The sequence below is a fragment of the Actinomadura sp. KC345 genome, from assembly GCF_004348515.1.
In the GTDB taxonomy this organism is placed as follows: Bacteria; Actinomycetota; Actinomycetes; order Streptosporangiales; family Streptosporangiaceae; genus Spirillospora.
In genome coordinates, this window is the sequence record NZ_SMKH01000013.1 from 1 (window position 1) to 51583 (window position 51583).

Annotated in this window: 51 protein-coding genes; 27 read left to right on the forward strand and 24 right to left on the reverse strand. The window is 72.9% G+C overall.

Annotated elements, in window-relative coordinates; translation table 11 throughout:
- A partial coding sequence (locus tag E1281_RS03835; protein WP_243716553.1) for a permease prefix domain 1-containing protein occupies positions 1-395 on the reverse strand: 395 nt, incomplete at its 3' end.
- Positions 392-733 (reverse strand): helix-turn-helix transcriptional regulator, encoded by a 342-nt coding sequence (locus E1281_RS03840; protein ID WP_131875723.1) that lies wholly within the window; start codon positions 731-733, stop codon positions 392-394. The genes E1281_RS03840 and E1281_RS03835, both read right to left, overlap by 4 nt.
- A 72-nt stretch (positions 734-805) precedes the next feature.
- On the opposite strand from E1281_RS03840, the gene E1281_RS03845 reads away from it, so the two are divergent.
- Positions 806-1246, forward strand: coding sequence for a hypothetical protein (locus E1281_RS03845; protein ID WP_131875724.1), 441 nt, complete (start codon positions 806-808; stop codon positions 1244-1246).
- A 7-nt stretch (positions 1247-1253) separates the two neighbouring features.
- Here the strand turns inward: E1281_RS03845 and E1281_RS03850 are convergent, their stop codons facing one another.
- From E1281_RS03850 to tkt, 13 genes are all read right to left on the reverse strand, one after another.
- On the reverse strand, positions 1254-1724 hold the full coding sequence (locus E1281_RS03850) for a MarR family transcriptional regulator (protein WP_131875725.1): 471 nt from the start codon (positions 1722-1724) through the stop codon (positions 1254-1256).
- Positions 1725-1819: 95 nt separating this feature from the next.
- The gene (locus E1281_RS03855; protein ID WP_131875726.1) at positions 1820-2485 is read right to left on the reverse strand and encodes a response regulator transcription factor; all 666 of its coding nucleotides are present in this window, start codon (positions 2483-2485) and stop codon (positions 1820-1822) included.
- 27 nt (positions 2486-2512) lie between these two features.
- Entirely contained in the window at positions 2513-2941 is a 429-nt protein-coding gene (locus E1281_RS03860; protein ID WP_131875727.1) for a pyridoxamine 5'-phosphate oxidase family protein, read from the reverse strand.
- Between the two features lie 37 nt (positions 2942-2978).
- Positions 2979-4118: a histidine kinase gene (locus E1281_RS03865; RefSeq protein WP_207943087.1), complete on the reverse strand. Its 1140-nt coding sequence runs from the start codon at positions 4116-4118 to the stop codon at positions 2979-2981.
- Between the two features lie 81 nt (positions 4119-4199).
- Positions 4200-4532 carry a cupin domain-containing protein gene (locus E1281_RS03870; RefSeq protein WP_131875729.1) on the reverse strand — a complete coding sequence of 111 codons (333 nt, stop codon included), beginning with the start codon at positions 4530-4532 and terminating at the stop codon, positions 4200-4202.
- Between the two features lie 44 nt (positions 4533-4576).
- Positions 4577-5788: an Ig-like domain-containing protein gene (locus E1281_RS03875; protein WP_131875730.1), complete on the reverse strand. Its 1212-nt coding sequence runs from the start codon at positions 5786-5788 to the stop codon at positions 4577-4579.
- Between the two features lie 128 nt (positions 5789-5916).
- Positions 5917-6678, reverse strand: coding sequence for a 6-phosphogluconolactonase (gene pgl / locus E1281_RS03880; protein WP_131875731.1), 762 nt, complete (start codon positions 6676-6678; stop codon positions 5917-5919).
- Positions 6675-7745: a glucose-6-phosphate dehydrogenase assembly protein OpcA gene (locus E1281_RS03885; RefSeq protein ID WP_207943088.1), complete on the reverse strand. Its 1071-nt coding sequence runs from the start codon at positions 7743-7745 to the stop codon at positions 6675-6677. Before E1281_RS03885 ends, pgl begins: the two co-directional genes overlap by 4 nt.
- Positions 7746-7767: 22 nt before the next feature.
- Positions 7768-9294, reverse strand: coding sequence for a glucose-6-phosphate dehydrogenase (gene zwf / locus E1281_RS03890; RefSeq protein ID WP_131875732.1), 1527 nt, complete (start codon positions 9292-9294; stop codon positions 7768-7770).
- A 243-nt stretch (positions 9295-9537) separates the two neighbouring features.
- Positions 9538-11256 carry a phosphoheptose isomerase gene (locus E1281_RS03895; protein WP_131875733.1) on the reverse strand — a complete coding sequence of 573 codons (1719 nt, stop codon included), beginning with the start codon at positions 11254-11256 and terminating at the stop codon, positions 9538-9540.
- A gap of 82 nt (positions 11257-11338) precedes the next feature.
- The gene (locus tag E1281_RS03900) at positions 11339-13024 is read right to left on the reverse strand and encodes a glucose-6-phosphate isomerase (RefSeq protein ID WP_131875734.1); all 1686 of its coding nucleotides are present in this window, start codon (positions 13022-13024) and stop codon (positions 11339-11341) included.
- A complete protein-coding gene (gene tal / locus E1281_RS03905; RefSeq protein WP_131875735.1) occupies positions 13021-14136 on the reverse strand; it encodes a transaldolase in 1116 nt (371 codons plus the stop codon). The genes E1281_RS03900 and tal overlap by 4 nt, the downstream gene beginning before the upstream one ends.
- Positions 14137-14156: 20 nt before the next feature.
- Positions 14157-16283 (reverse strand): transketolase, encoded by a 2127-nt coding sequence (tkt, locus tag E1281_RS03910; RefSeq protein WP_131875736.1) that lies wholly within the window; start codon positions 16281-16283, stop codon positions 14157-14159.
- A gap of 588 nt (positions 16284-16871) precedes the next feature.
- On the opposite strand from tkt, the gene E1281_RS03915 reads away from it, so the two are divergent.
- The 3 genes from E1281_RS03915 (at position 16872) to E1281_RS03925 (ending at position 20221) form a co-directional block, all read left to right on the forward strand.
- Positions 16872-17816 carry a heme o synthase gene (locus E1281_RS03915; RefSeq protein WP_131875761.1) on the forward strand — a complete coding sequence of 315 codons (945 nt, stop codon included), beginning with the start codon at positions 16872-16874 and terminating at the stop codon, positions 17814-17816.
- A 137-nt stretch (positions 17817-17953) separates the two neighbouring features.
- Positions 17954-19174 carry a PrsW family intramembrane metalloprotease gene (locus tag E1281_RS03920; RefSeq protein WP_131875737.1) on the forward strand — a complete coding sequence of 407 codons (1221 nt, stop codon included), beginning with the start codon at positions 17954-17956 and terminating at the stop codon, positions 19172-19174.
- Positions 19175-19222: 48 nt separating this feature from the next.
- A complete protein-coding gene (locus E1281_RS03925; RefSeq protein WP_243716555.1) occupies positions 19223-20221 on the forward strand; it encodes a COX15/CtaA family protein in 999 nt (332 codons plus the stop codon).
- Between the two features lie 10 nt (positions 20222-20231).
- Here the strand turns inward: E1281_RS03925 and polX are convergent, their stop codons facing one another.
- The 5 genes from polX to E1281_RS03950 all read right to left on the reverse strand — a co-directional run bounded on the left by polX (position 20232) and on the right by E1281_RS03950 (position 25599).
- The gene (polX, locus tag E1281_RS03930) at positions 20232-21953 is read right to left on the reverse strand and encodes a DNA polymerase/3'-5' exonuclease PolX (RefSeq protein WP_131875738.1); all 1722 of its coding nucleotides are present in this window, start codon (positions 21951-21953) and stop codon (positions 20232-20234) included.
- Between the two features lie 66 nt (positions 21954-22019).
- Positions 22020-22856 (reverse strand): proteasome subunit beta, encoded by an 837-nt coding sequence (gene prcB / locus E1281_RS03935; protein ID WP_131875739.1) that lies wholly within the window; start codon positions 22854-22856, stop codon positions 22020-22022.
- Between the two features lie 92 nt (positions 22857-22948).
- Complete coding sequence (locus tag E1281_RS03940; protein ID WP_131875740.1) at positions 22949-23890, reverse strand: EamA family transporter; 942 nt, start codon at positions 23888-23890, stop codon at positions 22949-22951.
- A gap of 3 nt (positions 23891-23893) precedes the next feature.
- Positions 23894-24610 carry an ABC transporter permease gene (locus E1281_RS03945; RefSeq protein WP_131875763.1) on the reverse strand — a complete coding sequence of 239 codons (717 nt, stop codon included), beginning with the start codon at positions 24608-24610 and terminating at the stop codon, positions 23894-23896.
- A gap of 50 nt (positions 24611-24660) precedes the next feature.
- Entirely contained in the window at positions 24661-25599 is a 939-nt protein-coding gene (locus tag E1281_RS03950; protein WP_131875741.1) for an ABC transporter ATP-binding protein, read from the reverse strand.
- 247 nt (positions 25600-25846) lie between these two features.
- Here E1281_RS03950 and E1281_RS03955 point away from each other — a divergent pair, with 247 nt between their 5' ends.
- From E1281_RS03955 to E1281_RS04010, 12 genes are all read left to right on the forward strand, one after another.
- Entirely contained in the window at positions 25847-27088 is a 1242-nt protein-coding gene (locus E1281_RS03955) for an arginine deiminase (protein WP_131875742.1), read from the forward strand.
- A 26-nt stretch (positions 27089-27114) separates the two neighbouring features.
- A complete protein-coding gene (gene arcC, locus E1281_RS03960; protein WP_131875743.1) occupies positions 27115-28050 on the forward strand; it encodes a carbamate kinase in 936 nt (311 codons plus the stop codon).
- Complete coding sequence (locus E1281_RS03965) at positions 28047-29507, forward strand: amino acid permease (RefSeq protein WP_243716557.1); 1461 nt, start codon at positions 28047-28049, stop codon at positions 29505-29507. Before arcC ends, E1281_RS03965 begins: the two co-directional genes overlap by 4 nt.
- Positions 29504-30451, forward strand: coding sequence for a universal stress protein (locus tag E1281_RS03970; protein ID WP_131875744.1), 948 nt, complete (start codon positions 29504-29506; stop codon positions 30449-30451). Before E1281_RS03965 ends, E1281_RS03970 begins: the two co-directional genes overlap by 4 nt.
- A gap of 204 nt (positions 30452-30655) precedes the next feature.
- The gene (locus tag E1281_RS03975) at positions 30656-31432 is read left to right on the forward strand and encodes a metalloregulator ArsR/SmtB family transcription factor (RefSeq protein ID WP_243716566.1); all 777 of its coding nucleotides are present in this window, start codon (positions 30656-30658) and stop codon (positions 31430-31432) included.
- Positions 31429-32841, forward strand: coding sequence for a Fe-S cluster assembly protein SufB (gene sufB, locus E1281_RS03980; RefSeq protein WP_131875745.1), 1413 nt, complete (start codon positions 31429-31431; stop codon positions 32839-32841). Before E1281_RS03975 ends, sufB begins: the two co-directional genes overlap by 4 nt.
- On the forward strand, positions 32841-33989 hold the full coding sequence (gene sufD / locus E1281_RS03985) for a Fe-S cluster assembly protein SufD (protein WP_131875746.1): 1149 nt from the start codon (positions 32841-32843) through the stop codon (positions 33987-33989). The genes sufB and sufD overlap by 1 nt, the downstream gene beginning before the upstream one ends.
- Positions 33986-34303 carry a non-heme iron oxygenase ferredoxin subunit gene (locus E1281_RS03990; RefSeq protein ID WP_131875747.1) on the forward strand — a complete coding sequence of 106 codons (318 nt, stop codon included), beginning with the start codon at positions 33986-33988 and terminating at the stop codon, positions 34301-34303. Before sufD ends, E1281_RS03990 begins: the two co-directional genes overlap by 4 nt.
- Before the next feature lie 29 nt (positions 34304-34332).
- Positions 34333-35097 (forward strand): Fe-S cluster assembly ATPase SufC, encoded by a 765-nt coding sequence (gene sufC, locus E1281_RS03995; protein WP_131875748.1) that lies wholly within the window; start codon positions 34333-34335, stop codon positions 35095-35097.
- Entirely contained in the window at positions 35094-36356 is a 1263-nt protein-coding gene (locus E1281_RS04000; protein WP_131875749.1) for a cysteine desulfurase, read from the forward strand. Before sufC ends, E1281_RS04000 begins: the two co-directional genes overlap by 4 nt.
- Before the next feature lie 56 nt (positions 36357-36412).
- Positions 36413-36871 (forward strand): Fe-S cluster assembly sulfur transfer protein SufU, encoded by a 459-nt coding sequence (sufU, locus tag E1281_RS04005; RefSeq protein ID WP_131875750.1) that lies wholly within the window; start codon positions 36413-36415, stop codon positions 36869-36871.
- The gene (locus E1281_RS04010) at positions 36868-37212 is read left to right on the forward strand and encodes a metal-sulfur cluster assembly factor (RefSeq protein WP_131875751.1); all 345 of its coding nucleotides are present in this window, start codon (positions 36868-36870) and stop codon (positions 37210-37212) included. Before sufU ends, E1281_RS04010 begins: the two co-directional genes overlap by 4 nt.
- A 58-nt stretch (positions 37213-37270) precedes the next feature.
- Here the strand turns inward: E1281_RS04010 and E1281_RS04015 are convergent, their stop codons facing one another.
- On the reverse strand, positions 37271-37855 hold the full coding sequence (locus tag E1281_RS04015; RefSeq protein ID WP_131875752.1) for a hypothetical protein: 585 nt from the start codon (positions 37853-37855) through the stop codon (positions 37271-37273).
- 153 nt (positions 37856-38008) lie between these two features.
- Here E1281_RS04015 and E1281_RS04020 point away from each other — a divergent pair, with 153 nt between their 5' ends.
- Positions 38009-39190 (forward strand): histidine kinase, encoded by a 1182-nt coding sequence (locus tag E1281_RS04020; protein WP_243716558.1) that lies wholly within the window; start codon positions 38009-38011, stop codon positions 39188-39190.
- Positions 39187-39867, forward strand: coding sequence for a response regulator transcription factor (locus tag E1281_RS04025; RefSeq protein ID WP_131875753.1), 681 nt, complete (start codon positions 39187-39189; stop codon positions 39865-39867). The genes E1281_RS04020 and E1281_RS04025 overlap by 4 nt, the downstream gene beginning before the upstream one ends.
- 16 nt (positions 39868-39883) lie before the next feature.
- On the opposite strand, the gene E1281_RS04030 is transcribed toward E1281_RS04025, so the two are convergent.
- A complete protein-coding gene (locus tag E1281_RS04030; protein ID WP_243716560.1) occupies positions 39884-41017 on the reverse strand; it encodes an EAL domain-containing protein in 1134 nt (377 codons plus the stop codon).
- A gap of 72 nt (positions 41018-41089) precedes the next feature.
- Positions 41090-41485: an ABC transporter permease gene (locus E1281_RS04035; RefSeq protein ID WP_131875754.1), complete on the reverse strand. Its 396-nt coding sequence runs from the start codon at positions 41483-41485 to the stop codon at positions 41090-41092.
- A gap of 70 nt (positions 41486-41555) precedes the next feature.
- Here E1281_RS04035 and E1281_RS04040 point away from each other — a divergent pair, with 70 nt between their 5' ends.
- The 7 genes from E1281_RS04040 to E1281_RS04070 all read left to right on the forward strand — a co-directional run bounded on the left by E1281_RS04040 (position 41556) and on the right by E1281_RS04070 (position 48942).
- Positions 41556-42194, forward strand: coding sequence for an AIM24 family protein (locus tag E1281_RS04040; RefSeq protein ID WP_243716562.1), 639 nt, complete (start codon positions 41556-41558; stop codon positions 42192-42194).
- A gap of 57 nt (positions 42195-42251) precedes the next feature.
- Positions 42252-42905, forward strand: coding sequence for an AIM24 family protein (locus E1281_RS04045; RefSeq protein WP_131875755.1), 654 nt, complete (start codon positions 42252-42254; stop codon positions 42903-42905).
- 3 nt (positions 42906-42908) lie between these two features.
- Entirely contained in the window at positions 42909-43670 is a 762-nt protein-coding gene (locus E1281_RS04050; RefSeq protein WP_131875756.1) for an AIM24 family protein, read from the forward strand.
- A 164-nt stretch (positions 43671-43834) separates the two neighbouring features.
- Positions 43835-45433, forward strand: coding sequence for an ABC-F family ATP-binding cassette domain-containing protein (locus E1281_RS04055; protein ID WP_131875757.1), 1599 nt, complete (start codon positions 43835-43837; stop codon positions 45431-45433).
- A gap of 116 nt (positions 45434-45549) precedes the next feature.
- Positions 45550-45762 carry a helix-turn-helix domain-containing protein gene (locus tag E1281_RS04060; RefSeq protein WP_021596738.1) on the forward strand — a complete coding sequence of 71 codons (213 nt, stop codon included), beginning with the start codon at positions 45550-45552 and terminating at the stop codon, positions 45760-45762.
- Positions 45763-45907: 145 nt separating this feature from the next.
- Complete coding sequence (locus E1281_RS04065) at positions 45908-46762, forward strand: enoyl-CoA hydratase/isomerase family protein (RefSeq protein WP_131875758.1); 855 nt, start codon at positions 45908-45910, stop codon at positions 46760-46762.
- 209 nt (positions 46763-46971) lie between these two features.
- On the forward strand, positions 46972-48942 hold the full coding sequence (locus E1281_RS04070) for an ABC transporter ATP-binding protein (RefSeq protein WP_131875768.1): 1971 nt from the start codon (positions 46972-46974) through the stop codon (positions 48940-48942).
- A gap of 30 nt (positions 48943-48972) precedes the next feature.
- Here E1281_RS04070 and E1281_RS04075 read toward each other — a convergent pair whose 3' ends face one another.
- On the reverse strand, positions 48973-49938 hold the full coding sequence (locus E1281_RS04075) for a sulfotransferase (RefSeq protein WP_131875759.1): 966 nt from the start codon (positions 49936-49938) through the stop codon (positions 48973-48975).
- 181 nt (positions 49939-50119) lie between these two features.
- Here E1281_RS04075 and E1281_RS04080 point away from each other — a divergent pair, with 181 nt between their 5' ends.
- Both E1281_RS04080 and E1281_RS04085 read left to right on the forward strand, forming a co-directional pair.
- Positions 50120-50887: a Sir2 family NAD-dependent protein deacetylase gene (locus tag E1281_RS04080; RefSeq protein ID WP_131875760.1), complete on the forward strand. Its 768-nt coding sequence runs from the start codon at positions 50120-50122 to the stop codon at positions 50885-50887.
- Between the two features lie 88 nt (positions 50888-50975).
- Positions 50976-51583 (forward strand): LD-carboxypeptidase (locus E1281_RS04085; protein WP_243716564.1); only part of this gene is annotated, 608 nt, incomplete at its 3' end.

Below are 51583 nucleotides of genomic sequence, written 5' to 3' on the forward strand. Positions count from 1 at the left end.
GCGGCGAGGAGCGCGGCGGTGACGGCGACGCCCGCCAGGTGGACGGTCAGCAGCCGCGACGGCCAGCCCTCGCCGAGCCCGGCCGTCCAGATCAGCAGCCAGCACCCGGCCAGGATCGGGATATTGAGGGCGGCGGCGCGGGCGGTGTGCCGGGTCTGCGCGATGGTCAGTTCCCGCTGGCAGTGGGGGAGGAGTTCCTCGCCGGTCCCGAACTCGCGCACGGCCTGGTGGGCGGCCCGGTCGAAGGGCATCCCGCCGGTCGTGTGCGCCTCGACGGTGTCGTGGAGGCCATCGCGGATCTCCTCGACCAGCCGCGCCTTGACCCGGGACGGGCCGTGCAGGTTCGCCGCCAGGGACTCGACGTAGTCCTCGACCACGTCTCCGGTGGCGGTCATGAGGCCGGGTGCGGGGGAGCGGCGGGGTTCAGGACGGAGCCGATCGCGGCCGTGAACTCCTCCCACGCCGAGCGCTCGCTGGCCAGGCGGCGGCGTCCGGCGTCGGTCAGCTCGTAGGAGCGGCGGCGCCGCTCGCCGACCGAGTCCCACGTGCTGCGCAGCAACCCGAGCCGCTCCAGCTTCGTCAGCGCCGGATAGATCGTGCCCGTGCGCAGTTCCAGTGTCCCCCCGCTGCGTTCCTGGACCGCCGCGATGATCGCGTAGCCGTGCAGCGGGCCGCCTTCGAGCACGGCGAGCAGCAGCCCGTCCAGATGCCCGCGTACCGCGTCAGCCCTCATAGGTAGGCAGCCTACACAATGGTCGCGTAGGCATGGTACGTATTGGTAGCCAACACATTTGGAGGGTACGCAATGGCGAAGTTTCTCCTGTCCGTGCACGTGCTGGCGGCGATCCTGGCGATCGGGCCGATCACCGTGGCCGCGTCGCTGTTCCCCCGCTACGTGAAGGAGCCGGCGGCCGAGGGGGCGGACGCCGGGACGGCCGCGTTCCTGCACCGGATCTGCCGCGGCTACGCCCTCGTCGGCCTCGCCGTCCCGGCCTTCGGGTTCGCGACCGCCGCGCAGCTCGGCGTGCTCACCGACGCCTGGCTGATCGCCTCGATCGTCCTGACCGCGGTCGCGGCGGGCATCCTCGCGGTGGCGATCCTGCCCGCCCAGCAGCGGCTCCTGAAGGCGCCCGGGGCGGGCGGCGCGGTGAGCCGGCTGACCGGCCTCACCGGCGTGTTCAACCTGCTGTGGGTGATCGTGGTCGTCCTCATGATCGTCCGGCCGGGCTCGACCACGAGCGCGTGACCGCGCGTCAGTCCTCGTAGGTGTGGACGAAACGGGACAGGAGGCGGGCGAACTCGGTGCGCTCCTCGTCCGTCCAGCCGCCCATGGCCTTGGCGAAGTGCTCGTGGCGGGTGCGGCGGGTGGCCTCCATGACGGCCTGCCCGGCGTCGGTCAGCTCCAGGTGGATGCGCCGCCCGTCCGCCTGGGACGCGACGCGGCGCACGTAGCCGGACTTGACGGCCTCGGCCACGATGCGGCTGCCGCGCGACGCGTCGACGCCGAGGCGGGCGGCGACCAGCCCGACGCTCATCTCCTGGCCGTCGTGGTCGGGGCCCTCGTCGACGACGTCCACCACATGCAGGACCTGGACGTCCACGGGGAGGTTGTGCTCCCGGATCGCCGCCTTGCCCAGGCGCCGGCGCGACATCCCGCGCCGCAGCCTGACCATGCTCCGCTCAACGGCGTCCACCGCTCCGTCGTGCACCGCCTCTTCGCGCATGGAGAACCACTCTAGCCAGCTTCGTCCCTCATGTATGTGTGATCAGCATTCCCATGTCTCATGCATGTAATGCCGGGTATCGCGCGGGCCGGGAGTTAGTCGTCGAGGGCGGCGTCGTGGACGAGGAGGGCTATCTGCACGCGGTTGTTCAACTCCAGCTTCGTCAGCAGCCGCGACACGTACGCCTTCACGGTGGCGACGCTGAGCGACAGCTCCCGGCCGATCTCGCTGTTGGTGCGGCCCCGGCCGACCAGGGCGGCCACGGCGCGCTCGCCCTCGCTCAGCCGGTCCAGCAGCTCCCGCGCGCGGGCCTGGCGCGGGTCGGCGCCGGATTCGGCGACGTACGACATCATCTTGCGCAGCACCGCCGGCGACATCATCGGCTCGCCCGCCGCGACCTCCCGGATCGCCCGGACGATCTCCGGCGGCGGGGTGTGCTTCAGCAGGAAGCCGCTCGCGCCCGCCCGCATCGCGCGCACGATGTGGTCGTCGGTGTCGAACGTCGTCAGGATGATGATCTCGGGTGGATCGCGGCGGGAGCGCAGCAGCTCGGTCGCCGCGAGCCCGTCCATGCGGGGCATGCGGATGTCCATCAGGACGACGTCGGGCCGGTGCTGGTTCACGGCGGGCACCACCTCGGCGCCGTCGGCGACGTCCGCCACGACCTCCAGGTCCTCGGCGTTCGACAGCATCATCGACAGGCCGGCGCGGACGAGGGCGTCGTCGTCCACGATCAGCACACGGGTGGGCGCGGAGTCCATTGCGTCACCCTAGGGCCTGCCCGGGAACTACGGGCGGTGCAGGCGCCGCCCGGTGACCTCGCGCGCCGACAGCCGGAACCACGCCTCGCGGTCGCCGCCCGGCCACGGGTCGACCCGCGCGACGGACGCCTGCTCCTCGTCGGTCAGCGGGTGGGCGCCGCCGCGCAGCAGGACGCTCCACCCCTCGTGGCTCGACTCGTCGAACCGGTCGACCTCGAACGCCGCCCGGACCTCGCCGCCCGCCACGGACGTCAGCAGGCTGCGGTTCAGCCGGCCGGTGACCGACGTCCGGAAGATCACCGCGTCGCCGTCGACGGCGTAGTTCACCGGGACGACCGTGGGCCCCTCGCCGTCGTCGAAGGCCACGCGGCCGATGCCGCCCCGGCCGAGCAGCTCCATGCAGTCGGTGCGGCCGAGCTCTTCCAGGACGGGCTGTGCCGAGGAGTTCGATGCCATGCCTCCCACCCTTCCCACCGTCCCGGACCGCCATGCGCTAGAGGGGCAGGCGGGCGTGCAGGCGGAAGCGGCCGTCGCCGGTCCCGCCGTGCTCCAGCGTGCCGCCGAGCAGGGCCACCCGCTCGGCGAGGCCGACGAGCCCCGCGCCCGAGCCGGGGATCTTGAGCGCGGAGGGGCCGGGCGGCAGCGCGTTGACGATCTCGATGTCCAGATCCGTCCCGGCGGCGAGGCGCACCCGGACCCGGGCGCCGGGCGCGTGCTTGCGGGCGTTGGTCAGCCCCTCCTGGACGATGCGGTAGGCGTGCCGGCCGACGCGGGACGGGACGCGGTCCGGGTCGGGCACGTGCTCGTCCAGCGTGACGTCGCCCCCGGCGCGCCGCGACTCCTCGACGAGCTCGGGCACGTCGGCGAGCGTCGGCTGCGGGCGTTCAGGTTCCGTGCCGGGGGAGTCGTCGCGCAGGACGCCGATCACCTCGCGCAGGTCCTCCATCGCCTCGAAGGCGCTCTGCCGGATGACCCCGGCGGCCTCGCGCTGGTCGGCGGGCGCGTCCGGGCGGAACTCCAGCGCCCCCGCGTGCACGGCCAGCAGCGAGATCCGGTGCGCGAGGACGTCGTGCATCTCGCGGGCGATCCGCTCGCGCTCCAGGAGCCGCCCCTCCTCGACGCGCAGCCGCTGCTCGGTCTCGGCGGCGCGGGCCCGCTCCTCCAGCGACTCGATGAGCATCCGCCGGGACCGGACGAGCATCCCCGCCGTGACCAGCGTCGCGTGCAGCAGCGTGAACACGACGGCGCCCTCCACGAAGTCCGTCCCGGACGACACCAGCCAGAACATCGTGATGATCAGCGCCAGGTTCAGGCCGGCGATCGGCAGGGCCGTCCGCCAGGGCCGCAGCATCGCCAGGGCGTACATGGCGATCGCGGCGGTGCCGAACATCGTCGTCGCGACCCACTGCGTCACGAGCAGGGCGACCGCGACGGCGACCGGACGCCGGCGCCGGAACAGCAGCAGGACCACCAGGGACACCGCGCCCGCCGCCAGTTCGAACCGCACCGAGATCGTCTCCCCGGGCACCGGATCCTCGATCGTCGCCTGGAGAAGCAGCAGGCCGAGCAGCGCCGCCGCCGCGGTGGCCCCCGCGTCGCCGAGCCAGTCGCGCAGTGGTCGCCTGAGATTCACGACGCCAACGTTAGCCAGGCCGCTCCGCGGGGGGAGCGGCCGCAGGTCGGTGCGGCATCGACTTTGGTAGCCGCGGCGGTCTCAGCCGGTCTTGGCGACCGTGAGCAGGATCGCGGAGTCCTCCAGCGCCTCCAGGGCGTGCCGCGCCTCCGGGACGATCAGGAGGTCCCCGGCGATCCCGTCCCAGGAGTCCTCGCCGCTCAGCAGCCGCACCCGTCCGCGCAGGACCGAGATCGTCGCCTCGCCGGGGTTCTCGTGCTCCGACAGCGTCGTGCCGGAGGTCAGCGCGATGAGCGTCTGGCGCAGGACGTGCTCGTGGCCGCCGTAGACGGTGCCGGCGCTGCGTCCGGTGGAGGTCGCGGCGGCGCGCTTCAGGTGGTCCCGGACCAGCGCGTCCAACGAGAGCTTCTGCATGCCGCCAAGTGTGCCAGTGCCTCACCGGACGCCGTCGGCGCGGGTCAGCCGAGCGGCGTGCCCGTGACCGGCTTGCCGACCGCGCTGCCTTCCAGCCAGTCCTCCCACGACTTCGCCCACGGCGTCGGCCCGTTGCCGAACTCCAGCTTCCGGGAGGTTCCCTGCACCTTGACGATGTCGCCCCGGTCGGTGAAGTCGAAGAACCACTTGGCGTTCGCCGCGGACATGTTCACGCATCCGTGGCTGACGTTGTCGCTGCCCTGCGAGGTGGTCGACCACGGCGCCGAGTGCACGAACACGCCGCTGTAGGTGAGGCGGACGTTCCACTTGGTCGGTATCCGGTACTCGCCCGGGTTACCGGTCGTCGCCGAGTCCATGATGATGTCCTTCGCCTTCTCCTGGGCGATCATCGTGCCGCTGTAGCTCTCGTGGCCGGGCTTGCCGAGGCTGACGTCGATGGTCTTCACCGTCTCGCCGTTCTCGGTGACCGTCGCCCGGTGCTTCTGGGCGTCGACGGTGGTGATGTGCTTCTCGCCGACGGTGAAGCTCGCGCTGCGGTCCTCCACCCCGTACACGCCATCGGCGATCTTCACTCCCGCCAGGTGCGCGGTGACCTTCACCTTCTGGCCGGTCGGCCAGTAGTCGCGGGGACGGAACTGGACGTGCTCGTCGTCGATCCAGTACCAGGCGCCCTGGACCGGCTTGGACATCTGGACCTCAAGGGCCTTCTCCACCGCCACCTTGCCGGCCTTCGTGCTCACTGGCCGGGACAGCAGCAACTGGACCGGCATGCCGACGCCGACCGTCTCGCCGTCGAGCGGCGACATGCCGGTCTCCAGCTTCCCGTCCGGCTTGAGCGTCGTGAACGTGGAGGTCGCGGTGACCTCCTTGCCGCCGTCACCGGTGCCCTTGGCGGTGACCGTGTACGTCGTGGACGGCTTCAGAGTCCACGACGACTTCCACGACGTGCCGTCCCGGGCGAGCCGGCCCTCGGCCTTCTTGCGCTTCTTGCCGTAGGTGAGGGTCACGTTCGTCAGCTTGCCGTTGTCCGCCGTGACGGTGACGGGCTTCTCCGGGGCGGCCCGCTTCGTGCCGGTCGCGGGCGTGATGGAGAGCTTCACCTGTTCCGCGGCCTTGCCTCCGCCTCCGCCTCCGCCGTTTCCGCCGCCGTCGCCACCGGACGAGCAGCCGGCGGCCGCGATGACGACCGCCCCGATGATCGCCGCACACGCCCTCCCCGTCCGACCCTTGCGCACCTGAGAACTCCTCACGCTCGACGCGGGCTATCCCCTCGTCAGGGTATGCGCGGTTTTACGGAAGGCATGCGGAACGGCGGGTACTAATCGGCTCCCTCTCCTCCGGGCACAGGTTCCCCCAAGGCGCGTCAAAGCCGCGAGGCTGCGGCCCGGTCCAGCAGGAACAGGGTCCGCTCCCGGCCCCGGGCGCCCGCGACCGGGGCCTTCGCGCGGTCCGCGTCCGCCAGTCCGAGCCGGACCGCCTCGGCCTTCGCCTCGCCCGCCGCCAGCATCCACACCTCCCGGGCGGCGCGCAGCACCGGGAACGTCAGCGTGATCCGCGTCGGCGGCGGTTTCGGGGCGTCCCGCACGGCCACCGCGGGACGGTCGTCGCCCAGCGCCGGCAGCCCCGGGAACAGCGACGCCACGTGCGCGTCCGGCCCGACGCCCAGCATCACCACATCAAGCGAGGGGAAGCCGAGCGGCGCCGCGGGGGAGTCCTCGGGATGCGCGGCGGCCGCCAGCTCGGCGGCGTAGCGCTCCGCGGCGACCTCCGGGTCGGCGCCGTCCGGCCCGTCCGCCGCCGGCATCGGATGCACCCGGGCGGGATCCACCGGGACGTGGTCGAGCAGCGCCTCCCGGGCGCCGGTCTCGTTGCGCTCCGGGTCCCCGGTGGGCAGGAAGCGCTCGTCGCCCCACCACACGTCCAGGCGCGCCCAGTCGATCGCGTCGCGCGCCCCGCAGGCGGCCAGCGCCGACAGCACCGCGGTGCCGACCCCGCCGCCGGTCAGCGCGACCGACGCCGAGCCCCGTGCCGCCTGGACGTCGGCGATCCGCGTCACCAGCCGCGCGGCGGCCGCCTCGGCGAGGACGTCCTGGCCGGGGTGGACCAGGACGGCCGGGGCGCTCACGCGTCCCCCGTCTCGCGAAGCCCGCCGGCTTCCTCCCCGGCGGAGTCCGCCTCCGCCTCCGTGTCCGCCTCCGCCTCCGTGTCCGCCTCCGCCTCCGTGTCCGCGTCGGCCGTGGCCGACAGCGGGTCGCTCGCCACGCCCTCGTCCGTCGCGCCGCCGGCGAGGTCCGTGGCGAACCGGGCGGCGGCCTCGTGGTACACCTCGTCGGGATCGAGGCGCCGCAGCTCCTCGGCCAGCAGCTCCGCCATCGGGCGCCGCAGCAGCGACACCTGCCGGTCGGGCTGGCCCGGCCGGCACAGCGTCGCGACCCGCCCGTCCGGGCGGTGGATCTGGATGTCGCCGCCGGTCGTGGTCATCCGGACGCCGGTGAGGCCGGGCCCCTCCGAGACCGCGCGGGTCACCGGGACGCCGAGCCGGAGCGACAGCCACGCCGCCAGCAGCTCCGCGCTCGGGCTGTCCGGCTCCGCCGTCACCTCGCCGGAGGTGATCTCGTCGTGCTTCTGGTCCAGCGCCGCGGCCAGCAGCGACCGCCAGGAGGTCAGCCGCGTCCAGGTGAAGTCGGTGTCGCCCGGACGGTACCCCTCGGCGAGCTGCGCGAGGGTGCCGAGCCGGTCCCGGGCCGCGTAGGAGTCGGTCACCCGGCGCTGCGCCAGCATGCCGAGCGGATCCTTGGCGGGCACCTTCGGCACCTTGCCGCCCGGCCACCACGTCACCACCGGGGTGTCGGGCATCAGCAGCGGGACGACCACCGAGTCGGCGTGCTCGGCGAGCGGCCCGTACATGCGCAGCAGGACCGTCTCGCCCGGCCCGGTCTCGCCCATGCGGATCTCGGCGTCCAGCCGGGAGGAGCCGCCGCGCGGGTCGCGGGAGATGACGGTCAGCACCCGGCAGGGATGCTCGCGCGCCGCCTCCGTCGCCGCGCGCACCGCGTCGTACTGCGCCGACTCGTCGGTCATGATGATCAAGGTGAGCACCATCCCGACGGCGGGGCCGCCCATCAGATGCCGGGACTGCGTCAGCGCGTCCTGGATCTTGCGGGTGGTGGTCCCGGTGAGGTCGATGTTCATGTGACTAAGCCCCCGTCTCGTCTTAGAGCCGCCGCCAGACGCGCCCGTCGCGCGCCATCAGCTCGTCGGCGCTGTCCGGCCCGTAACCGCCGGACCTGTACTGGTCGAGACCGCTGCGGCTCGCCCAGTACTCGGCGATGGGGTCGAGGATCTTCCAGGACAGCTCGACCTCCTCCTGCCGGGGGAACAGCGGCGGGTCGCCGATCAGGACGTCCAGCAGCAGCCGCTCGTAGGCCTCCGGGGAGGTCTCGGTGAACGACTCGCCGTAGGCGAAGTCCATGTTGACGTCGCGGATCTCCATCGAGGTGCCGGGCACCTTCGAGCCGAACCGGACGGTGATGCCCTCGTCCGGCTGCACCCGCATGACCAGGGCGTTCTGCCCGAGTTCCTCGGTGTCGGTCTCCGAGAACGGCTGGTGCGGCGCCTGCTGGAACACCATCGCCACCTCCGTCACCCGGCGGCTGAGGCGCTTGCCGGTGCGCAGGTAGAACGGGACGCCCGCCCAGCGGCGGTTCTGGATCTCCAGCTTGATCGCGGCGTAGGTCTCGGTCCGGGAGTCGGCCGGGATGCCCTCCTCGTCCAGGTAGCCGCGGACGTTCACGCCGCCCTGCCAGCCCGCCGCGTACTGCCCCCGCGCGGTGGACTCGGCCAGGTCGCCGGGCAGCCGCACCGAGGAGAGGATCTTGGCCTTCTCGGCCCGGACGGCCTCGGCGCTGAACGAGGTGGGCTCCTCCATCGCGGTCAGCGCCAGCAGCTGCAGCAGGTGGTTCTGGATGACGTCGCGCGCCGCGCCGATCCCGTCGTAGTACCCGGCGCGGCCGCCGATGCCGATGTCCTCGGCCATCGTGATCTGCACGTGGTCGACGAACGACCGGTTCCAGATCGGCTCGAACATCGCGTTGGCGAACCGCAGCGCCAGGATGTTCTGCACCGTCTCCTTGCCGAGGTAGTGGTCGATCCGGAAGATCGACTCCTCGGGGAAGACCCGGTGGACGGTGTCGTTCAGCTCCACCGCGGTCTTCAGGTCCCGGCCGAACGGCTTCTCGATGACGACCCGCCGCCAGGCGCCCTGCGTGCGGTCGGCGAGGCCGCTGCGCTGGAGCTGCTCCACGACCTTCTCGAAGAACTTCGGCGGGATCGACAGGTAGAAGGCGTAGTTGCCGCCCGTGCCGCGGGTCTCGTCCAGCTCCTTCACGGCCATCGACAGCGCGTCGAACGCCCCCGGGTCGTCGAACGTGCCGGGGACGAAGTGCATGCCCTCCGACAGGTGCGTCCACACGTCCTCGCGGAACGGGGTCCGCGCGTGCCGCTTGACCGACTCGTAGGCGATCTGCCGGAAGTCCTGGTGGTCCCACTCGCGGCGGGCGAAGCCGACCAGGGAGAAGCCCGGCGGCAGCAGCCCCCGGTTCGACAGGTCGTAGATCGCCGGCAGCAGCTTCTTGCGGGCCAGGTCGCCGGTCACGCCGAACAGCACGAGCACGCACGGTCCCGCCACCCGCGGCAGGCGCTTGTCCCGCGGGTCGCGGAGCGGATTCGTCGGGTCGGTCACATGGCCCCCTCTGGTCGCGCTGCAGCCCGCTGCGCCGCCTCAAGTCCTACTACTCCTGCAAGCATCCTGCCCTCACTGCTCATTCTCTGCGACCGCGCGCGTTCGCGCGGCAACCCGCGCATGGCGGTACGCCGGACCGGCGGCGCCGACCCGGATCCGGCACGTCGGGACGACGTTCCCGGTGACCGGCGGGCAAACGCGCTCGGTGACGGCCGCCTCCCCCCGAGACGACGGCGTTGGAGGTCACGGCCTGCGCGCCCCCGCCACCGAGCGCATCGCCTCGGTGAGCCTGCCCGCGCCCTCGACCGGGTCGCGCAGATGCAGCCGGATCACCGGCAGCCTGCGCTCGCGCAGCGCCCGCAGCTCGGCCAGCGCCCGCGCGAGCTGGAGCTTCGCCAGGCTGTAGGGGCGGCCGGGGACGGGGTGCGAGGCCAGCGTGTCACCCGGCGCCGGGTCGCCGGTGATGATGAGGAACGCGCCGTTGCCCGGACCGTCCTTGTGCACCGTCCCGGTCGCGTGCGGGTACGCCGGCCCCGGGCCGTAGGCGACGGGGCGCCCTGACCCGCGGGCCATGGACGGCGCGAGGTAGCGCCCGGAGAAGTCACCGGACAGGTACGTCATGACCGACAGGTACCCGTCGTTGGGGACCGAGGCGACCAGCCCGCCGAGGACGGTCCGCAGCTCCGCGCCGGGCGGCCACGGGAAGTCGGCGTACACCTCGATGTCGTCCTCGACGTACACCGGCTCCTCCGCGGTCAGCGGACCCGAGCCCGCCGAGCGCAGCATCGTCGCCGCGTCGTCCTCGGACTCCTGGACGACGGTGCTGCCCGCCTCGAACGGGTTCACGCCGAGCAGCCACCCGGAGACCGCCGTCGCGTACTCCCACAGCAGGAACTGCGCGCCGAGCGGGGCCCACACGGAGGTGTCGGACTCGTCCTCGACCGCCGACCTCGGATTGATCGACACGCCGTGCACGTCGGGGAAGTCGCCGCGTCCGCCGGGCGGCTCGAACGCCACCACGCCGCGGCCGCGCTTGCCGGTGCCGACCGCGAGGAGCTGGGAGATCCAGGCGCTCAGCGCGCCCGGCCCGCCGGGCTCGCGCAGCAGCACCTTGTCGCGGGCCAGCCCGCCGGGGCCCTGCTGCGCGCAGCCGCCGAGGACCGCGCCGAGCAGGAGGCCCGGGTTGTCCTCGTCCTTGCCCAGCGACGGCACCAGCGACGCCGCCTCGTCCAGCAGGCGCTCGGCGTCGGCGCCCGCGAGCACGGACGGGACGAGCCCGTAGGCCGACAGCGCCCCGTAGTGCCCCGGCAGGTAGGGGTCGGTCAGCCCGATCCGGTAGCCGCACTGGCGCGCGAAGTCGTGCAGGGGGCTCCCGTGGTCGGTGATGACCAGGAACCGGCCCGCGGCCTCCCGTTCCGACATGCCGTGCTCACGGAACGCGGCGGAGAAGATCCTGCGGTAGGCGTCGCCCTCCAGCGACACGCCCGCCTTGCTGGCCAGCACGACGAGCGTCCGGTCGAGCCGCTCCATGGCGAACGCGAGCGCGGCGGTGTCGCTGCCGTCCAGGACGGTCAGCTCGCCCGTCGCGCGGCCGGGGGCGTCCTGCCCCGCGGCTCCCGGCCGCGCGGCGCCGGAGCCGACGGCGACCGCGGGCGCGTGGGCGTGCGCCTCCATGATCGCCTGGGCGGCGAGGCTCTCCGCCCCGACGCCGATCAGCACGATGTGGTCGAGGCCCGAGTGGCGCGCCTCGGCGACCATCCCGTCCACCTGGTTCAGCAGCCCCCGGGAGGCGAACGGCAGGTCGAGCCAGCCCAGCCTGCTGTGGTCGACCGCGCGCCGCCCCCACAGCCGCGGGTCCTTGGCGGCGAGCGCGCCGGGGACGCCGCAGCTGACGAGGTAGTCCCTCGCCTGCAGCGCCAAGTCCAGCACGTCGCCGCGCGTCAGTACGTCGAATCCGGACACCGTTCCCTCCTGCCCCCCATCGTTTCAGGAGAGAATGCGCATTGGCGACCTATCCGTCGATCTTCTTCGGTGCCGGAGCGCGTCAGGCGAGCGCCTCCGCCAGCTGCGCGAGACCCTCCGCCCGGTCGCGCAGATGGAGGCGGAAGGAGGGACGGCCCAGCGACCGGACCACCCGCAGGTCGCCGAACGCCTGCGCGAGCTGAAGTTCCCCCAGGCTGTACGGCCGCCCCGGGACGGGGACGTCGCCGGTGACCGCGCCGGTGACCTGCAAGAACGCGCCGTTCTGCGGGCCGCCCTTGTGGTACTGGCCGACCGTGTGCAGGTAGCGCGGCCCCCACCCGAACGTGACGGGCGCCGGACGCCGGCGGACCTTCGCGGCCCGCGCCGCCAGCAGCGGCCGCAGCCCGGCCGCCGCCGCGTCGCCGTGGCGGTCCAGGTACGCCAGAACGGCGAGGTACCCGCCGTCCGGGACGCCCTCCAGGATCGCGTCCATCGCCTCGGTCAAGGTCTGCGCGCCCCGGAGCGCGTCCTGCGCCTGAGGAGCGGCGCCGTGCACCTCCACCGCCCCGGACACCAGCTCCGGCGGCCTGCTCACGACCGTGGGGGCCGTGCCCTCCTCCGACCTCAGCAGCGCCGCCGTGCTCTCCTGCGACTCGCCGACGTCCGGCTCGTCGAACGGGTCGACGCCCAGCACGCGCGCCGCCACCGCGGCGGCGTACTCCCACAGCAGGAACTGCGCGCCGAGCGGGCCCGCCACGCTCACGCCCGCCTCGCGTCCGGGACCCGGCTCGTCCTGGCGCCGGCCCAGGATGACGCGGCGCAGGTCGTCGGCCAGTTCGAAGCCCGGCGCGTCGACGCCCTCCACCACCACCGGCAGGAGGCCCTTGCCGTCCTTGCCCAGCGCGCCGCCGACCAGCTGCTCCGCCCACCCGGCGAAGCCGTCCAGACCGGATCCGTGGTCGGCGATCACCAGCTTGTCGCGGGTGCCGAGCGCGGAGGCGCCCAGCACGGCGCCCAGCGCGAGGGCGGGGTTGTCGTAGGGCTGCCGGAGCGCCGCGAGGAGCCGCGCCGCGTCGTCGAGCAGGACGTCCACGTCGACCCCGGCGAGCGCCGCCGGGACCAGCGCCCGGGCGCCGAGCGCGCCGTACCGCCCGTCGACGTCGGGTTCGGCGGGCACGAGGTGGTGGCCGACCTCGCCGGCGGCGCGGCCGAGCGCGGAGTCCTGCCCGGCCACGACGACGAACCGGCGGGCCAGCTCGGCGCCCCCCAGCCCGGCCTTGGAGAACGCGCGCCCGAAGACGCGCCGCAGCGACTCCGTCTCGATGCTCTCGCCCGACACGACCACGACCGTCCGGTGCAGGTCGCCGGCCAGCACGCCCGACACCTCGTGTGGATCGGTCGTGTCCAGGACGATCAGCTCCGCCGCCCCCTCGGCGGAGCGGAACGCGGTCCGGAACATCGCCTCGGCGGCGAGCGCGGAACCGCCCGCGCCCGCCAGGACGATCCGGTCCAGGCCCGCCGCACGGGCCTCGCCCGCCGGCTCGGCCAGCAGGTCCGCCAGCGACCGCGAGGTCTCCGGCAGCCCCAGCCAGCCCAGCCGCCGGGCGGCGAGCGGGGCCGCGTCCGGCCCCCACAGCTTCGCGTTCCCGGACGTCAGAGAGCCCGGCACGCCGTCGGAGACGAGGCGCTCCAGGAGCGTCTCGCTCTCGTCGACGACGACGCCGCGGATGGTGACCGAGATCCCCCCGGCGGTCACCACCGAGGTCATGCCCCGGCCCTCTTGGACTCCAGCTCGCCGGTGATGGAGTCGAGCAGCTCCTTCCACGACACCGCGAACTTCTCGACGCCCTCGTCCTCCAGGACCCTCACGACGTCGTCGTAGTCGACGCCCGCGTCCTTCAGCGCCGCCATGTGGGCGCGTGCGTCGTCGTAGGCGTCCCGGACGGTGTCGCCGCGGACCTGGCCGTGGTCGGCCTCGGCGACCAGCGTCGCCTCCGGCATCGTGTTGACCGTCCCCGGCGCGACCAGCTCGTCCACGTACAGCGTGTCGTTGAGGTCGGGGTCCTTCACCCCGGTGGAGGCCCACAGCGGGCGCTGGGGACGGGCCCCGGCGTCCTTCAGCGCCTTCCACCGGTCCGTGCCGAACTTCTCCTCGAACAGCGCGTACGCGAGCCGGGCGTTGGCGAGGCCCGCCTTCGAGCTCAGCGCCTCGGCCTCGGCCGAGCCGATCTTGTCGAGCCGCTTGTCGATCTCGGTGTCGACGCGGCTGACGAAGAACGAGGCCACCGAGGCGATCTTCGACAGGTCGCGGCCGGCGGCCCGTGCCTGCTCCAGCCCCGCGAAGAACGCGTCGATGACCTCGCCGTAGCGCTCCAGCGAGAAGATCAGCGTCACGTTCACGCTGATGCCCTCCGAGAGCGCCGTCGTGATCGCCGCCAGGCCCTCCTTCGTGGCCGGGATCTTGATGAACAGGTTGGGCCGGTCCACCAGCCACCACAGCGCCCGCGCCTCGGCGACCGTCCGGCGGGTGTCGCGGGCCAGCCGCGGGTCCACCTCGATCGACACGCGGCCGTCGAGGCCGTCCGTCCGGTCGTACACGGGGCGCAGCACGTCGCAGCCCCAGCGGATGTCGTAGGTGGTGATCGCGCGGGCCGCCTCCTCGACGTCCACCCCCCGCACGGCCAGGTCGCGGACCTGGTCGTCGTAGGCGGTGCCCTTGCTCAGCGCCTTGGCGAAGATCGTCGGGTTGGAGGTGACGCCGACCACGTGCTTGTCCTTGACGAGCTCGGCCAGGTTGCCCGTCCGCAGCCGCTCCCGGCTGATGTCGTCCAGCCAGATCGACACGCCCTCGTCCGAGAGCCTCTTCAGAATCTCACTCATCGCATACTCCTCAGCACGTCCTAGTTGCCGGTGGTCGAGCCCCGCCCGGCGTCCCTGACGCCGGCCCTGATCAGGCTGGCCTTCGCCGCCGCGACGACCCGCTCGGAGGTGATGCCGAACTGCAGGAACAGCGTCTTGTGGTCGGCCGACGCGCCGAAGTGCTCCAGGCTCACCGACTCGCCGGCGTCGCCGACGTAGGTGCGCCAGCCGAGCGCGACCCCGGCCTCGACCGACACGCGGGCGCGCACGCCGGGCGGCAGGACCTCCTGCCGGTAGGCGTCGCTCTGCGCCTCGAACCACTCCACGCACGGCATCGACACGACGCGGGTGGGGGTGCCCTCGGCCTGCAGCGACGTCCGGGCCTCCAGCGCGAGCTGGACCTCGCTGCCGGTCGCGATGATGATCACCTGGGGGTCGCCGCCGTCGGCGTCGGCCAGCACGTAGCCGCCCTTCGCGACGCCCTCCGCGGACGCGATCTCGCCGCCGCGTTCGAGGGTCGGCAGCGCCTGGCGGGTCAGCGCCAGGCCCGCCGGGCGGTCGGTGTGCCCGAGGACGGTCCGCCACGCCACCGCGGTCTCGTTGGCGTCCGCGGGCCGGACGACGTCCAGGCCGGGGATCGCCCGCAGCGCCCACAGGTGCTCGACCGGCTGGTGCGTCGGGCCGTCCTCGCCGAGGCCGATCGAGTCGTGCGTCCACACGAACGTGACCGGCAGCTTCATCAGTGCCGCGAGCCGCACCGCCGGGCGCATGTAGTCGCTGAAGATCAGGAACGTGCCGCCGTACGGGCGGGTCCCGCCGTGCAGCGCGATCCCGTTGCAGATCGCGCCCATGGCGTGCTCGCGGACACCGAAGTGCAGCGTGCGACCGTAGCGGTGGCCGGGGAACTCCTTGGTCTGGAACTCCTCGGGGACGAAGGACGGCTCGCCCCTCATCGTGGTGTTGTTGCTCTCGGCCAGGTCCGCCGAGCCGCCCCACAGCTCCGGCAGCACCGGCGCCAGCGACGCCAGGATCTCCCCGGACGCCTTGCGGGTCGCGACCGCGGCACCGGCCTCGAACTCCGGCAGCGCGGCCTCCCAGCCGGCGGGCAGCGTGCGGGACGAGATCCGGTCGAACTCGGCGGCGCGCTCGGGGTTCGCCTTGCGCCACGCCTCCAGCGCCGTGTTCCACTCGGCGTGGTCGGCGCGGCCGCGGTCGCGCACCTTCCGGGCGTGCTCCAGGACGTCGTCGGGGACCTCAAACGACTCGGCCGGGTCCAGGCCGAGGATCCGCTTGGTGGCGGCGACCTCGTCCGCGCCGAGCGCCGAGCCGTGCGCCTTGCCGGTGTTCTTCTTGTTCGGCGCGGGCCAGCCGATGATGGTCCGCAGCGCGATGAACGACGGGCGGGACGTCTCGGCCTGCGCCGCCGCGAACGCCTCGGCGAGCGCGGCGACGTTCTCCTCGTAGTCGCCGTTCGCCGTCCAGTCGACGTTGTGGACGTCCCAGCCGTAGGCGGCGTACCGGGCCCGCACGTCCTCCGACAGCGCGATCGCGGTGTCGTCCTCGATCGAGATGTGGTTGTCGTCGTAGAGCAGGACCAGGTTGCCGAGGCGCTGGTGGGCCGCGAGGGCGCTCGCCTCGTGGCTGATGCCCTCCATGATGTCGCCGTCGGACGCGAACGCCCAGACGGTGTGGTCGAAGGGGGACTCGCCCTGCGGCGCGTCCGGGTCGAACAGGCCGCGCTCGCGGCGCGCCGCCATCGCCATCCCGACGGCGTTCGCGACGCCCTGCCCCAGCGGGCCGGTGGTCGTCTCCACGCCCGCCGTGTGCCCGTACTCGGGGTGGCCGGGGGTGAGGCTGTCCCACTTGCGCAGCGCCTTCAGCTCGTCCAGCGTCATCGGGTAGCCCGACAGGTAGAGCTGGATGTAAAGGGTGAGGCTGGAGTGCCCGCAGGAGAGCACGAACCTGTCCCGGCCCGCCCAGTGCGGGTCGGTCGGATCGTGCCTGAGGAAGCGCTGGAACAGAAGGTAGGCGGCGGGCGCGAGGCTCATCGCCGTCCCTGGGTGACCGGAGCCCGCTTCCTCGACCGCGTCCATGGCGAGGGCGCGGATCACGTCCACCGCCCGCCGGTCCTGGTCGGACCATTCAAACGTGCTGTTGTCCCTGCTCACGGAAACGCCAGGCTCCTCTCGAACCGGTATACGTACTGACCACTCGGTTGTGCCGCTGCGGCCGGGGCACGGCCGCGACGCGACCGTCTTCGCGCCGGCCAGGCGCCGACCGCATTCCGCGGCCGGTCAAGATCGCGCCGCGCCCCTTCGGCGAGCCTATCGCGCGGGAGGGCCGCCCAGGCTGCCGCGAAACCGGCACGGGACCGGCGTGAACGCGTGTCACCGCGTCCCCGGGGGCGGGGCCGCGCCGCTCCAAGCACCCTTGCCCGGACACCCCGCGGGCTAACCCCCCGCACGGGTGATCCCGCGGGTGATCCGGTGACCCGGTGCGCGACCTCCGGAGGGGGCGGACTACAGTGATTGCGCGGTTGACGACGATGGCCGCGGCAGGATTTCCAAGCCGAAGTCGCACCCAGCCGAGGCCGGCCCGGATCGCGGGGGCGCCGCCGAGGTGGTACGCGATTTCTCATCCCTACGTTGGACGTGGACCCGATTGTGACGGTGCTCAGTAACAAGCGCGAGGCCGACTACGAGCTCGCCGGCGGCAGGGTGATCGGCGGCGAGTGGGGGCTGGAGGACGGCGAGCAGGTGCCGGGGGCGCCGGCCGCGCCGCTCGCTCCGGCGACCGCCGAGCAGGCCGCGCCCAGGACGATCGGCGCGAGCGTGCGCGCCTACGTGGCGCTGACCAAGCCGCGCGTGATCGAGCTGCTGCTGATCACGACGATCCCGGTGATGTTCCTGGCGGCCGGGGGCCTTCCGCCGCTGTCCACCGTGCTGCTGACGCTGGCGTTCGGGACGATGTCCGCCGGGGCCGCCAACGCGATCAACTGCTACATCGACCGCGACATCGACGCGAAGATGCGCCGCACCCGGCGCCGCCCGCTGGCGCGCCACCAGGTCACGCCGGCCCGCGCGCTGATCTTCGGGGTCACGCTCGCCGCGCTGTCCACGGCGGGGTTCCTGCTCGCCGTCAACCCCGTCGCCGCCGTCGGCTCGCTGTTCGCGATCCTGTTCTACGTCTTCGTGTACTCGCTGCTGCTCAAGCGGCGGACGTCCCAGAACGTCGTGTGGGGCGGCATCGCGGGGTGCATGCCCGTCCTCATCGGCTGGGCCGCGATCACCGGTGACCTCGCCTGGACCCCGTTCGTCCTGTTCGGCGTCGTGTTCCTGTGGACGCCGCCGCACACGTGGACGCTCGCGATGCGCTACCGCGAGGACTACGCGGTCGCCAAGGTCCCGATGCTGCCGGTCGTCGCCACCGAGCGGCGCGTCGTCACCGAGAGCCTCCTCTACACCTACGCGACCGTGGCCTGCTCGCTGCTGCTGTGGCCGGTGGCGGGCATGGGGCCCGTGTACGCCGCCGTCGCGGTCGTCCTGGGCACGGTGTTCCTCGCCGAGGGCCACCGGCTGCTGAAGGCGGTCCGCGCCGGGGTGACCGGCGTCCATCTCCGGCCGATGCGGTTCTTCCACCTCTCCAACGTCTACCTGGCGCTGCTTTTCACGGCAGTCGCGGTCGATCCGATCCTGCACTGACGGCCGATCCTGCACTGACGGCCGATCCTGCACCGACGGCCGTTCCTGCACCGACGGGAGAAGCCGTGACCGGACGGTCGCCATTCGTGACGGGCCGGGCTTAGCCATTCGCGCGACCTGCCGTTACGCTTCGCGTCATGGCGCGTGTCGACCCCAAGGCGGTTCTCGAAGGGCGGATCCCCGGCCGGCCCCCGGTCGGGCTCATCGTCGGCATGACCGTGTCGGGGCTCTGCGCCGTGATCGCGCTCGGGTTCACCGCCCTGTACGGGGGCCCCGGCTTCTGGGTGGGGGTGCTGCTCGCCTTCGTCCCGATCCCGGTGCTGATCGCCCTCGCGCTCACCCTCGACCGGCTGGAACCGGAACCGCCGCGCGCCCTGGCCTTCGCGTTCATGTGGGGGGCGGGCGTCGCCGTGCTCGGCGCCCTGGTGCTCAACACCGCCGGCCTGCTGTACGTGACCGTGCCCATCTTCGGCGAGGAGGAAGGCCACCTCGTCAGCGCCACGGTCGGGGCGCCCGTCATCGAGGAGGCGCTGAAGGGCGCCGTCCTGTTCGGCATGCTGTGGGTGCGCCGCAACGAGATCGACGGCTTCGCCGACGGGATCGTCTACGCCGCCATGGTCGGCCTCGGCTTCGCGATGATGGAGAACATCACCTACTACATGCGGGCGTACGAGGAGGGCGGCACGCAGCAGCTCCAGGCGGTGTTCATCCTGCGCGGCCTGATCATGCCGCTCAGCCACCCCCTGTTCACCGCCATGACCGGTCTCGGAGTCGCCTACGCGGCCACCCACCGCCGCGGCCAGGTGATCGCGCCGCTGGCCGGGCTGCTCGGCGCGATCGTCCTGCACGGGCTGTGGAACGGCTCGGCCTCGATCGGCGGCGGCCTCGTCATCGTCTACGTGCTGGACTTCTGCATCCTGATCGCGCTGATCGCCATCGTCTTCGTCGAGCGCCGGAGCACCGTCCGCCGCATCGAGACGTACCTGCCGACGTACGCCGCGACGGGCCTGGTGACGCCGCAGGACATCCGGATGCTGCGCTCCCTCCCGGCCCGCCGCGCCGCGCGCCGCTGGGCCCGCCTCGTGGGCGGCCACCGCGCCGCCCGCGCCATGACGGACTACCAGCTCGCCGCGACGGAGCTGGCGCTGCTGCACAAGCGCGCCGACCGGGGCGTCGCCGACGAGCGCTGGTTCGTCACCCGCCGCGACGCGCTCCTCGACCTGATGGCGGTGGCCAGGCAGGCGTTCCTGCGCGCCCCGCCGCGCCGCGGCACGAGCCGGGCGGCGGGCCCGCCGTGGGCCGGCCGCGGCCCGTCCGGCTTCCGCGCGCCCGAGCCGCCCGGCCCCTACGGCGGGTGACCGGGGGCCGGATCGCGGTCACCGGGACCCGGCCATACGATTGATGCCGTGGCAGAGCGACAGTCGTCCAACCTCCCGGTCCGGATGTGGAACGCCGTGTGGCGTCCGACGCCCCGGTCGCTGCGGCTGCTCGCGCTCCTCGGCGTCATCGGCAACACGGCGATCGTCGTCAGCGGCGGCGCGGTCCGCGTCACCAAGTCCGGGCTCGGCTGCCCCGACTGGCCGCGCTGCTCCGGCGACAGCCTCGTCCCCACCCCGACGCCCGACCACCACCTGCTCAACATGTCGATCGAGTTCGGCAACCGGATGGTCACCTTCGTGGTGCTGGCCGCCGGGCTGGCGGTGTTCGTCGCGGCGCTGAGGCTCCGCCCCCGCCGCAAGGAACTGGTCTGGTGGGCGCTGGCCCAGCCGATGAGCGTCGTCGCGCAGGCCGTCATCGGCGGGATCGTGGTCCTCACCGACCTGCACCCGACCGCCGTATCGCTGCACTTCCTCGTCTCGCCCGTCCTGCTGGTCTTCTGCGTGGCGCTGTGGGTCCGCGCCGGCGAGGGCGACGACCCGCCCCGGCGGCTCGCCGGCACCGGGACGCGGCTCCTCGCCGCCGCGCTGCTGGTGTCGTGCGCCGCCGTGCTCGTCGCCGGCACCGTCGTCACCGGCACCGGCCCTCACGCGGGCGACGCCGACGCCCGCCGGTACGGCTTCGACATCACCGAGGTCGTCCGGTACCACAGCGTGCTGGCCTGGGTCACCGCGGCCCTGACGGTGGCCGTCCTCGTCGCCCTGTACCGCACGGGCGCCTCCGCCGCGCGCCGGCGCGGCCGCGAGCTGGTGGCGCTCGTCGTCTTCCAGGGCGCCGTCGGCTACCTCCAGTACTTCCTGGGCGTCCCCGAGGGCCTGGTGCTCCTGCACATGCTCGGCTCGATCCTGATGTGGATCACGGCCTTCCGCCTCCTGCTCGCCCTCCGCGACCGGGGCCCCGTCCCCGAGCCGGGGGCGTCCCCGGCACCGGCCGAGGCCGCGGCCGCCGAAACTCCGCAGCCCGCCTGACCCGCCCGGCTCAGCGCTTCTCGTCGAGGAAGGCGCGCAGGCGCTCCAGGGGCCAGGTGTTGATGACGTCCTCGGGGGTCAGCCAGCCGCGCTGGGCCGTGCCGACGCCGTAGCGGATGTTGCGGTGGTGGCCGAGGGAGTGCGCGTCGGTGTCGACGGAGAACTTCACCCCGAACCGCTTGGCGCGGCGGGCCAGGTCGGCGGGCAGGTCGAGGCGGTCGGGGAACGAGTCGATCTCCATGGCGGTGCCGGTGCGGGCGGCGGCGCGGAACACCGTGTCCCAGTCGGCGTCGACCGGGGCGCGCCGGCCGATGCTGCGGGCGGTCGGATGGCCGATGACGTGGACGTGGGGGTTCTCGCACGCGCGGACGAGGCGCCGGGTCATGACGTCCTGGTCCTGCGTGAAGTGGGAGTGGATCGAGGCGACGCAGACGTCGAACGCGGACAGGAAATCGGCGTCCCAGTCGACCTCGCCGTCCGGGCCGATGTTCAGCTCGGTGCCGTGCAGGAGCGTGAGGCCGGGGTAGCGGCCCTGGAGCGCGGCGACCCGCTCGCGCTGGGCGAGCATCTTCTCGTCGGTCATCCGCTGCATGACCAGGTCGGGTGCGTGGTCGGTGATCGCGTAGTACTCCAGGCCGCGGGCGTGCGCGGCGGCGGCCATGTCCTCCAGGGAGGCGATGCCGTCGGTGAGGTCGGTGTGGCTGTGCAGGTCGCCGCGCAGATCCTCGACCGTGACCAGCCGGGGCAGCGCGTCCTTCAGGGCCGCCTCGATCTCGCCGGTGTCCTCGCGCAGCGCGGGGTGGACCCAGGGCAGCCCGAGCCGCTCGTAGACCTCCTCCTCGGTCTCGGAGACGATCAGCTCGTCCGACTCGGCGTCGAACAGGCCGTACTCGGAGAGCTTGAGGCCCGCCTTCACGGCGATCTCGCGGGTGCGGATGTTGTGGGCCTGCGACCCGGTGAAGTACTGCAGCGCCGCGCCCCAGGACTCGGGCGGCACGACGCGCAGGTCGACCTGCAGGCCCTTGGCGGTGCGGATCGAGGTCTTCTTCTCGCCGCTCGCGACGACCTCCGCGACGAACGGCAGCGCGGTGAACGCCTCCATGATCGGGCGGGGGTCGCGCGACGCCGCCAGGACGTCGACGTCGCCGATCGTCTCCCGCATCCGCCGCAGCGAGCCGGCGTGCTCGCAGCGCTCCACCTGGGGGAGCGCGGACAGCCTCTCGACGATCTCGTCGGCGACACCGGCCGCGGCGTCGACGAGGACGCGTTCACCGGAGCTGCGCATCAGGTCGATGCCGTGGAGGATGTTCTCCTCGGTCTTGGCGCCGAAGCCCTTCAGGCCGCGCAGGCGCCCTTCACCGATCGCGGTGGCGAGCTCGTCCACCGAGGAGATGCCCAGTTCCTCGTACACGGTGAGGGCCTTCTTCGGGCCGAGGGTGGGGATGGCGGTCAGCGCCCTGACCCCGGCGGGGATCTGGGTGCGCAGCTCCTCCACCTGCCGGATCGTGCCCGTGGTGGTGTAGTCGAGGACCTTCTTGGCGATCGCCTCGCCCACCGTCGGTATCGTGCGCAGCCCGGCCAGGTCGAGGCCGGAGATGTCGTCGGGATGGCCCGCGATCGCCCGCGCGGCCTTCTCGTACGCCCTGATCTTGAAGGCGTCGCCGCCCGTGATGGACAGCAGGTCCGCCAGTTCCTGGATGAGGGCCGCCGCCTCGTCGTTCGCCCGTGCCATGAGGCCGAGTCTAGAAGCCGGGTACGACGTTCCCCGGGCCGGTTCCCCGTGGTCGGTTCCCCGCGCTCAGCGCAGCGGGGCGACCGGGCCGCCCGGACTGTCCATCCGGGCGCGCATGACCTCGTCGGCGATCGCCGACACCTGGTCCTCGGGAAGGCGCCGGTAGCCGTCGTCGGTGACGACCGCGACGGTCGGGTAGATGCGGCGCGTGGGGTCGGGCCCTCCGGTGGCGGCGTCGTCGTCGGCCGCGTCGTAGAGGGCCTGGACGCAGACGGTGGCGGCGTCCTCCAGGGAGAGGCCGCGCCTGTAGAGCTTCTTCAGGGCGCCGATCGCGTACGGGGAGCCCGAGCCGTCCGCGTGGTAGTCGCGGGCCTCCTGCGGGGCGCCGGTGATGTCGTAGGTGTAGATCCGCCCCTCACCGGAGTCGGGGTCGTACCCGGTGAACAGGGGGACGACCGCGAGGCCCTGGAGGGCCTGGGCGAGGTTGGCCTGGATGACGGCGCCGAGGCGGCGGGCCTTGCCCGGCAGCGACAGCGGGACCGTCTCCATCTTCTCGTAGTGCTCCAGCTCGACCTGGAACAGCCGGACCATCTCCAGCGCCAGCCCGACGGTGCCCGCGAACGCGACGGCGGAGTACTCGTCGCCGCGCTGCACCTTGTCCAGCTCCCGGTAGGCGATCCGGTTGCCCTGGGTGGCGCGCCGGTCGCCGGCCATCATGACCCCGTCCGCGAACGTCAGCGCCAGGACGGTCGTGCCGTGCGGCAGCTCGGGGACGTCCCCGTCCGGCACCCGGTTCACGGGCAGCAGCTCGGGGGAGTGGAGCCGCAGGAGGTCGACGAACGACGCCGACCCCGCCTCGAAGAACTCGGGCGGCATCCCCTGGTCCTCGGTCCGGCCGATCACGGCGGCTCCTCTCCGTCTCCGTGCTGGATGTAACCGTGCTGGACGGTCCTCGCGCTCCGATCCTTCCACGCTGCCACACGCGCCTGCCACTCTCACGCCTCCGGCGCCTGCGGCGGATCCTTCTGGCTCCGGGTGGCGCCCACGCTCGCCAGGACGACGCAGACGATCGCGACCCACTGCCGCCCGGTGAGGATCTCGCCGAGCAGCGCCATCCCGACCAGCGCGGCGGCGCCCGGCTCCAGGCTCATCAGCACGCCGAAGACCCGGGTGGGCATCCGCCGCAGCGCCTCCAGCTCCAGGGTGTACGGGATCACCGACGACAGCAGCCCGACGCCGAGGCCGATCAGCAGCAGCCGCGGGTCGAGCATCTCCGCGCCGCCCTCGGCGACGCCCATCGGCAGGACGGCCGCGGTGCCGACGATGCTCGCGACGGCCAGGCCGGACGACCCGGCGAACCGCTGCCCGGTCGCGGCGGACAGCAGGATGTAGGCGGCCCAGCACACCCCCGCGGCCAGCGCGAACGCGACGCCGACCGGGTCGAGATCACCGCCGCCGCGGGCGAGCATCACCACACCCGCTCCGGCCAGCACCGCCCACAGGACGTCCCGCGGGCGCCGCGACGCGAGGAGCGCCACGCCGAGCGGGCCGAGGAACTCGATCGTCACCGCGACGCCCAGCGGGATGCGGGCGAACGACTGGTAGATCGCGAAGTTCATGCCCGCGAGCGTCAGCCCGAACCCGGCGGCGACCAGCAGGTCACGCCGGGTGTGGTCGCGCAGGACGGTCCGCAGCACCCTGCGGGCCAGGAACGCCAGGACGATCGCCGACGTCAGCAGCCGCAGCGACACGACCGCGCTCGGCGGCAGCCGGTCGAAGAGGTTCTTGGCGAGGCCCGCGCCCACCTGCACGGAGATGATCCCGAGCAGGATGAGCGCGGGCGGCGGCACCGACCCCAGCGCCAGGAGCCGGGCGCGCCCGGCCCCGGCCGCCCTGGACCAGCCGCCGAGCGACCCGGGCGCGTCAGCGAGCGCCATGCGCTACTCCCACCTGAAGAACCGTGCGGCCAGGGCGAGGCCCGCGACGGCCCATACCGCGAGGACGAGCAGCGGACCGCCGGGGAGCGCCGCGCCGTCGCGCAGGACGTCGCGCAGCCCCTCGGCGAGCGCCGAGATCGGCAGCAGCTCCAGTGCGGCCCTGACCGGGCCGGGGAACTCCTCCAGCGGGAAGACGACGCCGCCGGCGGCCAGCAGCAGGACGTAGACGAGGTTCGCGGCGGCGAGGGTGGCCTCGGCGCGCAGCGTCCCGGCCATGAGCAGCCCGAAGCCGCTGAACGCGGCCGTGCCGAGCAGCAGCAGGACGAGCACGGAGAAGGGGTCGCCGTGCGGCTGCCAGCCGAGCGCCAGCGCCACCGCGCAGATCACCGCGGCCTGCACCGCCTCGACGGCGACCACGGTGAGGGTCTTGGCGGCGATGAGCCCGCCGCGCGGCAGCGGGGTGGCGCCGAGCCGCTTGAGGACGCCGTAGCGCCGCTCGAAGCCGGTCCCGATCGCCTGCCCGGTGAACGCCGTGGACATCACCGCGAGCGCGAGGACGCCGGGGGCGAGGAAGTCGACGCGGCGTCCCTCGCCCAGGTCGAGCAGGGACGTGGCGCTGAACAGCATGAGCAGCACGACGGGGATGATCAGCGTGAGCAGCAGCTGCTCGCCGTTGCGGAGCGTCGCGCGGAACTCGTAGGCCGCCTGGGAGCGGATCATCCGCGGCAGCGGGACGGCCGCCGGGGCCGGGGTGAGGTCGAGCGGGGCGGTCACGGGCGCAGCTCCCGTCCGGTCAGCTCCAGGAAGACGTCCTCCAGGGTGCGGCGCTCGATCCGCAGGTCCTCGGTCATGACGCCGTGCGAGGCGCACCAGGCGGTGACGGTGGCCAGCAGCTCGGGCCGCACGTCCGCCTCGATCAGGTAGTGCCCGGCGGGCGACTCCTTGGCGGCGCAGCCCGCGGGCAGCGCCGACAGCAGCTCCTCCAGGCCGAGGCCGGGACGGGCGCGGAAGCGGAGCTGCCGCTCGGCGCCGGTCAGCTCCTCGGGCGCGCCCTCGGCGACGACCCTGCCGCGGTCGACGATGACGACGTGGTCGGAGAGGCGCTCGGCCTCCTCCATGTTGTGCGTGGTGAGCACCACCGAGACCCCCGCGGCGCGGAGGTCCCCGATGAGCTCCCAGGTGGCGTGCCTGGCCTGGGGGTCCAGCCCGGTGGTGGGCTCGTCGAGGAAGACCAGCTCGGGCCGTCCGACGACGGCGACGGCCAGTGAGAGCCGCTGCTGCTGCCCGCCCGACATGCGCCGGAAGGGGCTGCGGGCGTGCTCGGTGAGGCCGAGCCGCTCCAGCAGGGCGGACGGGTCGAGCGGCGTCGCGTGGAAGGAGGCGACGAGCCCGAGGAACTCGCCGGCGCGGGCCGTGCCCGGCACGCCCCCGGACTGCGGCATCACGCCCACCCTCGGCTTCAGCGCCCGCCCGTCCGCGGCCGGGTCGAGGCCGAGGACGCGGACGGTGCCGGAGTCGGCGCGCCGGTACCCCTCGCAGATCTCGATCGTGGTGGTCTTGCCGGCGCCGTTCGGGCCGAGCAGCGCGGTGACGGCGCCCCGGGCGGCGGTGAGCGACAGGCCGTCCACGGCCCGCCGTTCCCGGCCGGCCGCGCCGTAGCGCTTGACGAGCGCGTCCAGCTCGACGGCGCCGTCTCCGGGGGGTGTCATGCCGACGAGTTTAGGTCTGGGGCGCGACCGGTCGGCGCCGGGTCCCGCCGGTGCGCCGCGTGAAGGCCGGGTAAAGCCTCCGGGTTGACGCCGATCCGTGTTTCCGGTTGGGGGGACGACCCCCAAACACCCCCGGAACGGCCTGGTTTCACCCGCCGGAGCCTGGGGAATCCACCGCCTGTCGCCGGGCCGTCCCCGGCGACCTGGGGTTTCGCGGCGCCGTGGCCGCGCCCCGAGGAGGTGGGGGATGGCGTTCCACGTCGATTCGGAGACCGGGCGGCTGCGGAGCGTCCTGCTGCACCGGCCGGAGCTGTCGCTGAAGCGGCTCACCCCGTCCAACGCGCGCGGCCTGCTGTTCGACGACGTGCCGTGGGTCAGGCGGGCCGTGGAGGAGCACGAGGAGTTCGAGGACGTGCTGCGCTCCCAGGGCGTGCGGACCTACCTCCTGCTCGACCTGCTCCGCGAGACGATCGGCATACCCGAGGCCCGCAAGCACATCCTGGACGCCGTCGTCGACCCGCACTGGTTCGGCCCGCTCGCCACCGACGCGATCCGCAACTGCTTCGACTCCATGGACCTGGAGGACCTGGGCTCGTTCCTCGTCGGCGGGATCACCAAGCGGGAGATGCTGGAGCGGATGCCCGAGCCGGCGTCGATCGCGTTCCACTCGATCGAGCCCGACGGGTTCGTCCTGCCGCCGCTGCCCAACCACCTGTTCACCCGGGACACGTCCTGCTGGATCTACGACGGCGTGTCGATCAACACCATGCGCATGAAGGCGCGGATGCGCGAGACGGTGAACATGGAGGCGGTCTACCGGTGGCACCCGATGTTCGCGGACGGCTACGACGCCCCCGCGGCGGGCGGCTTCCACGTGTGGAACCGGGGCACCGCGATGGCCCCGGCGACGCTCGAGGGCGGCGACGTCCTGGTCCTCGGCGGCGGCGCCGTGCTCGTCGGGATGAGCGAGCGGACGCAGCCGCAGGCCGTCGAGATGCTGGCCCAGGCCCTGTTCGCCGCCGGCTCCTGCTCCAGGATCGTCGCGCTGCGGATGCCGCAGAAGCGGGCCTTCATGCACCTGGACACCGTGATGACGATGGTCGACCACGGCGTTGTCACCACCTACGCCGGGATGGGGACGCTGCCGTCGCACACCGTCGAGCCCGGGGACACCGAGAAGGAACTGAAGATCACCGACCACCCCCCGGAGGACATGTACCGGGCCATCGCCGCCGCGCTCGGCCTGGACGACGTCAAGGTCCTCACCCCGGCGCAGGACGTGTTCGCCGCCGAGCGCGAGCAGTGGGACGACGGCAACAACGTCCTGGCCGTCTCGCCCGGCGTGGTCGTCGCCTACGAGCGCAACGCGACGAGCAACAACCATCTGAGCGCGAACGGGATCGAGGTCATCACCATCCGCGGCAGCGAGCTGGGCAGGGGACGCGGCGGCCCGCGCTGCATGAGCTGCCCGATCGAACGGGACGCCTGACCGCCGCGGTCCCTGGGGGAGGAAACGTGCGCGTCGTTGTGGCGCTAGGGGGGAACGCGCTGGTCAAGCGGGGTGAGATACCCGACGCCGGACCGCAGCGCGCGAACGTCGTCCGGGCGGTGCGGTCGCTGGCGCCGCTCGCCGAGAGGCACGAGCTGATCATCACGCACGGGAACGGGCCGCAGGTCGGGGTGCTGTCGCTGGAGAGCGTCAACGACCCGAACCTGACCCGGCCGTACCCGCTGGACACCATCGGCGCCGAGACCCAGGGCATGATCGGCTACTGGATGCTGCAGGCGCTGCAGAACGCGCTGCCCGGCCGCCAGGTGGTCGCGATGGTCAACCAGACGCTGGTGTCGGCGGTGGACCCGGCGTTCGAGGACCCGGTCAAGTTCGTCGGGCAGGTCTACGAGCGGGACGAGGCCGAGAAGCTCGCGGCCGAGTACGGGTGGACGGTCCGGCAGGACGGCGGGCACTGGCGCCGCGTGGTGCCGTCCCCGCGGCCGCAGCGGGTGATCGAGACCCGGCTGATCAGGGAGCTGGTCCGGCTCGGGACCGTCGTGGTCTGCGCGGGCGGCGGCGGGATCCCGGTGTTCCGCAACGACGTCGGGCGGCTGGAGGGCGTCGAGGCGGTGATCGACAAGGACCTCACGGCGTCCGTCCTCGCCGAGAGCATGGACGCGGACGCGCTGCTGATCCTGACCGACGTGCCGCACGTCATGCGGAACTTCGGCACCCCGGAGCAGGAGGCCATCACCCACACGACCCCGCACGAGCTGCGGGACGAGGACTTCCCCGCCGGGTCGATGGGCCCCAAGGCCGAGGCCGCCGCGAGCTTCGTCGAGCGGACGGGCGACATGGCCGCGATCGGGCTCCTCGACCAGTGCGTGGAGATCCTCGCGGGAACCGCCGGGACGATCGTGACCCCCAATGCCACCTGGCCGCTGGCGAGCACCCTGTGACCGCCGGGACGTCCGGGACCGGGACCTCGTTCGCCCGGAGCCTCCTGCGGACCAAGCCCGTCGACCGGATCGTCGGCGAGGGCGGGGCGGGCGAGGGCGGCGAGCTGAAGCGGTCGATGGGCCTGCTGCAGCTCACCTTCCTCAGCGTCGGCGCGACCCTCGGCACCGGGATCTTCGTGGTGCTCGGCGAGGCGGTGCCGCTGGCGGGACCGGCGGTCGTGCTGTCGTTCGTCCTCGCCGCCGTGACCGCGCTGTTCTCGGCGCTGTCGTACGCGGAGCTGGCCGGGACGATCCCCGTCTCCGGCTCCTCGTACTCCTACGCCTACGCCACGCTCGGCGAGCTGGTCGCGTGGGTCTGCGGCTGGTGTCTGCTGCTGGAGTACGCCGTGTCGGTGTCGGCGGTCGCGGTCGGCTGGGGCTCCTACCTCAACGAGTTCTTCGGCGCCGCGTTCGGCTTCACGATCCCGGACGAGATCAGCGGCCCGCCCGGCGAAGGGGGGATCGTCAACGTCCCGGCCGTGATCGTGGTCGCGTTCGCCGCGCTCGTGCTGCTGCGCGGCGCGTCCGAGAGCGCCGCCGTCAACACGGTCATGGTGTTCCTGAAGATCGGCGTGCTGCTGTTCTTCTGCGCGGTCGCGTTCACCGCGTTCCGGTCGCAGAACCTCGCCCCGTTCGCGCCGATGGGCTGGGCGGGGCTGAGCGCGGCCGGATCCAGGGTCTTCTTCTCCTACATCGGCTTCGACGCCGCCTCCACGGCCGGCGAGGAGGCCAGGAACCCCCGCCGCGACCTGCCGCTCGCGATCGTCTTCTCGCTCGTCATCGTGACGGTCGTCTACGTGCTGGTCGCGCTGGCCGCGGTCGCCGCGATGCACTGGGAGCGGTTCGAGCTGAGCGGCACCGAGGCGTCGCTGGCGCATGTGCTGGACTCCGCCACCGGGCGGAGCTGGCCGTCGGTGATCCTGTCGTTCGGCGCGGTGATCGCCATCACCAGCGTCGTGCTCACCGTCATGTACGGGCAGACACGCATCCTGTTCGCGATGTCGCGCGACGGGCTCGTCCCGCGGGTCTTCCAGAAGGTGAGCCCGGGACGCCGGGTTCCGGTCGCCAACACGGTCATCGTCGCGCTGTTCATCGGAATCCTCGCCGCGGTGATCCCGCTCGGCCGCCTGGTGGACGCCACGAGCATCGGGACCCTGTTCGCGTTCGCGCTGGTCAGCGTGGGCGTCATCGTGCTGCGCCGCACCAGGCCGGACCTGCCGCGCAGCTTCCGCGTCCCGCTGTTCCCGGTGACGCCGCTGCTCGGCGTCGCGCTGTGCGTCTACCTGATGGTCGGCCTCGGCGGCGTGACCTGGGTCGTGTTCCTGCTGTGGATCCTCGTCGGGCTGGCCGCGTACTTCCTTTACGGGCACCGTCGTTCGCGCCTGGCGTCCGGCTCCCCGGGAAAGGGGCTGCCATGAGCGGGAACGACGCCCCGCGGGTGCTCGTCGGCTACGCGCCGGACGACCGCGGCGAGGACGCCCTGGCCCTGGCCTCCCTGGTCGCGCGGACGGCGAACGCGCCGCTGACCGTGGCGCACGTCCATCCGTCGCCCTGGCCCGTGCGCGGCCCCGGGAAGGTGGACGCCGAATGGGTCGCCTATCTCAAGGGGCAGTCGGAGGAGATCCTCGCCCAGGCGACGGCGCGGCTCGGCGAGTCGGGGGTGCGGGAGCGGGACGTCGGCGTGCGCGCCCACGCGCACCGGGGCAGCGGGCGCGGGCTCATCGAGGTCGCCGGCGACGTCGGCGCCGCCCTCATCGTGATCGGCTCGGCACCGCGCGGGCGGCGGGGCCGGATCGCCATCGGCAGCACCGCCGACCAGCTCCTGCACGGCTCTCCGGTACCCGTCCTGCTCGCCCAGCGCGGCTTCGCCGCGGGCGCGCCGGGCGGGCTGGAGCGGACGACCGTCGCGTACTGGCGGCGCCGCGACGCCGACGAGCCGCTGCGCGCGGCCGCCGGGTTCGCCGCGCGGCTGGGGACGCCGATGCGCCTGGTCACGCTGGTGCTGAGGCCGTCCGGGCTCGCGGCGAGGTTCCACGGTGCGGACGGCGTGCTGGAACGCCAGGTGGCCCGGTCCGACGAGGACCTCCGCCGTGCCGCGGGGCTCCTCGGGGGCGGGCCGCCGGTGGAGCGGCTGACGGCCGTCGGGACGGGCGTCGCCAAGGCCCTGGCCACCGTCGATATGCTTCCGGGTGAGGTGCTGGTCTGCCAGTCCGGCCATCACGGGCCGCTGCGCAAGGTCTTCCTCGGGGAGAGCTCCGGCAAGATCGTCCGGGCCGCGCCGTGCCCCGTGCTGGTCCTGCCGCGCGGAGCGGGTGCGCGGACGGGGGCGCTCACCGGGGCACGGGACCGCGACACCGGGTGACGAAGCCCAGGTTAGGTAAGGCTTACCTGCGTGAGCCATGACATCGGTGAACCGGTGTTTCGGGGGAAGGAATTACGGCACACTGATGTTGTGAAAAACGTGAGCGAGGATCAGACGCATGCCCGGGCCGCCGCCGCGCGGCCTTCCGGCGTGCCGTCCTCGCCCGGTCACGCCGGTGGGGGCGGCCCGGTACCGGGCGCCGGCATCGGTACCGAGCGCGACACACGCGCGCGGGTGGCCAGGCTGATCCTCGAACACGGCCCCGCCACCGCGTCCACGCTGGGGGAGCGCGTCGGACTCACGCCGGCCGCGATCCGGCGGCACCTGGACGCGCTGCTGGCCGAGGGCATGATCGAGATCCGCAAGGCGCGGGCGACGCAGACCCGGCGCGGCCGGGGGCGTCCCGCCAAGTGGTTCGCCATCACCGACGCCGGGCGCAGCGCCTTCGTGCACGCCTACGACGACCTGGCGACCAGCGCCCTGCGGTTCCTCGCCGAGACGGCCGGCGACCACGCGGTCGCCGAGTTCGCCCGGCGGCAGATCGCCGACCTGGAGCGGCGCTACCGGCCCGTCGTGCAGAACGCCCCGCCTCACCAGCGGGTCCGCACGCTCGCCGAGGCGCTGTCGGGCGACGGCTACGCGGCCGCCGCGGCCAAGGCCCCCCAGCCGGGCGGCGGCGAGCAGCTGTGCCAGCACCACTGCCCGGTCGCGCACGTCGCCGCGGAGTTCCCGCAGCTGTGCGAGGCCGAGACCGAGGCGTTCAGCCGGCTTCTGGGCACACCCGTCCAGCGGCTGGCCACGATCGCCCACGGCGACGGGATCTGCACCACCCACGTCAGCTCCCGGTCCCTGCCGGGGACCGGCGGGCCGGGTGAGGCGGAAGGTCCCGCCGCGAGCGTCGCCCCTGGCGGGGACGCGGGGGAGCGGTCCCCCGAACGAACACACACCAGTGACGAGGAGTCCGGAGGGACGTCCCAATGACTACTGCAGCCCACCCTGAGCTGGAAGGGCTCGACAGGTACAAGTTCGGCTGGGCCGACTCCGACGAGGCCGGCGCCTCGGCGCGGCGCGGCCTGAACGAGGAAGTCGTCCGCGACATCTCAGGCAAGAAGGACGAGCCCGACTGGATGCTCGACCTGCGTCTCAAGGGGCTGCGGCTGTTCGACAAGAAGCCGATGCCCACCTGGGGATCCGACCTGTCGGACATCGACTTCGCCAACATCAAGTACTTCGTGCGCTCCACCGAGCAGCAGGCCACGTCCTGGGAGGAGCTTCCCGAGGACATCAAGAACACCTACGACAAGCTCGGCATCCCCGAGGCGGAGAAGCAGCGCCTCATCGCCGGTGTCGCCGCCCAGTACGAGTCGGAGGTCGTCTACCACAAGATCCGCGACGATCTTGAGGAGAAGGGCGTCATCTTCGTCGACACCGACACCGGCCTGCGCGAGCACCCGGAGATCTTCCAGGAGTACTTCGGCTCGGTGATCCCGGTCGGCGACAACAAGTTCGCCGCGCTCAACACCGCGGTGTGGTCGGGCGGCTCGTTCATCTACGTCCCGCCGGGCGTGCACGTGGAGATCCCGCTCCAGGCCTACTTCCGGATCAACACCGAGAACATGGGCCAGTTCGAGCGGACGCTGATCATCGCCGACGAGGGCTCCTACGTCCACTACGTCGAGGGCTGTACCGCGCCGATCTACAAGTCGGACTCGCTGCACTCCGCGGTCGTGGAGATCGTCGTGAAGAAGGACGCCCGCGTCCGCTACACGACCATCCAGAACTGGTCCAACAACGTCTACAACCTGGTCACCAAGCGCGCCGTCGCGTACGAGGGCGCCACCATGGAGTGGGTCGACGGCAACATCGGCTCCAAGGTCACGATGAAGTACCCGGCGGTCTACCTGCTCGGCGAGCACGCCAAGGGCGAGACCCTCTCGATCGCGTTCGCCGGCGAGGACCAGCACCAGGACGCCGGCGCCAAGATGGTGCACGCCGCGCCCAACACCTCCAGCAGCATCATCTCCAAGTCGGTGGCGCGCGGCGGAGGCCGCACGTCCTACCGGGGGCTGGTGCAGGTCCAGGAGGGCGCCGAGCGCAGCAAGTCCACCGTCAAGTGCGACGCGCTGCTGGTCGACCAGATCAGCCGGTCCGACACCTACCCCTACGTCGACGTCCGCGAGGACGACGTGGAGATGGGCCACGAGGCCACCGTCTCCAAGGTGTCGGAGCAGCAGCTGTTCTACCTGATGAGCCGCGGCCTCACCGAGGACGAGGCGATGGCGATGATCGTGCGCGGGTTCGTCGAGCCCATCGCGCGGGAGCTGCCGATGGAGTACGCCCTTGAGCTGAACCGGCTCATCGAGCTGCAGATGGAAGGAGCCGTGGGTTGATGGGGCTCGAGACCCGGTCCGATCAGCGGCCTCTCTCGACGCTGCATGACAGGTCGTCCTACGACCTGGGCGACTTCGAGGTGCCGACGGGCCGCGAGGAGGAGTGGCGGTTCACGCCGCTGCGCCGCCTCCGCGGCCTGCACAACGGCACCGCGGAGCCGCACGGCAAGGTCCTGGTCGAGGTGGAGGCGGCGCCGGAGGTGACGGTCGAGACCGTCGGCCGCGACGACGCCCGCCTCGGCAAGGCCTACGTCCCGGCCGACCGCGTCAGCGCGCAGGCGTGGAACTCCTTCGCGCACGCCACCGTCGTGACCGTCCCGAAGGAGGCCGTCGCCTCCGCGCCGACCGTCCTGCGGGTGCGCGGCGAGGACGCCTCCGGCGCCGCCTACGGCCACACCACGGTCGTGGTGGAGCCGTTCGCCGAGGCCACCGTCGTGCTCGCGCACCGCGGCCGGGCCGTCTACGCCGACAACGTCGAGTTCGTCGTCGGCGACGGCGCCCGCCTCTCGGTGATCAGCCTGCAGGACTGGGCGGACGGCAGCGTCCACGTGTCGCACCAGCACGCCCGGCTCGGCCGCGACGCCCGGTTCGTCTCGCACAACATCTCGCTCGGCGGCGACGTCGTGCGGATCTCCCCGTCGGTCTCCTACGACGGGCCCGGCGGCGACGCCGAGCTGTACGGGGTGTACTTCGTCGACGGCGGCCAGCACCTGGAGCACCGCCTCCTGGTCGACCACGCCGTCCCGCATTGCCGCAGCCGCGTCGACTACCGGGGCGCGCTGCAGGACCGGGACGCGCACGCCGTCTGGATCGGCGACGTGATCATCCGGGCGGAGGCCGAGGGCACCGACACCTACGAGCTGAACCGCAACCTCGTCCTCACCGACGGGACGCGGGTCGACTCCGTGCCGAACCTGGAGATCCTCACCGGCGAGGTCGCCGGCGCCGGGCACGCGTCGGCGTCCGGGCGGCTGGACGACGAGCACCTGTTCTACCTTCAGGCGCGCGGCATCACCTTCGACGAGGCGCGCCGCATGGTGGTCCGGGGCTTCCTCGGCCAGCTGATCCAGCGCATCGAGGTCGCCGAGGTGCGCGAGAAGGTCGCCGAGGCCATCGAGGAGGAGCTCGACCAGGGAGCGCGGCGATGACCTACACGAAGGTGTGCGCGCTGGACGACATCCCCGCCGACGGGGCCATCGCCGTCGAGCTCGACGACACGCCGGTCGCCATCGCGCGCAGCGGCGGCGACGTGTACGCCGTCAACGACATCTGCTCGCACGCCGAGGTGTCCCTCTCCGAGGGCGAGGTCTACGACGGCACCATCGAGTGCTGGCTGCACGGGTCCTGCTTCGACCTGCGCAGCGGCAAGCCCACCAACCCGCCGGCCACGCAGCCGGTCGCCACATACAAGGTCAAGGTCGAGGACGGCGACGTCTACGTGTCGCTCGCCGCCGACGACTAGGCCCCCACGACTAAGGACTACGACGCACTATGCCCACGCTAGAGATCCGCGACCTCCACGTCTCCGTCGGCGACGGCTCCGACGGGGCGAAGGAGATCCTGCGCGGGGTCGACCTGACCGTGAAGGCCGGCGAGACCCACGCGATCATGGGGCCGAACGGCTCCGGCAAGTCCACCCTGGCGTACGCGGTCGCCGGGCACCCCAAGTACGAGATCACGTCCGGTGCCGTCACGCTCGACGGCGAGGACGTCCTCGGCATGTCGGTCGACGAGCGGGCCCGCGCCGGGCTGTTCCTGGCGATGCAGTACCCGGTCGAGGTGCCGGGCGTCTCGGTGTCGAACTTCCTGCGCTCGGCCGTCACCGCCGTCCGCGGCGAGGCGCCGAAGCTCCGCGAGTTCTCCAAGGAGATGAAGCAGGCGATGGAAGGCCTGTCCATCGACCCCGCGTTCGCGCAGCGCAGCCTGAACGAGGGCTTCTCCGGCGGTGAGAAGAAGCGGCACGAGATCCTGCAGCTGGAGATGCTCAAGCCGAAGGTCGCCGTCCTGGACGAGACCGACTCCGGACTCGACGTCGACGCCCTCAAGGTCGTCGCCGAGGGCGTCAACCGGTTCGCGGCCGGCGACACCGGCGTCCTGCTCATCACCCACTACACCCGGATCCTGCGCTACGTGAAGCCCGACTTCGTGCACGTCTTCTCCGGCGGCCGCATCGTCGCCGAGGGCGGCGCCGAGCTGGCCGACGAGCTGGAGGACGAGGGCTACGAGAAGTACGTGAAGGCGGCTGCTTCACTATGACCCTGCTGCCGGAGGAGCTGAAGAAGGACTTCCCGCTGCTGCAGCGCACGGTGCGCGGCGGGCGCCCTCTGGTGTACCTCGACTCGGGAGCGACGTCGCAGAAGCCCGTCCAGGTGCTGGACGCGGAGCGGCGGTTCTACGAGCGCCACAACGCGGCGCCGCACCGGGGCGCGCACCTGCTCGCCGAGGAGGCGACGGAGGGCTACGAGAAGGCCCGCGCGTCGATCGCCCGGTTCATCGGCGCGGTGCCGGGCGAGATCGTGTTCACCAAGAACGCGACCGAGGGCATCAACCTGGTCGCGTACGCGATGAGCAACGCGGCCACCGCCGGCCCGGAGGCGGAGCGGTTCGCGGTCGGCCCCGGCGACGAGGTCGTGGTGTCGGAGATGGAGCACCACGCCAACCTCGTCCCGTGGCAGCAGCTCTGCCGGCGGACCGGGGCGACGCTGCGCTGGTTCGGCATCACCGGCGACGGCCGCCTGGACCTGGAGAACCTGGACGACCTGGTCAACGAGCGCACGAAGATCGTCGCCCTGACGCACCAGTCGAACGTGCTCGGAACGGTCCCGCCGATCCGGCGGATCGCGGACCGGGCCCGCGCCGTCGGCGCGCTCGTCCTGTTGGACGCCGCGCAGTCGGTTCCGCACCAGCCGGTGGACGTCGGCGCGCTGGACGTCGACTTCCTGGCGTTCTCCGGCCACAAGATGCTCGGCCCGACCGGCATCGGCGTGCTGTGGGGGCGGACCGAGCTGCTCGAGGTGATGCCTCCGTTCATCACCGGCGGCTCCATGATCGAGGTCGTCCGCATGGAGGAGTCCACGTTCATGCCGCCGCCGCAGCGGTTCGAGGCCGGCGTCCCGATGACCGCGCAGGCGATCGGGCTCGGCGCGGCCTGCGACTACCTCACCGAGATCGGCATGGACCGCGTGCACGCCCACGAGGAGGCCCTGGTCGGCTACTCGCTGGAGCGGCTCGCCGAGATCCCCGGCGTCCGGATCATCGGTCCCGGCACCACCGAGGCGCGCGGCGGAGCCGTGTCGTTCACCGTCGAGGACATCCATCCCCACGACGTGGGGCAGGTCCTCGACGACCTCGGCGTCGAGGTCCGCGTCGGCCACCACTGCGCGTGGCCGATCTGCCGCCGCTTCGGCATCCCGGCGACCACCCGCGCGACGTTCTACCTCTACAACACCCTCGCCGACGTGGACGCCCTCGCCGACGGGGTCAGGCAGGCCCAGAAGTTCTTCGGCACCACCTAGAGGAACAACGCTGGGCCCGCGCCCGGTTGTAGCGAGAAAGGCTTGGAAGGGACGACATGCAGCTGGAGGCGATGTACCAGGAGGTCATCCTGGACCATTACCGCAACCCCCTCCACAAGGGGCTGCGGGAGCCGTTCGAGGGGGAGGCCCACCACGTCAACCCGACCTGCGGTGACGAGGTGACGCTGCGCGTCCACCTGGACGGCGACGGCCAGGACGCCACGGTCGCCGACGTCTCCTACGACGCCATGGGCTGCTCGATCAGCCAGGCCAGCGCCTCGGTGATGGCCGATCTGATCATCGGAAAGCCCGTCAAGGAGGCGATGGCCGTCGGAGAGGAGTTCCTGGCGCTGATGCAGTCGCGCGGCCAGGACGTCGACCCCGACGAGGACGTCCTCGAGGACGCCATCGCCTTCGCCGGGGTGTCCAAGTACCCCGCCAGGATCAAATGCGCCCTGCTCGCCTGGATGGCGTGGAAGGACGCGACCGCCCGCGCACTCGGAGAGGCATCATGACCGACACACCCGCCGCCGGCTCGTCCACCGCAGGCACCATCCCCGAGGAAGACGTCCTTGAGGCCCTCAAGGACGTCGTCGACCCCGAGCTCGGCATCAACGTCGTCGATCTCGGCCTGGTGTACGGCGTCAACCTCGCCGACGAGGTCGCCACCCTGGACATGACGCTCACCAGCGCCGCCTGCCCGCTCACCGACGTGATCGAGGACCAGACGCACAGCGCGCTGGAGGGCCTGGTCAAGGACGTCAAGATCAACTGGGTCTGGCTCCCGCCGTGGGGCCCCGACAAGATCACCGACGACGGCCGCGACCAGCTCCGCGCCCTGGGCTTCAACATCTGACCTCACGCTGCCAGGAGGCCGCCCCCCGTTGGGAGGGCGGCCTCTTCGCACGCGTCGGTCACTTTGGCCCGGTGTGCTCCACGGGGCGGCCGGAAGCGTCCGCCTGGACCCCGTCGGGCCTGGACGGCCAGAGGGTGTGGGTGATCGGCCACAGCGACCAGATCGCCAGGACCAGCCCCAGGCGGCCGAGCCAGGCGTAGAGCGCCTCGGCGCGGCCGGTCTCGCCGACGAGGGCGATCATCGCCAGCAGGAGGCCGCAGGCGATGGCGGTGGCGATGGCGGCCTTGCCGAACTCGCGCCACTCGTAGCGGATGCGCGCCCGGCCGTACTTCGGTTTGCCGCGCGGCGGCGGACCGCCGGCGAAGCGGTGCGCGAAGCGCTCGTCCGCCCAGCGGACCATGCTGTGGCCGAACGCGACCGAGTAGCCGAGGTAGGCGGCGGCCAGGCCGTGGGCCATGCCGGCGGTGGCGCCGCCGCGCAGGTCGATCGCCGTGGCGGCCAGCAGGACCAGGTCGACCAGCGGGACGCACAGCAGGAGCACCGCGCCGGTCCGCCGCATCCGCAGCGGGTAGCGGGCGAGGAGGCCGGCCCCCAGGACGACCCAGAAGCCGACCTCGCAGGCGACGATGATCGCGATGAGCACGTGTCCGATCCCTTCTCGACTGCTTCCATGGTGCGTGCGCGGGGGCGGCGGATCGTCGTCCTGGGTGAGGTTTCGCAGGTCGTCCGAACGATGTAGGCCGGGGTCCTCACGCGGGTGGACGAGGCATGGCCGCGGGGATGCTGAGATATAGCCGTGGACACGTTCCGGCGCCTCACCACCAGGCAGGACGCCCTGATCGCCGCGGCCGCGCTGGCCGGCGGCGTGCTGATGCTCTCGGTGGACGGCCACGGGAGGTGGTCGCGGGACTGGGACCCGCCGTCCTGGGCGCGGCTCGTCCCGCTGCTCGGGCTGTGCGCGACGATGCTGCTGAGGCGGACGGCGCCGCGCGCCGGGCTGGCCGTCGCGACGGTGTTCAACGTCGCCGACCTGGTGTTCGGGCCGAGCATCGCCACCGCGATGATCTACGGGGACGCGCTGTACGCGGCGAGCCTGTACGGGCGGCGGCGGACGGCGGAATGGCTGCTCGGGACGACGCTGGCGGCCTCGCTGGCGGTGGCGGCCGGCACGATGATCGCGCTGGGCGAGGTCGCCGTCGGCATCCTCGGCGGCGCGGTCGCCGGGCTGGTCTGGGTGACGCCGGTCCTGTCGGCGATGGCCGTCCGGGAGCACCGGTACCGGGCGGAGGCGGAGCGCCGGCGCGCCGAGCAGGTGGCGCGGCTGGCCGAGATGGACCGCCTCGCCGCCGTGAACGCCGAGCGCGCCCGGATGGCCCGCGAGCTGCACGACGTGGTCGCCAACCATCTGAGCGCGGTGGCCCTGCACTCCACGGCCGTGCTGAAGGTGCGCGACCTGGACCGCGAGGGCGTCGAGCGGGCCATGGAGGTCATCCGTGACAACAGCGTGCGCGGCCTCGCCGAGATGCGCAGGATGATCGGGCTGCTGCGGGACGGGGACGCCGCGGGCCCGGCGGCGCGGCCCCGGCTGACGGAGCTGGAGCCGCTGGTCCGGCACACCGCGAGGTCCGACCTGTCCGCGGGCCTGGAGATCGCGGGGGAGCCGCCCGAGCTGCCCGCGGCGGTGGAGCTGGCCGCGTACCGGATCGTCCAGGAGTCGCTGACCAACGCCCTGAAGCACGCCGGGCCGGGGCGCGCCGAGGTCCGCGTCGAGTACACGCGGCGGCACGTGGTGATCGACGTGCTGAGCCCGCTCGGGCGGGACGGGTCGCGGCTCCAGGGCACGGGCAGCGGGCTGGTCGGGATGCGCGAGCGCGCGGTGATGCTGGCCGGGGACTTCGACGCGGGACCGGACGGCGGCCGGTGGCGCGTGCACGCCGAACTGCCCGTCGACCAGCAGGCCGGGGAGCGCGCGTCATGATCGATGTGCTGGTCGCCGACGATCAGGCCGCGGTGCGGGCGGGACTCGTGCTGATCCTCGGCGCGGCCCCGGACGTCCGGGTCGTCGGCGAGGCCGCGGACGGCGCGGAGGCGGTGGAGATGGCCCGCGCGCTCCGGCCGGACGTGGTGCTCATGGACGTCCGCATGCCCCGCCTGGACGGCATCGCCGCGACGCGGGAGATCGCGGGCCTCACCGACGTCCTGGTGCTGACGACGTTCGACATGGACGAGTACGTGTTCGGCGCGCTGCGGGCGGGCGCCGCGGGGTTCCTGCTCAAGGACGTCGACGCCGACCGGCTGGTGGAGGCGGTGCGGACCGTGGCGGCGGGGGAGGGGATCATCGCGCCGAAGGTCACCCGGCGGCTGATCGGCGCGTTCTCCTCCCGGCCCGCCGCGCCCGCGGAGCCGCCGCCGGGGCTGTCCGACCTGACGCCGCGGGAGCGCGAGGTCTTCGCGTGCCTGGGCGAGGGCCTGTCCAACGGCCAGATCGCGGACCGGCTCGCCATGGCCGAGACGACCACCAAGACGCACGTCAGCCGCATTCTGGGGAAACTCGGGCTGGCCAGCCGCGTTCAGGCGGCCATCCTCGCCCAGGAGACGGCCGGCACCGGGCTTTCGGCGCCCGTCCCACCCGAGAGATCGCCCGGGGGCGCCTGAGGCCGCAGGGGCGGTCTCAGCGCGACAGGCCGCGGATCAGGTCGGCGACCCGGACGATGCCCAGGCAGCGGCCCACCTCGTCGACCACGACCAGGTCGTCGTAGACGCGCTCGTCCTCGCGCCCGGCCGCCCGCAACGCCGCGACGGCGGGGACGGTGCGCGGCACCGTCCGCGGCGGGTCGGCGAGCCGCGCCGCGGGCCTGCGGGCGTGGAGGGCGTGGCCGTAGGCGCCGGACAGCCTGAGCAGGAAACGCGTCCGGTCCACCGCGCACCGGGGCCGCTGCCGCTCGTCGACGATGACGATGCTGGAGATGCCCGCCTCCGCGTTCAGCGCGTCGAGCACCTCCCCGGCGGTCGCCGTGTGCGGCATGGTCACCGCCGGGAGCGTGAACTCCGAGACCCGCGGCCCGAGGCCGGCGTCCTCCCGCGCGGGCTCCTCCCGGGCCGCGACCGGGACGGTGACCGGCATCCCCGGCCGCCACCCGGGCGGGGCCAGGACCGGCCCCTGGACGAGTCGCACACCGGCGTCGCGCATGTGCAGGACCTGCTCGCGGTTCGCCATCTGCGGCGCCAGGACGTGCGTCTCCAGGCGGTGCGCCAGTTCGACGAGGCTCGCCACCAGCGCCGCGCGGCGCGGATCGGACACCGACCGGCGGGCCAGGTCCGGGTCGAGCTTCAGCAGGTACGACGCGCCGTCCGCGAGCAGGTCCAGCGGCGCGTGGGCGGCGCCGAGGCCGGCGAGCCCGACGAGGTAGCCGGCGTGGCGGAGCCGGGCCAGCGCGGCGTTGACCGGCGGGCGCAGCGCGGGCGGGAAGCCTCCGGCGACGCAGAGGATGATCTCCTGCGGGCGCCGCCCCGTCCCGGCGAGTCCGTGGTGCAGTTCGGCGAGCAGGTCGTCCCCGCCGGAGAGCGTCTCGGCCCGCAGGCCGATCTGCAGCGGCAGCGGGGTCCCGAGGCCGGCGGCGGCGCGGGCCGCCTCCACGGCGCGGCGCACGTCCTCCGAGGCCGGGTCGAACCGCATCGGCGCGGATCCGGCCGCCGGCGCCGCGTGCGCCTCGACGGCGACGACCGCGCCGCTGCCGAGATCGACGACGGGCTGGAACGCCGCCCGGTCCGGCAGGACGGCGTCGGGGACTTCGACGGCTGACACAACCGCATCATGCCGTCCGCCAGGCCGCGAAACCGAATTTGTCGGAAGAAGTTAACCCACAGTTCGCGCAGGTCAGAGGCCGCGGCCCCCGGCGAGCGCGGACAGCAGGTAGGTCACTCCCGCGACGGCGGCGAGCCACACGTAGGCGGTGATGTCGGCGCCGCGCAGCGACTGGACGATCAGCGCGCCGACCACCGCGACGGTCAGCACGTCGCCGGTCATCGCGGCGGCCCGCAGGTGTGCGCGGGCCCGGGTGCCGGAGCCGAAGCCCTCGCTGACCGGCAGGGCGGGCTCGTTGCGCCGGTAGGCCAGGTAGGCCGCGTAGCCGGCCAGCGCGGTGAGCGCGACGAGGGCCGTCCCCGACCGCCCGTCGGCGGCGAGCACGGCCCCGACCACCACTCCGGCGCTCAGGACGAGCCCGGGTACGGCCCACCGGCCGAGGCTGCGGCGTTCGGAAGCGATCCACATGGTCCTCATCCTTCCCGATCCGGGGTCAAGGCGGGCCGTCAACGCGCCGGGGCCTGTATCTTCTCGCTTCGTGGCGCAATTTCGGATGAACGGCTCGAAGATGCTCGCCGTCGATCTCGGCGGCGAGACCATCAGGGCGCTGAACGGGTCCATGGTCGCCTACGAGGGCCAGATGGCGTTCAAACGCCAGGGCATGACGGGCGGCGAGGGCCTGCGCGGCGCCCTCAAACGGAGGATCGCCGGTGAGGGGATCACCCTCATGGAGATCACGGGGCAGGGGACGGTCTACCTGGCGAGCGAGGCGACGGAGGTCACCCTCGTCCAGCTCACCGGCGACACGCTGTTCGTGGAGTCGGAGAGCCTCCTGGCCCTCGACGGGAATCTGCAGACCGGCGTCCAGTTCGTCGGCATGCGGGGCATGGGGACCGGCCAGGGCCTCGCAACGACGAAGGTCGACGGGCACGGGACGGTGGCCGTCCTGTCCCAGGGGCCGGCCATCGCGCTGGAGGTGTCGCCCCAGTCACCCCTGTGCGTCGACCCCCACGCCTACGTCTGCCATCACGGCCAGCTCCAGCAGGACGTGGTGAGCGACGTCAACTGGCGCACGGTCATCGGCCAGGGGTCGGGGGAGAGCGTGCAGTTCCGGTACTCGGGACACGGGCTGGTCTACGTCCAGCCGTCCGAACGCGGCGGAATTCTGGAGATCTGAATGGCGACGAAGTCGGCGCGGGTGGCGTGGGGGGCCGTCCCCCCTCGGGAGGTATAGATGCCGGGCTACCAAACGATCAACTCCAAGATGCTCCAGGTGCCGATCGGGCCGGGGCAGGAGGTCTACAGCAAGCGCGGCGCGATGCTCGGCTACTCGGGGCCGGTGTCGTTCGCCCCGACGGCGACCGCCGGGCAGGGCGTCGGCGGCACGATCGGCCGCGCCGTCGCCGGTGAGCGCTCCGCGATGATGCACGTGACCGGGCAGGGCAGCGTCCTGTTCGGGCACGGCGGCCTCGAGGTCACCGTCATCGACCTGAGCGGCGGCGACACGCTCTACGCCGAGGCCGACCGGCTGCTCGTCCACGACGCGTCCCTCCAGGTGGGGACGATGTTCATGGGCGAACAGGGCGGTGTCCGCGGGATGGTCCGCGGCGCGGTCACCGGGCAGGGCCTCTTCACCACCACGCTCATGGGGAAGGGGGCGTGCGCGCTCCTGTCGCACGGCCCCGTGATGGAGATGCCGATCAGCCCGCAGCGTCCCGTCCACGTCGACCCGCAGGCCTACGTCGCGCATCGCGGCCAGGTGGAGAACAAGCTCACCACGGCGGTCGGCCTGCGCGAAATGATGGGCCGGGGCTCCGGCGAGGGGTTCCAGCTCCAGCTGAACGGCACCGGCGTCGTCTACGTCCAGGCCAGCGAGAGGAAGATCTGACCCGTGAGCACGTTCGGCACTCAGACCTGGAACGCCGGGAGCCTCCCCGGCAACGACAACGTCAACCCCTACGCCTTCAGCGTCGACCTCAACGGGCAGTGGTTCGCGCAGAAGGGCAAGATGATCGCCTACTACGGGCAGATCAGGTTCGAGGCGCTGTCGGCGGGACCGCTGGACGCCCTCGTCGCGCACACCTTCAACTCACCGCTCTACGCGCAGGACTGGATCGTCGCGCAGGGGCAGGGCAAGCTCCTCCTCGCCGACCGCGGGTTCGACGTCAACTCCTTCGACCTGGAGGACGGCAACCTCACCGTCCGGGCCGGGAACCTGCTGGCGTTCGAGCCGGGCCTGGAGCTCAAGCAGTCGATCATCCCGGGGTTCCTGACCCTGATCGGCACGGGCCGGTTCGTGGCCGCCTCCAACGGCCCCGTCCACTTCGTGGAGCCGCCGGTCAGGGTCGACCCGCAGGCGCTGCTCGGCTGGGCCGACGCCCCGTCCCCCTGCCACCACTACGACCACTCCTACATGCGCGGGGCGCTCGGCGCCGCGCGGGCGGTGTTCGGCATCGGCGGATCGTCCGGTGAGGAGCACCAGTTCGACTTCACCGGAGCGGGCACCGTGCTGATGCAGTCGTCGGAGGTCGTGATGCGCGAGGACGTCCTGCTGCGCGACCTCGAAGGGCAGATCGGGCTGGTCGGCACCTCCGGGCTCCAGCGGCTCCAGCAGACGATCAACCAGCGCCTCGCCGCCGAACGCCAGGGCTGACCGGGGCGCGAACGGCCGGGGCCCCGCCCGCCGTCCCGTACACTGGATGGATGGTTCCGCTCCCGAACTGACAGTGCGCCCCGCGCGCCCCGGTCCACGGCGACCGCGTGGCGCGCTTCTTCGTGCCTGTCCACCGAGCCGTCCGTCAGGGGAGCCCTGTCACTGTGATCATCGCCAAGGACATCGAGCTGCGCGCCGGGCCCCGGCTGCTGATCGAGACCGCCACGTTCCGGGTCAACCCCGGCGACCGGGTCGGCTTCGTCGGCCGCAACGGCGCGGGCAAGACCACCCTCACCAAGGTGCTGGCCGGGGAGGCGCAGCCCGCGCAGGGCGCCGTGACGTCCTCCGGCACCATCGGCTACCTGCCGCAGGACCCCCGCGACGTCGACCTGACCGAGCTGGCCCGCGACCGCATCCTGTCCGCCCGCGGGCTGGACGAGGTCATCCGCGAGCTGCGCGCCGCCGAGGACGCGATGGCGGCCGCGACCGGCGACGACCGCGACAAGGCCGTCCGCAGGTACGGCCGGCTGGAGGAGCGCCTGCACGTCCTCGGCGGCTACTCCGCCGAGGCCGAGGCCGCCTCGATCGCCTCCAGCCTCGGCCTGCCCGACCGGGCGATGGGCCAGTCCCTGGGGACGCTGTCGGGCGGCCAGCGGCGCCGCGTGGAGCTCGCGCGCATCCTGTTCTCCGGCGCCGACACCCTGCTGCTGGACGAGCCGACCAACCACCTGGACGCCGACTCGATCGTGTGGCTCCGCGACTTCCTGAAGGCCCACCAGGGCGGGCTCGTCGTGATCAGCCACGACGTCGAGCTGCTGGGCGCCGTCGTCAACCGCGTGTTCCACCTGGACGCCAACCGCAGCGTGGTCGACATCTACAACGTCGGCTGGAAGACGTACCTGGAGCAGCGGGAGACCGACGAGCGGCGCCGCAAGCGCGAGACGGCCAACGCGCAGCGGCAGGCGTCCGCGCTGATCTCGCAGGCCGACAAGATGCGCGCCAAGGCCACCAAGGCCAAGGCCGCGCAGCAGATGGACCGCCGCGCGCGGAGCCTGCTGGCGGGCGTCGAGGGCGAGCGGCGGGCCGACAAGGTCGCCAAGATCCGCTTCCCGGATCCGGCACCGTGCGGCAAAACCCCCCTCACCGCGGAGGGTTTGTCGAAATCGTACGGATCTTTGGAGATTTTCACCGACGTGGACCTGGCCGTCGACCGGGGCAGCCGCGTCGTCATCCTGGGCTTGAACGGCGCGGGCAAGACCACCCTGCTGCGCCTGCTGGCGGGCGTCGACGAGGCCGACACCGGGTCCGTGGTGGCCGGTCACGGCCTGCGGGTCGGCTACTACGCCCAGGAGCACGAGACCCTGGACGTCGACCGGTCCGTCCTGGAGAACATGCAGTCGGCCGCGCCCGGCATGGCGCCCGTCGAGGTCCGCAAGATCCTGGGCTCGTTCCTGTTCTCCGGCGACGACGTCGACAAGCCCGCGGGGGTCCTGTCCGGCGGCGAGAAGACCCGGCTGGCACTGGCGATGCTGGTGGTCTCCAGCGCGAACGTCCTGCTGCTCGACGAGCCCACCAACAACCTCGACCCGGCCAGCCGGGAGGAGATCCTCGGGGCCCTGCGGACGTTCGCCGGGGCGATCGTCCTGGTGACCCACGATGAGGGCGCCGTCGAGGCGCTCGCACCGGAAAGAGTGATTTTGCTGCCGGATGGTGTGGAAGACATCTGGAGTGACGAGTTTGCCGATCTGGTGGCGCTCGCGTGACCTGCGGGGTGACTTCCGCAGATCTTTTCTGGCCGAGTGGGTAGCCGAACTGCTGGGAATGACTGATCATGGCGGGGGATAACGCAGCGGTCACCACATCACTACGGGAGGTACTCGTGGCCGAGACCCTTAAGAAGGGCACCCGCGTGACCGGTGCCGAGCGCGACAAGCTGGCGGCGGACCTGAAGAAGAGGTACGACTCCGGCGAGAGCATCCGCGCCCTGGCAGCCGCCACCGGCCGCTCCTACGGTTTCATCCACCGGATTCTGACCGAGTCCGGCGTCAACCTGCGCGGTCGCGGCGGCGCGACCCGGGGCAAGAAGTCCTGAACGGACACCGGCCCCCGGATGAGCGCACCGCCTGAACCGGCGTCGCGACCGGCCGAGTAGGGTTCGGTCGCGGCGGCGGCAGGCAGCCGGGTCCCGTCCCGTGGACGGCGGGGCGGGCCCGTCGCGCTCAGCGAAAGGGAGGCCCATGGCGGACGGCAGTGCCGGCCCGAATACGGACGGACGGCCGGAAACGGCCACGGACCGGGCGGCGCGGAGCGACGTGCCCGGCCTCGACGCGGCGGCCCTCGGCGAGGCGGGGCTGCGGTTCGGCGTCGACGGCGCCGTCGCGACCGTCACGCTGGACAGGCCCGAACGCCGCAACGCCATGACGTTCGCGACCTGGCGCGGCCTCGCCGCGATCGGCCGCTCGCTGCCCGCCGGCGTCCGCGTCGTCGTCCTGCGGGGCGAGGGCCCGAGCTTCTCGGCCGGCATCGACCTCGGCATGTTCTCCGGCGGCGGCGAGGGCGGAGAGGGATTCACCGACGCCTCCGACGCGGAGGGCACCGACCGGTTCATCGCGGAGCTTCAGGAGGGCTACACCTGGCTGCGGCGCCCGGAGATCGTCACCGTCGCGGCCGTGCACGGCCACGCCATCGGCGCCGGCTTCCAGCTTGCGCTCGCCTGCGACATCCGCGTGGCCGCCGACGACGCCATGTTCTGCATGAAGGAGCCCGCGCTCGGGCTCGTCCCCGACCTGACCGGCACCAAGCCGCTCGTCGAGATCGCCGGCATCGGACGCGCGCTGGAGCTGTGCCTGACGGCGCGCACCGTGCCCGCCGACGAGGCGGCCCGGATCGGGCTCGCCGAGATCGTCGTCCCGCGCGACGGGCTGGACGGCGCCGTGCGCGACCTGGTGGCCGCGCTGCTCGCGGTGAACCCCGGCGCGGCCGTCGCGACCAAGCGGCTGCTGTGGCAGGCCGCCGGGAACACCCTCGAAGAGCAGAGCGCCGCCGAGCGCCGCGAGCAGATCGGCCGGCTGAGGGAGATGTTCGCACGCTGACCCGCCGGACGGGTGAGGCCGGGCTCGGCCCCGTACCCGTCCTCGGTCCCCTCCGCTCGGCGTTCCTCCGTTACGCCAGGAGCGGACGCGGGAAGGCGGCCCGCCGGCCCTGCGTTGTCCTCGCCGGATACTGAGATGCTTACTTGATTACGTTCATGCGCGGCGGCTCCCCCTCGGCCGCGCAGTGGACCTCGGAGGCGCTTGTGGGAATGCCGGGAACGCCGGGCAACGGCTGGCAGGTGATGGCCTCGTTCCGCAGGGACGGCTCCGTCACCCAGCAGAAGCTCAAGCCCGGCACGGTCGGGCGGATCGCGGGGTACGCCCGTCCCTACGTCCGGGAACTCGCGCTGTTCCTCACCCTGAACTCGCTGGCCGCGCTGATCGTCGTCGCCAACCCGCTGCTGCTCAAGGCGATCATCGACAGCGGGATCATTCCGGGACGGCAGAGCGTGGTCGTCTGGCTCGCCCTGGCAGTGGCCGGGCTCGCCTTCCTGGAGGCCGTGCTCGGCCTCGCGCAGCGCTGGTACTCGGCGCGCGTCGGCGAAGGACTCATCTACGACCTGCGCAGCCAGGTCTTCGCGCACGTCCAGCGGCAGCCGGTCGCGTTCTTCATGCGGGCGCAGACGGGCTCGCTCGTCAGCCGCCTCAACAACGACGTCATCGGCGCGCAGCGCGCCCTCACCACCACGCTGTCGTCGGTCGTGTCCAACGTGATCAGCCTGGTCCTGGTGCTGGTCACCATGATGATCCTGTCGTGGCAGGTCACGCTGATCGCGCTGCTGCTGCTCCCGATCTTCGTCCTGCCGGCCAAGTGGGTCGGCAAGCGCCTCCAGCGCGTCAGCCGCGAGCAGATGGTCCTGGACGCCGAGATGGGCTCGCTGATGACCGAGCGGTTCAACGTCGCGGGCGCGATGCTGGCCAAGCTGTACGGGCGGCCCGCCGAGGAGGAGGAGAACTTCTCCGGGCGCGCCGCGCGGGTCCGCGACGTCGGGGTCGTCGCGGCCATGTACGGGCGGATCTTCTTCACCGCGCTGACGCTGGTCGCGGCCCTGGCCACGGCCATGGTCTACGGCGTCGCCGGCTCCCTCGTCGTGAACGGCGCCTTCGAACTCGGCACGCTGGTCGCGCTCGCCACCCTGCTGACCCGGATGTACGGGCCGCTCACCGCCCTGTCCAACGTCCACGTGGACGTCATGACCGCGCTCGTCAGCTTCGACCGCGTGTTCGAGGTGCTCGACCTCAAGCCGCTGATCCGCGACCGCGACGGCGCCCGCGCGCTCGGCGAGGCGCGCGAGGACGCCGAGCACGCCGCCCATGGGAAGGCGGGTCCCTGCCTGTCCAAGGGCCCGGCGGCGCCGGCGCTCGAGTTCGACCATGTCCGGTTCGCCTACCCGTCGGCCGAGGAGGTGTCGCTCGCCTCGCTGGAGTCGATCGCGCGCCCCGACACCGCCCCCGGGCGCGAGGTCCTGCACGACATCGACTTCACCGCGGCGCCGGGACGGCTCATCGCGCTCGTCGGGCCGTCCGGCGCGGGCAAGTCGACGATCACCCACCTGGTGTCGCGGCTGTACGACGTCACGGAGGGCGCGGTGCGGATCGGCGGCGCCGACGTCCGCGACGTGACCCTCGAATCGCTGCGGGCCGAGATCGGCGTGGTCAGCCAGGACGCGCACCTGTTCCACGACTCCATCCGCGAGAACCTGCGCTACGCCCGCCCGGACGCCTCCGACGAGGAGATCACCGCGGCGCTGGAGGCCGCGCAGATCGGCGGACTCGTCGCCGCGATGCCCGAGGGCCTCGACACCGTCGTCGGCGACCGCGGCTACCGGCTGTCGGGCGGCGAGAAGCAGCGCCTCGCGATCGCCCGGCTGCTGCTGAAGGCTCCGTCCGTGGTCGTGCTGGACGAGGCGACCGCGCACCTGGACTCCGAGTCCGAGGCGGCCGTCCAGCGGGCGCTGCGCACGGCCCTGGCCGGGCGGACGTCCCTGGTGATCGCGCACCGGCTGTCCACGATCCGGGAGGCCGACCAGATCCTGGTGATCGAGGACGGCCGGATCGCCGAGCGCGGGCGCCACGAGGAACTGCTGCTCCAGGGCGGCCTGTACGCCGAGCTGTACCGCACGCAGTTCGCGCACCAGCGCGACGGGGAGCGGCAGACCGAGCCGCTCGGCGCGGACTAGCGCACGGCCCGCGCCGGCGCCGCCCGGGTCTCAGGCGTCCGAGCCGGTGCGGTAGCCGAGCCGCCGCAGCTCGGTCCCGGCGACCTTCTCGACCTGGGCGGCCTGCCGCGGCGTCAGGCGGTCCCGCCACGACCCGACCCCGTCGCCGTCGTCGGGCGTCCCGGCGCGGACCAGGCCCGGCATGGCCGTCTTCGACAGCGGCGCGTCCAGGTACCGCGACAGCTCCGCGCCCACCTGGCGCGGTTTGGCCACCAGCTCCTCGTAGCGGACGGTGAACAACTGGTCCTCGGGGACCTGCGCGCGCAGCCTCGCGCTGAGCCGTACCGAGCCCCGCCACCGCAGCGCGCACTTCACGGCCGCCGCGGCGCGCGGCCACCGGTTGCGCTCGGTGTGGTCCTCGACCCCGAAGAACGGGTTGGGGAACACGGTGTCCAGGTTGGCCAGGCCCGGCTTGAACCAGGCCAGGCAGCGCTCGTCGTCCAGCATGTCGGCGACCACGTCGCGGCCGTCCCGGATCACCTGGACGAGTTGCGCGTCCGGGAAGGCGTCCAGCAGGACGTCGGTGCTGTAGATCAGGTCGGGAGAGGCGTCGGCGAACCGGGCGAGCCCGCGGGGCTCCACGCACGGCTCCCCGGAGACGCCGTTCTGGACGGGACGCCCCGGGACCGCGGGCGGCCTCGGCGGCAGCCCGGCCAGCTCGCGGCATTCGTCCGGGCACTGCGCGCAGGCGCGGGCGGAGACCAGCCACGCCTCGGCGTAGGCGTCCCGGAGCACCCGCGCCGCCCCCTGGCCGCGCTCGGACGCGATCGACGGCTGCCGGGCGAACGCGTAGGTGACGCGCAGCACGCCGGGGCGGCCCGTGGTCAGATGGAATCCGGGGGAGCGCTTGACGGCGCGCGCGAGCAACTCCGCACCGGAGTGGGGCGCGCCCAGGATGAACACCGGGCGGCGCACCTTGGTGCCGTTGATCACCAGGATGTGCGGCGTCGACCTCATACGGGGCCAAGTTTGTCACCTTTTGGCGGCTGCTCGGTCCGTGACGCTCTGTAAGGGGCGACCGATATCCATCTGTTAGGCGAGGACCCGCCCCGCCGGACGCGCATCCCTCTCCGAGATGACGGCGCACCGTCCGCGCGGCTGAGGCGGGCCGCGGGCGCCGCCGCCTACCATGGGGAAGATGGACGCTCCCCTGACGCTCGCCGAGCTTTTGCCGAAGGCCGGGGCGATCACGGTCCTGACCGGCGCCGGGATCTCCACCGACAGCGGCATTCCCGACTTCCGCGGCCCCCAGGGCGTCTGGACGAAGGACCCGGCGGCGGAGGCGATGTCCACGATCGGCGCCTACCTCGCCGATCCGGACGTGCGGCGCCGCGCCTGGCGGTCCCGGCGCGACGACCCGTTGTGGGACGCCGAGCCCAACGCCGCGCACGCCGCCCTCGTCGAGCTGGAGCGGGCCGGGCGGCTCCGCGCCCTGATCACCCAGAACATCGACGGCCTGCACCAGCGCGCCGGATCGGGCGCCGGGACGGTCATCGAGATCCACGGCAGCATGCGGGACGCCGTCTGCCTGTCCTGCGGCCTGCGCACGCCCATGCCCGAGATCCTCGAACGGGTCGACGCCGGCGAGGAGGACCCGCCCTGCGTGGAATGCGGAGGCATCCAGAAGTCCGCGACGATCTCCTTCGGCCAGGCCCTGGACCAGGACGTCCTGGACGCGGCGGTCACCGCGTCCCGCTCCTGCGACCTGTTCCTGGCCGTCGGGACGTCGCTGACCGTCCAGCCCGCCGCCGGCCTCTGCCTGGAGGCGGTGGACCACGGCGCCCGCCTCGTGATCATCAACGCGGAGGAGACGCCGTACGATGGGCTCGCCGACGCCGTGCTGCGCCGGCCGATCGGCGAGACACTGCCGCGCCTCGCCGGCATCGCGCTCGGTACCGGGCGATGATCTGTTGGCGGGTCGTGACCGTGCGCCTCTTCCACTGGCGTCCGGATCCTGACAAGCTCTATCCGTCGCGGTGCGAGGAGGGATCGGGTTGAACAGCGGGGGCGCCCGCGCGGAGGCGGTCGAAGGACCCGCCGACGCGCCCGCCGTCGGCATTCCCGACGGACTGCCGCGAACGCGACAAAGCCGCAGGTATGGGCGATTGCGTCCCGGCGACCGGGTCGCGGTGATCGCTCCCAGCGGCCCCGCCGATCCCGCCCGGCTGGAGGCCGGCTGCGCCGTTCTCCGTGACCTGGGCCTTGACGCGGTGGTCGGAAAGCACGCCCTCGACCGTGTCAACCTCGGGCCGCCGGGCCCCGTCCGGGGCGACTGGCACCGGCTCGCCGGAAGCGACGCCGGCCGGGCCGCCGACCTCCAGGCCGCCTGGTGCGACCCCCGCGTCCGCGCGGTGGTCTGCGCACGGGGCGGCTACGGCGCCACCCGCGTCCTGGACCACCTCGACTGGGACGCCCTGGAGGCGGCGGCGGACGCGTCCGCCGCGTCCGGCCGCGGACCGAAGATCCTGCACGGATCCAGCGACGTCACCGCCCTGCACGCCGCTTTTGGAACGCGCCTAGGCGTCACCACGTCCTTCGGCCCCATGCCCGCCGGCGTGATCGCCGACCTCGGCCCCGCCCTGGCGGGCGAAGGGGCGGAGGG

Coding starts and splice junctions, on each gene's coding strand:
- E1281_RS03840 (WP_131875723.1), bottom strand. CDS start 733: ATGAGGGCTGACGCGGTACGCGGGCATCTGGACGGGCTGCTGCTCGCC.
- E1281_RS03845 (WP_131875724.1), top strand. CDS start 806: ATGGCGAAGTTTCTCCTGTCCGTGCACGTGCTGGCGGCGATCCTGGCG.
- E1281_RS03850 (WP_131875725.1), bottom strand. CDS start 1,724: ATGCGCGAAGAGGCGGTGCACGACGGAGCGGTGGACGCCGTTGAGCGG.
- E1281_RS03855 (WP_131875726.1), bottom strand. CDS start 2,485: ATGGACTCCGCGCCCACCCGTGTGCTGATCGTGGACGACGACGCCCTC.
- E1281_RS03860 (WP_131875727.1), bottom strand. CDS start 2,941: ATGGCATCGAACTCCTCGGCACAGCCCGTCCTGGAAGAGCTCGGCCGC.
- E1281_RS03870 (WP_131875729.1), bottom strand. CDS start 4,532: ATGCAGAAGCTCTCGTTGGACGCGCTGGTCCGGGACCACCTGAAGCGC.
- E1281_RS03885 (WP_207943088.1), bottom strand. CDS start 7,745: ATGAACATCGACCTCACCGGGACCACCACCCGCAAGATCCAGGACGCG.
- E1281_RS03900 (WP_131875734.1), bottom strand. CDS start 13,024: ATGACCTCGGTGGTGACCGCCGGGGGGATCTCGGTCACCATCCGCGGC.
- tal (WP_131875735.1), bottom strand. CDS start 14,136: ATGAGTGAGATTCTGAAGAGGCTCTCGGACGAGGGCGTGTCGATCTGG.
- E1281_RS03920 (WP_131875737.1), top strand. CDS start 17,954: ATGGCGCGTGTCGACCCCAAGGCGGTTCTCGAAGGGCGGATCCCCGGC.
- polX (WP_131875738.1), bottom strand. CDS start 21,953: ATGGCACGGGCGAACGACGAGGCGGCGGCCCTCATCCAGGAACTGGCG.
- E1281_RS03940 (WP_131875740.1), bottom strand. CDS start 23,890: ATGGCGCTCGCTGACGCGCCCGGGTCGCTCGGCGGCTGGTCCAGGGCG.
- E1281_RS03945 (WP_131875763.1), bottom strand. CDS start 24,610: ATGATCCGCTCCCAGGCGGCCTACGAGTTCCGCGCGACGCTCCGCAAC.
- E1281_RS03950 (WP_131875741.1), bottom strand. CDS start 25,599: ATGACACCCCCCGGAGACGGCGCCGTCGAGCTGGACGCGCTCGTCAAG.
- E1281_RS03955 (WP_131875742.1), top strand. CDS start 25,847: ATGGCGTTCCACGTCGATTCGGAGACCGGGCGGCTGCGGAGCGTCCTG.
- E1281_RS03970 (WP_131875744.1), top strand. CDS start 29,504: ATGAGCGGGAACGACGCCCCGCGGGTGCTCGTCGGCTACGCGCCGGAC.
- sufB (WP_131875745.1), top strand. CDS start 31,429: ATGACTACTGCAGCCCACCCTGAGCTGGAAGGGCTCGACAGGTACAAG.
- sufD (WP_131875746.1), top strand. CDS start 32,841: ATGGGGCTCGAGACCCGGTCCGATCAGCGGCCTCTCTCGACGCTGCAT.
- E1281_RS03990 (WP_131875747.1), top strand. CDS start 33,986: ATGACCTACACGAAGGTGTGCGCGCTGGACGACATCCCCGCCGACGGG.
- sufC (WP_131875748.1), top strand. CDS start 34,333: ATGCCCACGCTAGAGATCCGCGACCTCCACGTCTCCGTCGGCGACGGC.
- E1281_RS04000 (WP_131875749.1), top strand. CDS start 35,094: ATGACCCTGCTGCCGGAGGAGCTGAAGAAGGACTTCCCGCTGCTGCAG.
- sufU (WP_131875750.1), top strand. CDS start 36,413: ATGCAGCTGGAGGCGATGTACCAGGAGGTCATCCTGGACCATTACCGC.
- E1281_RS04010 (WP_131875751.1), top strand. CDS start 36,868: ATGACCGACACACCCGCCGCCGGCTCGTCCACCGCAGGCACCATCCCC.
- E1281_RS04025 (WP_131875753.1), top strand. CDS start 39,187: ATGATCGATGTGCTGGTCGCCGACGATCAGGCCGCGGTGCGGGCGGGA.
- E1281_RS04035 (WP_131875754.1), bottom strand. CDS start 41,485: ATGTGGATCGCTTCCGAACGCCGCAGCCTCGGCCGGTGGGCCGTACCC.
- E1281_RS04045 (WP_131875755.1), top strand. CDS start 42,252: ATGCCGGGCTACCAAACGATCAACTCCAAGATGCTCCAGGTGCCGATC.
- E1281_RS04065 (WP_131875758.1), top strand. CDS start 45,908: ATGGCGGACGGCAGTGCCGGCCCGAATACGGACGGACGGCCGGAAACG.
- E1281_RS04070 (WP_131875768.1), top strand. CDS start 46,972: ATGCCGGGAACGCCGGGCAACGGCTGGCAGGTGATGGCCTCGTTCCGC.
- E1281_RS04075 (WP_131875759.1), bottom strand. CDS start 49,938: ATGAGGTCGACGCCGCACATCCTGGTGATCAACGGCACCAAGGTGCGC.
- E1281_RS04080 (WP_131875760.1), top strand. CDS start 50,120: ATGGACGCTCCCCTGACGCTCGCCGAGCTTTTGCCGAAGGCCGGGGCG.